Annotated in this window: 56 protein-coding genes (1 of these 56 cut by a window edge); 28 read left to right on the top strand and 28 right to left on the bottom strand. The window is 72.8% G+C overall.

Annotated features, from left to right (window positions below; all coding sequences use genetic code 11):
* The coding region (locus B0E54_RS19920; protein ID WP_308195383.1) for a class F sortase at positions 1-598 on the top strand (598 nt) is incomplete at its 5' end.
* Positions 599-752: 154 nt separating this feature from the next.
* Here B0E54_RS19920 and B0E54_RS19925 read toward each other — a convergent pair.
* The 5 genes from B0E54_RS19925 to B0E54_RS19945 form a co-directional block, all read right to left on the bottom strand.
* Complete coding sequence (locus B0E54_RS19925; RefSeq protein ID WP_234586913.1) at positions 753-1,103, bottom strand: DUF2203 domain-containing protein; 351 nt, start codon at positions 1,101-1,103, stop codon at positions 753-755.
* A 145-nt stretch (positions 1,104-1,248) separates the two neighbouring features.
* Positions 1,249-2,067, bottom strand: coding sequence for a pyrroline-5-carboxylate reductase (gene proC, locus B0E54_RS19930; RefSeq protein WP_234586915.1), 819 nt, complete (start codon positions 2,065-2,067; stop codon positions 1,249-1,251).
* A gap of 112 nt (positions 2,068-2,179) precedes the next feature.
* A complete protein-coding gene (locus B0E54_RS19935) occupies positions 2,180-3,208 on the bottom strand; it encodes a 6-phosphofructokinase (protein WP_234587020.1) in 1,029 nt (342 codons plus the stop codon).
* 157 nt (positions 3,209-3,365) lie between these two features.
* Positions 3,366-3,869 (bottom strand): pyridoxamine 5'-phosphate oxidase family protein, encoded by a 504-nt coding sequence (locus B0E54_RS19940; RefSeq protein WP_234586917.1) that lies wholly within the window; start codon positions 3,867-3,869, stop codon positions 3,366-3,368.
* Positions 3,870-3,947: 78 nt separating this feature from the next.
* On the bottom strand, positions 3,948-4,445 hold the full coding sequence (locus B0E54_RS19945) for a polyadenylate-specific 3'-exoribonuclease AS (RefSeq protein WP_374109293.1): 498 nt from the start codon (positions 4,443-4,445) through the stop codon (positions 3,948-3,950).
* A gap of 238 nt (positions 4,446-4,683) precedes the next feature.
* On the opposite strand from B0E54_RS19945, the gene B0E54_RS19950 reads away from it, so the two are divergent.
* Positions 4,684-5,376, top strand: coding sequence for a Crp/Fnr family transcriptional regulator (locus B0E54_RS19950; protein ID WP_007463121.1), 693 nt, complete (start codon positions 4,684-4,686; stop codon positions 5,374-5,376).
* 185 nt (positions 5,377-5,561) lie between these two features.
* On the opposite strand, the gene B0E54_RS19955 is transcribed toward B0E54_RS19950, so the two are convergent.
* Positions 5,562-5,759 carry a hypothetical protein gene (locus B0E54_RS19955; RefSeq protein WP_234586919.1) on the bottom strand — a complete coding sequence of 66 codons (198 nt, stop codon included), beginning with the start codon at positions 5,757-5,759 and terminating at the stop codon, positions 5,562-5,564.
* 108 nt (positions 5,760-5,867) lie between these two features.
* Here B0E54_RS19955 and B0E54_RS19960 point away from each other — a divergent pair, with 108 nt between their 5' ends.
* Positions 5,868-9,449, top strand: coding sequence for an adenylate/guanylate cyclase domain-containing protein (locus tag B0E54_RS19960; protein WP_234586921.1), 3,582 nt, complete (start codon positions 5,868-5,870; stop codon positions 9,447-9,449).
* Positions 9,450-9,455: 6 nt separating this feature from the next.
* Here the strand turns inward: B0E54_RS19960 and B0E54_RS19965 are convergent, their stop codons facing one another.
* On the bottom strand, positions 9,456-10,133 hold the full coding sequence (locus tag B0E54_RS19965) for a 1-acyl-sn-glycerol-3-phosphate acyltransferase (RefSeq protein WP_234586923.1): 678 nt from the start codon (positions 10,131-10,133) through the stop codon (positions 9,456-9,458).
* 367 nt (positions 10,134-10,500) lie between these two features.
* Here B0E54_RS19965 and B0E54_RS19970 point away from each other — a divergent pair, with 367 nt between their 5' ends.
* A complete protein-coding gene (locus B0E54_RS19970; RefSeq protein WP_234586926.1) occupies positions 10,501-11,361 on the top strand; it encodes a DUF308 domain-containing protein in 861 nt (286 codons plus the stop codon).
* A gap of 168 nt (positions 11,362-11,529) precedes the next feature.
* Positions 11,530-13,011 carry a trehalose-6-phosphate synthase gene (locus B0E54_RS19975; RefSeq protein WP_234587022.1) on the top strand — a complete coding sequence of 494 codons (1,482 nt, stop codon included), beginning with the start codon at positions 11,530-11,532 and terminating at the stop codon, positions 13,009-13,011.
* Positions 13,012-13,024: 13 nt separating this feature from the next.
* On the opposite strand, the gene B0E54_RS19980 is transcribed toward B0E54_RS19975, so the two are convergent.
* The 6 genes from B0E54_RS19980 to B0E54_RS20005 form a co-directional block, all read right to left on the bottom strand.
* Positions 13,025-13,837: an alpha/beta hydrolase gene (locus B0E54_RS19980; protein WP_234586928.1), complete on the bottom strand. Its 813-nt coding sequence runs from the start codon at positions 13,835-13,837 to the stop codon at positions 13,025-13,027.
* Positions 13,834-15,240: an NAD(P)/FAD-dependent oxidoreductase gene (locus tag B0E54_RS19985; RefSeq protein ID WP_234586930.1), complete on the bottom strand. Its 1,407-nt coding sequence runs from the start codon at positions 15,238-15,240 to the stop codon at positions 13,834-13,836. The genes B0E54_RS19980 and B0E54_RS19985 overlap by 4 nt, the downstream gene beginning before the upstream one ends.
* Positions 15,241-15,353: 113 nt before the next feature.
* Positions 15,354-16,058 carry an endonuclease/exonuclease/phosphatase family protein gene (locus tag B0E54_RS19990; protein ID WP_234586932.1) on the bottom strand — a complete coding sequence of 235 codons (705 nt, stop codon included), beginning with the start codon at positions 16,056-16,058 and terminating at the stop codon, positions 15,354-15,356.
* A gap of 11 nt (positions 16,059-16,069) precedes the next feature.
* Entirely contained in the window at positions 16,070-17,017 is a 948-nt protein-coding gene (locus B0E54_RS19995) for an ROK family glucokinase (protein ID WP_234586935.1), read from the bottom strand.
* Between the two features lie 76 nt (positions 17,018-17,093).
* A complete protein-coding gene (locus tag B0E54_RS20000) occupies positions 17,094-17,786 on the bottom strand; it encodes a hypothetical protein (protein ID WP_234586937.1) in 693 nt (230 codons plus the stop codon).
* A gap of 32 nt (positions 17,787-17,818) precedes the next feature.
* Positions 17,819-18,274: an SRPBCC family protein gene (locus tag B0E54_RS20005; RefSeq protein WP_234586939.1), complete on the bottom strand. Its 456-nt coding sequence runs from the start codon at positions 18,272-18,274 to the stop codon at positions 17,819-17,821.
* Positions 18,275-18,396: 122 nt separating this feature from the next.
* Between B0E54_RS20005 and B0E54_RS20010 the strand changes: the two genes are divergently transcribed.
* The 7 genes from B0E54_RS20010 to B0E54_RS20040 all read left to right on the top strand — a co-directional run bounded on the left by B0E54_RS20010 (position 18,397) and on the right by B0E54_RS20040 (position 26,650).
* Entirely contained in the window at positions 18,397-20,211 is a 1,815-nt protein-coding gene (locus B0E54_RS20010; protein ID WP_234586942.1) for a long-chain fatty acid--CoA ligase, read from the top strand.
* Between the two features lie 77 nt (positions 20,212-20,288).
* A complete protein-coding gene (locus B0E54_RS20015) occupies positions 20,289-21,917 on the top strand; it encodes a GAF domain-containing sensor histidine kinase (protein ID WP_255787310.1) in 1,629 nt (542 codons plus the stop codon).
* Positions 21,918-21,924: 7 nt separating this feature from the next.
* Complete coding sequence (locus B0E54_RS20020; protein WP_200209675.1) at positions 21,925-22,593, top strand: response regulator transcription factor; 669 nt, start codon at positions 21,925-21,927, stop codon at positions 22,591-22,593.
* Positions 22,594-22,782: 189 nt separating this feature from the next.
* The gene (locus B0E54_RS20025; RefSeq protein WP_234586947.1) at positions 22,783-23,592 is read left to right on the top strand and encodes an SAM-dependent methyltransferase; all 810 of its coding nucleotides are present in this window, start codon (positions 22,783-22,785) and stop codon (positions 23,590-23,592) included.
* 79 nt (positions 23,593-23,671) lie between these two features.
* Positions 23,672-25,330 carry a bifunctional diguanylate cyclase/phosphodiesterase gene (locus tag B0E54_RS20030; protein ID WP_234587024.1) on the top strand — a complete coding sequence of 553 codons (1,659 nt, stop codon included), beginning with the start codon at positions 23,672-23,674 and terminating at the stop codon, positions 25,328-25,330.
* Positions 25,331-25,383: 53 nt separating this feature from the next.
* Positions 25,384-25,968: a TetR/AcrR family transcriptional regulator gene (locus B0E54_RS20035; RefSeq protein WP_234586949.1), complete on the top strand. Its 585-nt coding sequence runs from the start codon at positions 25,384-25,386 to the stop codon at positions 25,966-25,968.
* 13 nt (positions 25,969-25,981) lie between these two features.
* Positions 25,982-26,650: a 1-acyl-sn-glycerol-3-phosphate acyltransferase gene (locus B0E54_RS20040; RefSeq protein WP_234586951.1), complete on the top strand. Its 669-nt coding sequence runs from the start codon at positions 25,982-25,984 to the stop codon at positions 26,648-26,650.
* A gap of 11 nt (positions 26,651-26,661) precedes the next feature.
* Here the strand turns inward: B0E54_RS20040 and B0E54_RS20045 are convergent, their stop codons facing one another.
* The 3 genes from B0E54_RS20045 to B0E54_RS20055 form a co-directional block, all read right to left on the bottom strand.
* Positions 26,662-27,786: a glycosyltransferase family 4 protein gene (locus tag B0E54_RS20045; protein WP_234586954.1), complete on the bottom strand. Its 1,125-nt coding sequence runs from the start codon at positions 27,784-27,786 to the stop codon at positions 26,662-26,664.
* The gene (locus tag B0E54_RS20050; protein WP_234586956.1) at positions 27,783-29,042 is read right to left on the bottom strand and encodes a M48 family metallopeptidase; all 1,260 of its coding nucleotides are present in this window, start codon (positions 29,040-29,042) and stop codon (positions 27,783-27,785) included. Before B0E54_RS20050 ends, B0E54_RS20045 begins: the two co-directional genes overlap by 4 nt.
* A 217-nt stretch (positions 29,043-29,259) precedes the next feature.
* Positions 29,260-29,493 (bottom strand): hypothetical protein, encoded by a 234-nt coding sequence (locus tag B0E54_RS20055; RefSeq protein ID WP_234586958.1) that lies wholly within the window; start codon positions 29,491-29,493, stop codon positions 29,260-29,262.
* Positions 29,494-29,879: 386 nt separating this feature from the next.
* Between B0E54_RS20055 and B0E54_RS20060 the strand changes: the two genes are divergently transcribed.
* Complete coding sequence (locus B0E54_RS20060) at positions 29,880-30,272, top strand: hypothetical protein (RefSeq protein ID WP_234586961.1); 393 nt, start codon at positions 29,880-29,882, stop codon at positions 30,270-30,272.
* A 23-nt stretch (positions 30,273-30,295) separates the two neighbouring features.
* Entirely contained in the window at positions 30,296-30,628 is a 333-nt protein-coding gene (locus tag B0E54_RS20065) for a hypothetical protein (protein WP_234586963.1), read from the top strand.
* Positions 30,629-30,677: 49 nt separating this feature from the next.
* On the opposite strand, the gene B0E54_RS20070 is transcribed toward B0E54_RS20065, so the two are convergent.
* Positions 30,678-31,091 carry a hypothetical protein gene (locus tag B0E54_RS20070; RefSeq protein ID WP_234586966.1) on the bottom strand — a complete coding sequence of 138 codons (414 nt, stop codon included), beginning with the start codon at positions 31,089-31,091 and terminating at the stop codon, positions 30,678-30,680.
* Positions 31,092-31,215: 124 nt separating this feature from the next.
* Positions 31,216-32,646: an NYN domain-containing protein gene (locus tag B0E54_RS20075; protein ID WP_234586968.1), complete on the bottom strand. Its 1,431-nt coding sequence runs from the start codon at positions 32,644-32,646 to the stop codon at positions 31,216-31,218.
* 126 nt (positions 32,647-32,772) lie between these two features.
* Between B0E54_RS20075 and B0E54_RS20080 the strand changes: the two genes are divergently transcribed.
* From B0E54_RS20080 to B0E54_RS20100, 5 genes are all read left to right on the top strand, one after another.
* A complete protein-coding gene (locus B0E54_RS20080; RefSeq protein ID WP_234586970.1) occupies positions 32,773-34,527 on the top strand; it encodes a DEDD exonuclease domain-containing protein in 1,755 nt (584 codons plus the stop codon).
* Between the two features lie 128 nt (positions 34,528-34,655).
* Positions 34,656-36,449, top strand: coding sequence for a bifunctional (p)ppGpp synthetase/guanosine-3',5'-bis(diphosphate) 3'-pyrophosphohydrolase (locus B0E54_RS20085; protein ID WP_234587027.1), 1,794 nt, complete (start codon positions 34,656-34,658; stop codon positions 36,447-36,449).
* 53 nt (positions 36,450-36,502) lie between these two features.
* Complete coding sequence (locus B0E54_RS20090; RefSeq protein ID WP_234586973.1) at positions 36,503-37,045, top strand: NUDIX hydrolase; 543 nt, start codon at positions 36,503-36,505, stop codon at positions 37,043-37,045.
* Positions 37,042-37,908: a sugar phosphate nucleotidyltransferase gene (locus B0E54_RS20095; protein WP_234586975.1), complete on the top strand. Its 867-nt coding sequence runs from the start codon at positions 37,042-37,044 to the stop codon at positions 37,906-37,908. Before B0E54_RS20090 ends, B0E54_RS20095 begins: the two co-directional genes overlap by 4 nt.
* A gap of 133 nt (positions 37,909-38,041) precedes the next feature.
* The gene (locus B0E54_RS20100; RefSeq protein WP_007463184.1) at positions 38,042-38,329 is read left to right on the top strand and encodes an Lrp/AsnC family transcriptional regulator; all 288 of its coding nucleotides are present in this window, start codon (positions 38,042-38,044) and stop codon (positions 38,327-38,329) included.
* Positions 38,330-38,415: 86 nt separating this feature from the next.
* Here B0E54_RS20100 and B0E54_RS20105 read toward each other — a convergent pair whose 3' ends face one another.
* The 5 genes from B0E54_RS20105 to B0E54_RS20125 all read right to left on the bottom strand — a co-directional run bounded on the left by B0E54_RS20105 (position 38,416) and on the right by B0E54_RS20125 (position 43,581).
* Positions 38,416-39,096: a DUF4142 domain-containing protein gene (locus tag B0E54_RS20105; protein ID WP_234586977.1), complete on the bottom strand. Its 681-nt coding sequence runs from the start codon at positions 39,094-39,096 to the stop codon at positions 38,416-38,418.
* A gap of 195 nt (positions 39,097-39,291) precedes the next feature.
* The gene (locus B0E54_RS20110) at positions 39,292-40,923 is read right to left on the bottom strand and encodes a cytochrome bc complex cytochrome b subunit (RefSeq protein WP_234586979.1); all 1,632 of its coding nucleotides are present in this window, start codon (positions 40,921-40,923) and stop codon (positions 39,292-39,294) included.
* Complete coding sequence (locus B0E54_RS20115) at positions 40,920-42,008, bottom strand: ubiquinol-cytochrome c reductase iron-sulfur subunit (protein WP_234586981.1); 1,089 nt, start codon at positions 42,006-42,008, stop codon at positions 40,920-40,922. The genes B0E54_RS20110 and B0E54_RS20115 overlap by 4 nt, the downstream gene beginning before the upstream one ends.
* A gap of 64 nt (positions 42,009-42,072) precedes the next feature.
* Positions 42,073-42,909, bottom strand: a complete 837-nt coding sequence (locus tag B0E54_RS20120) for a cytochrome c (protein ID WP_234586984.1) — start codon at positions 42,907-42,909, stop codon at positions 42,073-42,075.
* Between the two features lie 72 nt (positions 42,910-42,981).
* Positions 42,982-43,581: a heme-copper oxidase subunit III gene (locus B0E54_RS20125; protein ID WP_039906645.1), complete on the bottom strand. Its 600-nt coding sequence runs from the start codon at positions 43,579-43,581 to the stop codon at positions 42,982-42,984.
* 108 nt (positions 43,582-43,689) lie between these two features.
* Between B0E54_RS20125 and B0E54_RS20130 the strand changes: the two genes are divergently transcribed.
* The 4 genes from B0E54_RS20130 to B0E54_RS20145 all read left to right on the top strand — a co-directional run bounded on the left by B0E54_RS20130 (position 43,690) and on the right by B0E54_RS20145 (position 46,781).
* The gene (locus B0E54_RS20130) at positions 43,690-44,679 is read left to right on the top strand and encodes a cytochrome c oxidase assembly protein (protein ID WP_234586986.1); all 990 of its coding nucleotides are present in this window, start codon (positions 43,690-43,692) and stop codon (positions 44,677-44,679) included.
* Positions 44,680-44,784: 105 nt separating this feature from the next.
* Complete coding sequence (locus tag B0E54_RS20135) at positions 44,785-45,180, top strand: hypothetical protein (RefSeq protein ID WP_007463197.1); 396 nt, start codon at positions 44,785-44,787, stop codon at positions 45,178-45,180.
* A gap of 89 nt (positions 45,181-45,269) precedes the next feature.
* The gene (trpD, locus tag B0E54_RS20140; RefSeq protein WP_234586988.1) at positions 45,270-46,334 is read left to right on the top strand and encodes an anthranilate phosphoribosyltransferase; all 1,065 of its coding nucleotides are present in this window, start codon (positions 45,270-45,272) and stop codon (positions 46,332-46,334) included.
* Between the two features lie 240 nt (positions 46,335-46,574).
* Positions 46,575-46,781, top strand: coding sequence for a hypothetical protein (locus tag B0E54_RS20145; RefSeq protein ID WP_234586990.1), 207 nt, complete (start codon positions 46,575-46,577; stop codon positions 46,779-46,781).
* A gap of 160 nt (positions 46,782-46,941) precedes the next feature.
* Here the strand turns inward: B0E54_RS20145 and B0E54_RS20150 are convergent, their stop codons facing one another.
* Positions 46,942-47,367: a cytochrome c oxidase subunit 4 gene (locus tag B0E54_RS20150; RefSeq protein ID WP_234586992.1), complete on the bottom strand. Its 426-nt coding sequence runs from the start codon at positions 47,365-47,367 to the stop codon at positions 46,942-46,944.
* A 9-nt stretch (positions 47,368-47,376) separates the two neighbouring features.
* On the bottom strand, positions 47,377-48,348 hold the full coding sequence (gene coxB / locus B0E54_RS20155; protein ID WP_234586994.1) for a cytochrome c oxidase subunit II: 972 nt from the start codon (positions 48,346-48,348) through the stop codon (positions 47,377-47,379).
* 170 nt (positions 48,349-48,518) lie between these two features.
* Here coxB and B0E54_RS20160 point away from each other — a divergent pair, with 170 nt between their 5' ends.
* Entirely contained in the window at positions 48,519-49,670 is a 1,152-nt protein-coding gene (locus B0E54_RS20160) for an aminotransferase class V-fold PLP-dependent enzyme (RefSeq protein ID WP_234587000.1), read from the top strand.
* Positions 49,667-49,900, top strand: a complete 234-nt coding sequence (locus B0E54_RS20165; protein ID WP_234587002.1) for a sulfurtransferase TusA family protein — start codon at positions 49,667-49,669, stop codon at positions 49,898-49,900. Before B0E54_RS20160 ends, B0E54_RS20165 begins: the two co-directional genes overlap by 4 nt.
* Before the next feature lie 207 nt (positions 49,901-50,107).
* On the opposite strand, the gene B0E54_RS20170 is transcribed toward B0E54_RS20165, so the two are convergent.
* The 3 genes from B0E54_RS20170 to B0E54_RS20180 all read right to left on the bottom strand — a co-directional run bounded on the left by B0E54_RS20170 (position 50,108) and on the right by B0E54_RS20180 (position 52,975).
* Complete coding sequence (locus B0E54_RS20170; RefSeq protein ID WP_234587004.1) at positions 50,108-51,085, bottom strand: carbohydrate kinase family protein; 978 nt, start codon at positions 51,083-51,085, stop codon at positions 50,108-50,110.
* A 199-nt stretch (positions 51,086-51,284) separates the two neighbouring features.
* Positions 51,285-51,653 (bottom strand): iron-sulfur cluster insertion protein ErpA, encoded by a 369-nt coding sequence (gene erpA / locus B0E54_RS20175; RefSeq protein ID WP_234587006.1) that lies wholly within the window; start codon positions 51,651-51,653, stop codon positions 51,285-51,287.
* Between the two features lie 182 nt (positions 51,654-51,835).
* Positions 51,836-52,975 carry a glycerate kinase gene (locus B0E54_RS20180; RefSeq protein ID WP_234587009.1) on the bottom strand — a complete coding sequence of 380 codons (1,140 nt, stop codon included), beginning with the start codon at positions 52,973-52,975 and terminating at the stop codon, positions 51,836-51,838.
* A gap of 68 nt (positions 52,976-53,043) precedes the next feature.
* Here B0E54_RS20180 and nadA point away from each other — a divergent pair, with 68 nt between their 5' ends.
* The 3 genes from nadA to B0E54_RS20195 form a co-directional block, all read left to right on the top strand.
* Entirely contained in the window at positions 53,044-54,219 is a 1,176-nt protein-coding gene (gene nadA, locus B0E54_RS20185; RefSeq protein WP_234587011.1) for a quinolinate synthase NadA, read from the top strand.
* Positions 54,220-54,431: 212 nt separating this feature from the next.
* Positions 54,432-55,787, top strand: coding sequence for a UDP-N-acetylglucosamine 1-carboxyvinyltransferase (gene murA / locus B0E54_RS20190; RefSeq protein WP_308195384.1), 1,356 nt, complete (start codon positions 54,432-54,434; stop codon positions 55,785-55,787).
* A 113-nt stretch (positions 55,788-55,900) separates the two neighbouring features.
* A protein-coding gene (locus tag B0E54_RS20195; RefSeq protein WP_234587013.1) for a DUF3043 domain-containing protein crosses the window boundary here: on the top strand, positions 55,901-56,467 show its 5' portion. 27 nt of this gene lie beyond the right edge of the window; only the first 567 of its 594 coding nucleotides appear in the window; it begins with the start codon at positions 55,901-55,903; its stop codon lies beyond the right edge, outside the window.

The raw sequence follows: 56,467 nt of genomic DNA on the forward strand, positions 1-56,467 counted from the left end.
GGCGCCGCTGGCCGCGCTGGTGGCGGCCGGCGCGGCGGTCTGCCTGGCCGCCGGCACCGGGGTCGGGCTGGCCACCACCGGCCCGCCGCCGCCGGCCGCGAGCTGGCACCCCGGCTGCGCCGACGGCTGCCCGTCGGTGGCCGCGCCGCCGCGGTCGGCAGGTCCACCCACGCGGGTACGCGTGCCGCGCATCGGCGTCGACTCGGAGCTCACGGTGCTGGGCCTGGACCGAGCCGGCGTACTCGTTCCGCCGGCCGAGTTCGACACGGCCGGCTGGTACGGCGGCGGCCCGGCACCCGGCGACACCGGCCCGGCCGTGCTCGCCGGGCACCTGGACTCGCGCAGCGGCCCGGCGGTCTTCGCCCGGCTCGACGAGCTGCGTCCGGGTGACCGGGTCCAGGTGTGGCGCGGCGGGCGGTGGCTGTCGTTCCGGGTGACCGGATCGCTGCGTACCCACAAGGACCGGTTCCCGACCGCCGTGGTCTACGGCCCGACGCCCGGGGCGGAGCTGCGTCTGGTCACCTGCGGGGGCGACTTCGACCGGCGGCGCGGGCACTACCGGGACAACGTGGTGGTGTTCGCGGTCGCCGACGGCTGATCACCTCGGCGTGCGGGGGGTCGGGGTGTCCGGCCCGGCCCGACACCCCGGATTCCCGGATCCCGAGTCGATCACCGCCGGGCGGGCCGACGCCAGACCGGGCGAGGCCGACGTCAGACCGGGCGGGGCCGACGTCAGAGCGGGCAGGACGGCGTCAGACCGGGCGGCGGCCGGCGAAGCCGCACTCGGCGCGGTGGTACCAGCGCACGTCGGAGTCTCCCTCCAGCCAGCACCAGAGCACCGCACGGCCGGCCCGCTCGCCGGGGAAGTCGAGCAGCACCGGCGCGATGCCCTTGACCTGGATCTCGTGCTGGTGCAGCTCCTCGACGACGGCGTGCAGCCGGGCCTCCAGCCCCTTCACCTCGGCCAGTCCGCCGAGCGCGCTGACGCCGTGGTCGGCCAGGTCGACGCGCAGCTCGGCGAGGTCGGCGCGGAGCCGGATCAGCTCGTCGACACGCGGCTGCAGGGTGGCCACCAGGTGCCGGGCCTGAGCGAGTGTGAACACGCCGCCAGTATGCGCCACGTGCCGTGCCGCGCATGCCCCGCGAGTGGCGCGGCGGAGGTCACGGGATGGCCGGGCGACTCGGCGCTGCCGGCGGCGAGGAAGTCCCGGGCGGTGTCGGTCGGCGGGTGCGGGCCGCTCGGTGGAGTCAGTCGGCCTGGGCGGCCAGTTCGCGGGCGCGGTCCCGGGCGGCCTCCAGCGCGGCGAGCAGCGCCGCGCGTACGCCGTGCTTCTCCAGCTCGCGGATCGCGGAGATGGTGGTGCCGGCCGGCGAGGTGACCGCCTCGCGCAGCTTGACCGGGTGCTCGCCGGAGTCGCGCAGCATCACGGCGGAGCCGATAGCGGTCTGCACGATCAACTCGTGCGCCACCTGCCGGGGCAGCCCGAGCAGGATCCCGGCGTCGATCATGGCCTCGACCAGGAGGTAGAAGTAGGCCGGGCCGGAGCCGGAGAGCGCCGTGACCGCGTCCTGCTGTGACTCGGGCACCCGGATCGTCTGACCGAGGGGCTTGAACATCTCCTCGGCCAGGGCGAGGTGTTCCCCGGTGGCGTGGGCGCCCGCCGAGATGGCGGTCATCGCCTGGTCGACAAGCGCCGGGGTGTTGGTCATGACCCGGACGACCGGGGTGCCCTCGGGCAGCCGGCGGTTGAAGAAGCTGGTGGGCAGCCCGGCGCAGAGCGAGATGACGAGCTTGTCGGCGGGCACCTTGGGCCCGATCTCGTCGAGCAGCGCGGCGGCGTCCTGTGGCTTGACCGAGACCGCGAGCACGGCCGCCTCGTCGACGGCGGCCAGGTTGTCGACCACCCGTACGCCGTAGCGGGCGGTCAGCTCCTCGGCGCGGGCCGGGCGGCGGGCGGTGGCGAGCAGCCGTTCCACCGGCCATCCGGAGCGCAGCAGCCCGGAGAGCATCAGCTCGCCGATCTTGCCGGCGCCGATCACCGCGACCGTGTGCACCTCGGCTGACATCTCGGCCGTACCCCTCTCGCGTCGGAGCACGGCGCGGCGGACCAACCGGCCCGCCGCGTCGTGCCGTTGACCAGCTGCGGACCGGTGGCCCGCCGCGCCGTCCTACCGTCGATCAGCTGCCGAAGAAGACCTCGGCCTCGGCGTACCGCTCCAGCGGCACGGTCTTCAGCTCGCGGGTGGCCTCGGCGAGGGGCACCCGGACGATGTCGGTGCTCTGCATCGCGACCATCTTGCCCCAGTCGCCGTCGTTGACCGCGTCGATGGCCTGCAGGCCCAGGCGGGTGGCGAGCACCCGGTCGAAGGCGGTCGGGGTGCCACCGCGCTGGATGTGACCCAGCACCACGGTGCGGGCCTCCTTGCCGGTCTTGGCCTCCAGCTGCTCGGCCAGCCACTGGCCGATGCCGCCGAGGCGGACGTGGCCGAACGAGTCCAGCTCCTGGTTGGCGAGCACCATCTGGCCGTCCAGCGGCTGGGCGCCCTCGGCGACCACGACGATCGGGGCGTACTGGTGCTGGAAGCGCTTCTCGACGTAGCCGGCCACCTGGTCGACGTCGAACTGACGCTCGGGCAGCAGGATCACGTTGGCGCCGCCGGCCAGGCCGGCGTGCAGGGCGATCCAGCCGGCGTGCCGGCCCATCACCTCGACGACCAGGGTGCGGTGGTGGCTCTCCGCGGTGGTGTGCAGCCGGTCGATGGCCTCCATCGCGATGTTGACCGCGGTGTCGAAGCCGAAGGTGTAATCGGTGGCGCCGAGGTCGTTGTCGATCGTCTTCGGCACGCCGACCACGTGCACGCCCAGCTCGTAGAGCTTGGTGGCCACGCCGAGGGTGTCCTCGCCGCCGATCGCGATCAGCGCGTCCACGCCCTGCTCGGCGAGGTTGTCCTTGATCCGCTCGACGCCGTTCTCGATCTTGAACGGGTTGGTCCGGGACGAGCCGAGGATGGTGCCGCCACGGGGCAGGATGCCGCGGACGTCCGCGATGCCCAGGGGACGGGACAGACCCTCCAGCGGGCCCTTCCAACCGTCCCGGAAGCCCACGAACTCGTGACCGTAGGTGGCGACGCCCTTGCGGACCACCGCCCGGATGACCGCGTTGAGACCTGGGCAGTCGCCGCCGCCGGTGAGCACGCCGATACGCATGATCCGCTCATCCTCCTGGAGCATCAGGTAAAGCCCGATATGCCCCAGGTATGTGTCAGGTCAGACCATCGGCGCCATTGCCGGCCCGGGGCGGGCCGTCACTGCGAACTGTAGTCGGCCTACCTGCGCGACGACAGCGCGCCCCGGGGGCGGCGGGTCAGTACGTCACCTCGCGGTTCTCGCCGGCCTCCGGCGGCTGGCCGGTGACGGCGGCCTTCGCGAACCCGAGCAGATTGACCACCGTGCTGCTCGGCGAGTCCCAGTACTCGGCGGAGCTGGCGTGCACCTTGATCAGGGTCAGGCCGGGCGTGTCCAGCCCGTCCGGGAACCAGACCTTGAGCACCGGGTTCCACAGCCGCTGGGCGCGCTCGGCGTCGAAACCCTCGGTGGCGGTGCCCGAGACCGACACCCAGGCGTTGTGCTTCTGGTCCGAGAAGGCGACGTTGACCTCCGGGTTGACCCGGATCTGACGCACCTTGGCGGAGTCGGCGTAGGCGAAGAACCACAGGTCGCCGTCGAACTCGGCCTCCTGCAGCCCCATCGGCCTGCTCACCTGGCGCCCGTCCAGTGCGATCGTGGTGAGCATGCAGATCCGTGCGGCGCGGACCAGCTCGGTGACCCGCGTCCGGGCCTCGGCGATGCTGGTCGGATCGTTGCTCATGGCAGTCTCCCTCGGCTCGACTGGTCGAACCGTTGCCCGGGACAGAACCGGTCAAACCTACAAAGGTACGACGACCGCTCAGCGTGCCGTCATCGCCCGCCAGCGGGCCAGGTTGTGCCGGGCGTCGACCAGGGCGTCGTGGCGGGCGGCGTCCGCGTCCGGCAGGGTCGGCCGGCCCCGGTCGTCCCAGAGCTGCCGCAGGTCCTTGGTGAACCGGGGGATCTCCCGGGGCAGCGCCGGCATCGCCCCCCAGAGCTGGGCGAGGACCACATGGTCGTACGCCGCGTACCAGGCCCACAGCTCCAGCTGCTCCCCCGGCCGGTCCCGGACCGGCTCCATGAGGAAGTCGTACAGGTCGTCACGGATGCGCTCCCGGGAACGCCAGGCCCGGTCCGCCGGAGACGGCAGCCGGTCCAGCACGTTGCGTCGGACCCAGGGCACGGCGCGGGAATCGTCGAACTCGGTGGAGACCGCGTAGAACTCGCGGCCGTACTCGTCGACGACACCTATCGACACGAGGTCGACGATCCGGCCGTCCTCGATGAACTCGCAGTCGTAGAAGTAGCGGTAGACCATTCCGGCCATCCTCGCCCACCGCCGGCCGGCAGCGCCCGGCGGGGGCCGGTGCAGGGAGTACGCCGCAGCTCGCGACGGTCACGGAAGTGCTTCGAGGGGTGTACAGCAAGCGACTGGACCGTCATGATCTGATGTGTACCGCTACCGGATGCCGAATCGGTGTCAGTTCACCTTGTCAGGGCCATCAGGTTCACCCGGTGAGCGATTGTGTGGTCCATGACCGGGGAGGGGTTGGGCCGTGGAGATGCGCCTGCCGGAGCCGGGTGACGCGCTCACGGGTGTCGAGATGTTCGCCGGGCTGGAGCCCGAGGTGCGCCAGCGCGTCATCGCGGCAGCTGTTCCGCGCACCTACCGCAAGGGTCAGTTGCTCTTCGTGGAGAACGACCCGGGCGAGTCGCTGATCGTGCTGCGCCGCGGCGCGGTGGCCGTCTTCCGCACGGCGCCGACCGGCGAGCGGGCGGTGCTGTCGGTGATCCGTCCTCCGGACGTGCTCGGCGAGGTCTCCCTGCTCGACGCCTCCACCCGGTCCGCGTCGGCCGAGGCCATCGAGGACTGCGCGGCGCTCGCCCTGTCCCGGGGCGCGTTCATGGAACTCGTGCACTCCAACCCGCGCATCCTGGACGCGGTGATGCGCTCGCTGGGCGGCCTGATCCGTCGGCTCACCGAGCAGAACGCCGACCACGTCTTCCTCGACCTGCCCGGCCGGGTCGCCAAGACACTGGTCCGGCTGGCCGGCGAGAGCCAGGCCCCGATGATCACGATCGAGCTCAACCAGAGCCAGCTCGCCGAGATGGCCGGCGGTTCCCGCCAGAGCGTCAACCAGGCCATCGGCTCGTTCGCCAGCCGGGGCTGGCTGCGGACCGAGGGACGCCGGATCGTCGTCACCGACGTGGCCGCGCTGCGCCGCCGCGCCGGCATGAACGACCGCTGAGCGCGCCGCGAACGACCGCCGAGCCGCACCACGGTGTCGGCGTCGGCGTCGGCGTCGGCGTCGGCGTCGGCGTCGGCGTGAACGACTAACTACTGAGCCGCACCGACGGGCAGCGCACCACGACACGACACGGCCGGGTCACCCGTGGGTGGCCCGGCCGTGCCGTCGCGTCACCGACGCATGGTTCAGACGCCGGGGCTGCCCGGGCCGGCCCACTTGTCCGGGCCCTTGCTGTCGCCGCCCGGGCCGTGGGACTGCTCGCTGACGATGCCCTCGGCCTGGAGCGTGGCGAGCGTGGCGGCGTCGACGTCCACCGACTCGCCCGCGGAGTGGTTGACCCCGTTGCCGTCGGTCCAGTCGCTCTCCAGCTTGACGTACACCATTGACCTGTCCCCCTCTGGTCGCTGATCGAAGATGTGGCGGACTGAATGTAGTCCGCCGGACCCACGGTGGACTGTCCACAAACCAACAGGCCGGTACCTGACAGCCGCGTGGGCGGTGATACTCCCTGTGACGGGACGACGGGGGGCGTCGGCCCGGATCGCCATGGAGGGTGTGTCATCGCCGCGCAGTGTGGGCGCTGTGGACGCACGGCCGCCGACGGCGACCGCTTCTGCGGTGGCTGCGGTGCCGAGCTCGGTGCCGTGTGCCCGCACTGCCTGCGCCCCCTCGCCTCGGACGTCACGTTCTGCACCTCGTGCGGTTCGCCCCGGCCGGGCGCGGACCGGCCGGCGGCCGTCGCGCCGCAGGAGGACCGCCGCCGGGTGAGCGTGCTCTTCGTCGACCTCATCGACTTCACCCCGTACGTCGAGCGGGCCGACCCGGAGCAGGTCCGGGGCATGCAGACCGGCTTCTTCTCCGCGGCCCGCCGGGTCGTCGGCCAGTACGGCGGGGTGGTGGAGAAGTACATCGGCGACGCGGTGATGGCGCTGTTCGGCGCCCCGATCGCCACCGAGACCGACGCGCTGCGCTGCGTCCGGGCCGGGCTGGAGCTGCAACGGGTGCTCACCCGGTTCGCGCCGACCGGCAGCACCGAGATGCGGTTCCGAGTGGGGGTGGCCACCGGGGAGGCCCTCGTCGACGTGGCCGCCGCCCGGGACGGCGGGCAGGCGATCGTGGCCGGCGACGTGGTGAACACCGCCTCCCGGATGCAGTCGGTCGCGCCACCGGGCGGGGTGCTGGTGTGCGGCACCACGCACGCGCTGACCAGGGACACGATCCGCTACGAGGAGCAGCCCCCGGTCACCCTGCGCGGCCGGTCGTCGCCGACCGAGGTGTGGCTCGCGCTGTCCCCGCTGCGTCGCCTGCCGACCGATCGGGAGCCGGACACCACGCCGCTGGTCGACCGCGAGCACGAGCTGGGCATGCTGGTCAACGCCCTGCACCGGTCGCTGCGCGACCGGTTGCCGCAGGTGGTGACGATCTTCGGCCGGGCCGGCATCGGTAAGAGCCGGCTGCTGCGCGAGCTGTACCGGCACACGGGCCGGCTGGTCGACGAGCCGCTGACGTGGCGGACGGGGCGCTGCCCGCCGTTCGGCGAGAACGTCACGTTCGCCGCGCTGGCCGACATCGTCAAGACCGAGGCCGGCATCCTGGACACCGACCCGGCCGCCAGCGCGGCGCAGCGGCTGGCCGCCGCCGTGGGCGAGCTGATCGGCCCGGGCGAGCGCGACCGGGTGGTGGACGCCCTGCGCCCGCTGGTCGGGCTGCCCGGCACGCCGCTGCCGGCGGAGGAGGCCGAGTCGGCGTGGCGGCGGTTCCTGCTGGCGTTGGCCGCCCGCCGCCCCACCGTGCTGGTCTTCGAGGACCTGCACTGGGCCGACGACGCGATGCTGCGCTTCGTGGAGCTGCTCGGGGCGGCGGCCCGCGAGGCGCCGCTGCTGCTGCTCTGCACCGCCCGCCCGGAACTGGTCGACCGCGACCCGAGCTGGGCCGGGACCATCACCGGCTCGGTGACCATCACCCTGCCTCCGCTGCGCGACACCGGCATCGCCGCCCTGTACGCGCACCTGTTCGGCCAGGCGGCGTTCTCCGCCGACATGCTGACCCCGCTCATCGAGGTGGCCGGAGGCAACCCGCTCTACGCCCACGAGTACGTCCGGATGCTCATCGAGCAGGGCGCGCTGCGGCAGTCCGGGCGGGGCTGGTCGCTGGACAAGCAGCTCGAACTGACCATGCCGGAGAGCGTGCACGCGGTGATCGCCAACCGGGTGGACCTGCTGGACGCCAAGGACCGCGCGGTGCTGCTGGCGGCCTCGGTGGTGGGGGTGCAGTTCTGGCCGGGCGCGGTGGCCGCGGCGCTGGGGCAGCCGGTCGAGTCGGTCGAGCGCGCGCTGCGCCGGCTGGAGCAGCGCGACTTCGTGCACGAGCAGGCCGCGTCGACGATGGCGGGGCAGGCGGAGTTCCGGTTCCGGCACGTGCTGGTGCGCGACGTCTGCTACCAGCGGCTGCCGCGCACCGAGCGGGTGGCGCGGCACGAGCGGGCCGCGGACTGGCTCGACGCGCTGTCGCACAGCCGCGACACCGACCTGGCGGAGGTGCTCGCCCACCACCGCTGGGCGGCCCACGAGATCGCCCGCTCGCTCGGCATGCAGGTCCGCCGGTACGCGGGCCCGGCGCGGCAGGCGCTGCACCGGGCGGCCCGGCGGGCGTACGCCCTGCACGGGCTGGACGCGGCGGCGAGCCACGCGGGCCGGGCGTTGGGCCTGGCCGACGACAGCGACCCGGTGGGCCGGCTCCAACTGGAGCTGCTCAGCACGGAGATCTCGTTCTACCGCGACGGCAACGCGTTCCTGTCCGGCGGCGGACCGGAGCAGGTGCACGCGCTGGCGGACCGGCTGTCGGCGCACGGCGACGACGCGTGTGCCGCACGGGCGTGGACGCTGCTCGGTCAGGCGGCCTGGTTGCGCGCCGACCGGGGTGACGCGCTGGCCTGCCTGGACCGCGCGGTCCAGCTGTTCGAGCCGTTGCCGGACAGCCCGCAGAAGGCCGACGCGTACGCCGAGCTGGGCCGCCTGCACATGCTCAACTACGAGCGCGACCCGGCCGTGTCGGCGGCGGACACCGCGGCGGAGATCGCGGAGCGGCTGGGCCTGACCGAGGCGCGCACCAACGCGCGGATCACTGCGGCCACCGCCCGCTACCAGGCCGGTGACCGGGTCGGCCTGGACGAGCTGCACGCGATCGTCGAGTTCGCCCGCGCCGGTCAGCTGCTCGCGCTGCCCCGGGCCACCCAGAACCTGGCCTGGGCGATCCGCGAGGAGGGTGACTGGCTGCGCTCGAACGCCCTGCTCTCGGCCGCGCCGGCGCGTACGGCCAGCGGCCAGACGCTGACCACGAGCTATTCGGCCGAGGCGATGCGAGCGTGGTTCGAGGGTGACTTCGGCCGGTTGCTCGCCGCCGCGGAGGCGTTCGTGGACACGCCGACGGGCAGCTGGGACATGCAGGTGCGGGGTTTGCGCTGCTGTCTGCTGGTGCTCCGCGACGACGAGGACCCGGCCGACCTGGCCGACGCGCTGTCCACCGCGCGGCGCAGCGGCTTTCACCGCCTGCGGTGGACGATGCTGAGCATGGCGGCGCTGTGCCGGGCGTTGCAGGGCCGCGACGCCGAGGCGGCGGAGCTGATCGACGAGCTGGACCGGTCCTGGTCGGCGGTGCCGGCGCTGGCCAGCGGGGAGTGGATCGCCGCCGCCGCGTACGCCGCCGCTCTGGCCGGCCGGGACACCTCCGTGCGGGTCCGGGCGATGCTGGACCGGGTCGGACATCGCACGCCGTGGTCGGAGGCGGCGCTGCGGACGGTGACGGCGGCGGTGGCGGCGGCCGACGGCGACCACCGGCGGGCGGCCGAGCTGCACCTGGCCGCCGCCGAGACGTACGGGCGGATTCCGGACGTCAGCGACCGGGTGCTGGCGCTGGCGCTCGCGGCGGCGGAGCTGACCCGTGCCGGCGACCCGGCGGGCGCCCGGGTGCCGCGCGCCGAGGTCCGCACCTTCGCGCTGCGCAACGACGCCCCCGGCCTGCTGGCGCTGGCCGGCCGGCCGATCAGCCCGACCGGGCCGGCGGTGGCCTGCTGAGACGACTCAGGCGGGCACCGGCTTGAGCTTCTGCGCGTAGATGTCGACGTACTCGCGGCCGGAGAGCTCCATCAACTCGTACATGATCTCGTCGGTGACCGCGCGCTCGACGAACCGGTCGCCGGCCAGCCCCGCGTAGCGGGAGAAGTCCAGCGGGGCACCGAAGCGGATCCGCACCCGGTCGATCCGGGGGATGAGCGTGCCGGGCGGCTGGATCTCGTCGGCGTTGAGCATCGCCACGGGCACCACCACCGCGCCGCTCTCCAGCGCGAGCCGCGCGACCCCGGTCTTTCCCCGGTAGAGCCGGCCGTCCGGGGAGCGGGTGCCCTCGGGGTAGATGCCGGCCACTCCCCCGGCGCGCAGCACCCGCAGTTGGGTGTCCAGGGCGGCGCGGGCGGCCTGGCCGCCGGAGCGGTCCACCGGGATGGTGCCGGTGCCGACGAAGAACATCTTCGTCAGCCAGCCCTTGATCCCCTTGCCGGTGAAGTACTCGGCCTTGGCCACGAAGGTGACCTTCCGCGAAATGATCAACGGGGTGAAGATCGAGTCGGAGAAGGAGAGGTGGTTGCTGGCCAGGATCACCGGCCCGGTCGCGGGCACGTGGTGCAGGCCCTCCACCTGCGGGCGGAAGATCAGCTTGAGCAGCGGACCGAGGAGAACGTACTTCAACAGCCAGTAGAGCACCGGCGTCCTTTCCCGTGGTGTGCCCGCGACAGCACCATGCCGGGAGCGCCGCCGTCGCCGACGAGCCTACGAAGCCCGCGCTCGCACCACAACGGACGTTGACGTCTCTCATTTTTTCGATCGTCGGCACGGTGTGGGCGGGTCGAAACACCCGGTCGCCGACGATCACTGAGATCGCACGTGTCGCGCAAGAACGGACAAAGAGCCACCGCCGCGACCTGCGGCAGTGCCCCTGACTTTCCAAGACGCGACACAACGCACTCCCGGAACCGGCCTCCGACGTGTCACGATTCAGAGCACGGCGTGCGGACGGACGCCGAGGGGGCAGGGGCGGCCGCGCCGAGGGCGCGTTGAGGAGGATTGCCGGGTGTCAGCGGGTGGTGCCCGCCGGGGACGGCGGGACAACGGGCTCGACGCGAGCGAGTACGCCGTCGTCGGCGACGTCGATCCGCGCGTCGGCGAGCACCTGCTCGACGTCCTGGCCGCCGGTGGGATCGCCGCCTACCTGCAACCCTCCGCCGACCTCAACCCCGTCACCCGCACCACGACGGTTCCGGCCCGCCCGGTCGACCGGCTCTACGTCGACCGCTCGCACCTGACCACGGCCCGCGACTACCTCACCCAGCTCGCCGACGAGAGCACCCCGGAGCAGCCGCCGGCCCGCGACGAACCGGACATCGACGCCGAGTGGGCCCGGATCGTGGCCGGCTTCCACACCACCTCGACCGCCGACGAGCGCCCCTGGCCGGCAGCGGAGGACGTGGACGAGCGCGACGACCGGGAAACCCGGGACGAGTCGACGGCCGGTCCGCTCGCCCGCTCCGGCGTCGACGAGGCCGGGCCGACCGCCACCGACGTCCGCCGGCTGCCGTCGGCCACCGACTTCTCCGGGATCTCGGTCGGCCGGGGCACCCGCGGTGACGAGCCCTCGCTGCTGGACGGCCTGGACACCTTCGGCGCCGATCTGCCCGACGACGACGAGGACGAGGGTTACCACCCGCCGCCACCCCCGCCCCTGCCCCGGATCTCCAAGTACGCGGTGGTCGGCGCGCTCGCGGTGGTCGTCGGGTTCGTGCTCTTCCTCTTTCCGTCGCTGCTCCCGGTGGACCGCTCGGCGGTCACCCTGTTCGGGTTCACCGGCATCCTGGCCGGCTTCGTCACGCTGATCTGGCGGCTGCGCCCCGGCGACGAGGACGACGACGACCCGGACAACGGCGCCGTCGTCTGACCCGCGCGCCGTCTACCGCATGGCGGGACGACGACGCCCCCCGCCCGGGGCGTAACAATGGTGTAACTTACTGTCAGTAGGAATACCGCTGTACGTCACTTCCCCCGCTGACTGACCGGTTTTCCCTTCCTCGTGGCGGTCAGTCCTCTGCTGATCGGAATGCCCGAGATGCGACAGAGTTCCCTCGTGGTGGTGGCCAACCGCCTCCCCATCGACGACAGCCAGGCGCCCGACGGCGCCTGCGAGTGGCGCCGCAGTCCCGGTGGGCTGGTCAGCGCGCTGCACCCCCTGCTCCGGCACACCCCGGCGACCTGGGTCGGCTGGGCCGGGGGCACCGGGGCCGCGCCCGCCCTGCCGGACGTGGACGGCGTCCACATGCACACCGTCGCCCTCAGCCACGAGGATCTGCGCGACCACTACGAGGGCTTCTCCAACGCCACCCTCTGGCCGCTCTACCACGACGCCGTCGAGCAACCCGAGCACCACCGCCGCTGGTGGGAGGCGTACCAGCGGGTCAACCAGCGCTTCGCCGAGGCGACCGCCGAGGTGGCCGAGCCGGGCGGCGTGGTCTGGGTGCAGGATTACCACCTGCAACTGGTTCCCGGGCAGCTGCGCGCGCTGCGCCCCGACCTGCGCATCGGCTTTTTCCTGCACGTGCCGTTCCCGCCGCCGGAGCTGTTCATGCAGTTGCCCCGTCGGGCCGAACTGCTGCGCGGCATGCTCGGCGCCGACCTGGTCGGCTTCCAGCGCGCCCAGGCGGCGCACAACTTCGCCCAACTGGTCACCCGGGTGCTGGAGCTGCCCGCCACCGACCGCCGGATCGGCATCGACGACCGCGTCGTGCGCATCGGCGCCTTCCCGGTCTCCATCGACACGGCCGAGATGGCCGCCCTCGCCGCCCGCCCCGACGTCGCCGCGCGGGCCCGCCGCCTCCGCCAGGACCTCGGCGACCCCCGCCAGGTCATCCTCAGCGTCGACCGGATGGACTACACCAAGGGCATCGAGCAGCGCCTCAAGGCGTACAGCGAGCTGCTCGCCAGCGGCGACGTCAAGGTCCGCGACACGGTGCTGGTGCAGGTCGCCATGCCGAGCCGGGAACGCGTCGGGCAGTACCAGATCCTGCGCGAACGCATCGAGCGCGAGGTGGGCCGGATCAACGGCGAGTTCGGCCGGGTCGGTGAGCCCGCCATCCACTACCTCACCCAGCCCTTCGACCGGGCCGAGCTGGCCGCGCTCTACCGGGTCGCCGACGTGATGGCGGTGACCCCGCTGCGCGACGGGATGAACCTGGTCGCCAAGGAGTACGTCGCCGCCCGGGTGGACGACACGGGCGCGCTGCTGCTCAGCGAGTTCGCCGGCACGGCCGCCGAACTGTCGCAGGCGTACCTGGTGAACCCGCACGACCTGGAAGGGCTCAAGCAGGCGCTGCGCACGGCGCTGCGGGCCAGTCCGGCCGACGTCACCGAACGGATGCGGGCCATGCGCGCCCACCTGCACCAGCACGACATCCGGGCCTGGGCGCGCTCCTACCTGAGCGCGCTGGACGAGCGCGGCGCCCTGGTCGGCCGCCTCACCAGCGGCGACGGCGCCCCCCTCGTGCCGCGCCCGGCGACCCGGGCCACCTCCGCCGCGCAGCACACCGGCGGCTGACCGGCGCGACCACTCACCGGGCGGCGGGCTCCTTCTCCAGCCAGTCCAGGATCGCGTCGATCGGCTCGGCCCAGCGCGCGTCGAGCATCAGGTCGTGCCCCATGCCGGGAAAGAGCAACGGCGCCGAACCGTACCGGCGGGCGATCCGCGTCAACGTCGACGCCGGCACCACCCGGTCGTCCGGGCTGCCCAGCACCAGGACCGGCGGCGAACCCACGGCCGGCTCGGCCTCCGGCTCGCCCAGCAGCGCCCACTGCGCCCGCCGGCCGGCCCGACCCAGCCGCGCCACGTACCGCCGGGCCTCCTCGTCGGCCAACTCGCGGCTGAACAACTGCGTGCGGCTGAGCCGCAACGGCCCGCCGAACACCGCCGGCAACGTCCCGGCCGGGTTGCGGCGCACCGCCGCGGAGAGCACCCCCCAGCCGCCGAAGACCGGCGCCACCAGCACCGCACCGCGCGCCGGGTAGCGCGCCAACGCGTGCGCCACCACGAGCGCCCCGGCGCCGTGCCCCACCAGCACCGCCTGGCGCGGCAGGCTCGCGGCCACCTGGACCACATCGTGGGCGTACGCGCGCAGCGTCGCCTCCGGCGCCGGCTCGCTGGCGCCGTGCCCCCGCAGGCTCAGCGCGTACGCCGGAAAGCCCCGCGACGCGGCGTGACCCAGCCAGTGCTCGGCGAACGCCCACGCGCCGTGCCCGAAGCCGGGAACGAAGAGCAGCGGAGGCCGCCCCTGCTCCACCTCGGGAACGGCGCTGAGCACCTCGCGTCGCGCCGGCCGGACCGGCCGGGACCACTCCCGGCCCCGCATGATCCGCAGCTCGGTCATTTGGCCTCCAGGTCGTGCAGGGCGCGCTGGACGGCGCGCAGGTAGTCGGCGTGCCCGACCTCGAACCAGTGCCGGCTGCTGTCCTTGACCTGCCCCGAGTAACGCTCCCCGGCCCGGTCGCGCACCCGCTGCGCGAACGCCGCGGCCCGCTCGGGCCGGTCCCGGCGGGCCTGCAACAGCCGGGCGAAGAGCACCGTCTGCCAGTGCGCCAGGGTGAACATCCCGGAGTCCGGTTGCACGAGGCCGGCGACCGCCAGCGTCGGGTGCCCCGGCGTGAAGGCGTTGAGCCAGAGCGTGGGCCGGCCCGTGCCGGCGCTGTCGCCGAACACCGACGCGTCGAGGAACTCGAACCGGGGCAGGTAGCCGGTGGCGAAGATGACCAGGTCCGGGTCGATCTCGCGGCCGTCGGCCAGCTCCACGGCGTACGAGCGGAAACGGGCCAGGTCCGGCACCGGGGCGATCCCGCCGTGGCCCACGTAGTAGACGAGCTGGCTGTTGGCGATCGGGTGCGTCTCGTACACCCGGTGGTCGGGCTTGGGCAGGCCGAAGCGCGTCAGGTCGCCGACGGTCAGGCGCAGCGTCCAGTGGTAGAGCCACTGGCGGACCCGCAGCGGCACGCGCAGCGCCAGCAGGGCGTCGTTGACCTGGTCGGCGGGCCGCCCGAGGACGTACTTCGGGGCGTACCAGTAGCCGCGCCGGGTGGAGTGCCAGCACCGCGACGCCTGCTGGGCGGCCTCGACGGCGATGTCGCAGCCGGTGTTGCCGGCGCCGACGACCAGCACCCGCTTGCCGCGCAGCTGCGCCGGGTCCTTGTAGGACGACGCGTGCATGATCTCGCCGCGGAACTCCTCGAGGCCCTCGTAGCGGGGCAGTTTCGGCGACCAGTTGTGCCCGTTGGCGATGACCACGGCGGCGTACCGGGAGGTGCGCTCCGGGCCGTACCCGCCGGTGGAGCGGGTGGTCACGTCCCAGCGGTCCCCCTCGGCGGGCTCCACCCGGACCACCTCGGTGCCGAACCAGACGTGCGAGCGCAGGTCGAAGTGGTCGGCGTACCGCTCGAAGTACGCCAGGAGCTGGCTGTGGTGCGGGTAGTCCGGCCACGAGTCCGGCATCGGGAAGTCGGGGAACTGGGTGAACGGCTTCGACGACAGCAGGTGGGTGCTCGCGTACACCGGGCTGCGGTCGTGTCGCCAGTTCCAGGCGCCGCCGACGCCGGTCTCCCGTTCGTAGCAGTCCACCCCGAACCCGTGCTCGCGCAGGTTCTTGATGGCCGTCAGGCCGCTGGCCCCGGCCCCGATGACGCAGACCGTGTCGCCCCGGTCGGAGAGCGGACGGCCGTCGGGGCTCTGCGCGGACTGGGTCGCATCCGGGTCGGGCCGGCCGTGGTCGGTGGAGGTGGACACCGGGACATCTCCTTTTGTGCGGCACGGGTGCCGGTCGCCGCGAAATCCTCTCCACATCGGAGCCGGATGTCCAGCCCCGGAGCGGACCGATCGACGGATACCGGACGGGGGGGTCAGCCGGCGGTGGGTAGCAGCAGGTCGACGAGGACCGGGAAGTGGTCGCTGGCCCGGCGGGTCTGCGGGGTGTCCACCACGTCGTAGTCGACAACGCTGATCCGGGGATCGACGAAGAGCGCGTCGATGCGGCGGCGCGGGTCGGCGCATGAGTAGGTGAGCCGCTCCGCGCGGTCGGCGGCGATGGCCGCGTCGGTCAGGCCACGCGCCACGGTGGCCCACGCCGGCCCGTCCGGGCCCTCGTTCAGGTCGGCTCCGGCCACCACCGGGCTGCTCGCCGCGTCCAGCCCTCGCCGGAATTCGGCGGCCTGCGCGGGCCGCTCGGTCGGGTCGGTGGACAGGTGCGACCCGGCGAGGGTGAACCGGGCGTCGCCGACCCGGCAGTCGGCGTACGCGGCGCCGCGCAGGTGTCGGCCCGGGGTCAGCGGGAAGCGCTGGCAACGGGTGTCGCGCACCTGCACCCGCAGGCTGGTCAGCAGCAGGTTGCCCAGGGCGGGCAGGCCCCCGGCGGCCACCACCAGGCCGAACGACTCGGCCAGGGTGGCGGACTTCTGCCGCCACCGGAACCGGCGCGGCCCCTCCTGCACGATCACGACGTCCGGCCTCGCGGCCCGGACCACCGCCGCGAGCGCGGCCGTGTCGTCGCGCTGGCTGTGGATGTTGTACGACACCACGCGCAGTGGTACGCCGGCAGCCTCACCCATCGCCGGCCCCCTCAGATCCGGCGGGCCAGGTCGGCCGCGCCGATCACCCCGGCGCTGTTGCCCAGCTGGGCGGGGAGCACCTCGGCCACCGGCAGGCGGCCCCGCTGGGCGAGCGCGTCGAGGTACGAGCGGCGCGTCGGGCCGAGCAGCAGGTCACCGGCGTCGATCACGCCGCCGCCGACGACAAGGGTCTGCGGGTCGAGGATCTGTGCCATGTCGGCGAGGCTGGTGCCCAGCCACCGGCCGATCTGCGCGAACGCCTCGGCGGAGACCGGGTCGCCGCCCTGCGCGGCGGCGGTCACCATGTGGCCGGTGATCGCCTCGGCCTCGCCGCCGGCCAGGTCCAGCAGGGCCGCGGCCCGCTGGGGTTCCTGTCGGGCGCCCGCGCGGGCGAAGCGGACCAGGGCGCTGCCGCTGGCGTACTGCTCGATGCAGCCCAGCCGCCCGCAGCCGCACTGGTGCCCGTCCGGCACGGCCAGCATGTGGCCCAGCTCCGCGGCGACGCCGTGCGCGCCGCGCATCAGCTCGCCGCCGAGCACGATGCCGCCGCCGACGCCCGTGCCGATCGTGAACATGATCATGGAGTCGTCGGCGTCCCGGGCCGCGCCGTAGCGGAACTCGGCCCAGGCGGCCACGTTGGCGTCGTTCTCCACGATCACCGGCAGGCCGACGGCGGTGCTGACGTACTCGCGCAGCGGCTCGTCCCGCCAGGCGAGGTTCGGGGCGAAGAGCACTGTCGAGCGGGTGGCGTCGATCCAGCCGGCCGCGCCGATACCGACGGCCTCGATCGTCCGCCCGGCAGCCAGCTCGCCGACCAGCTCGATGATGACGTCGCGGGTCTTGCCGACGTCATCGGCGGGAGTGTCCCGTCGGCTCTGCACGAGAACCGTGCCGGTGTCGTCCACGACACCGCCGGCCACCTTCGTGCCACCGACGTCGACTCCGATGGTCAGCGTCACCGCTGCCGCTCCCCTCTGCTGTGCTGTCCGGTCCGCGCGCCGATGACGCGCCGGTCCGGATCGCGATGTCCCGCGCTCAGGCGCCGCCGCCCGGCGCGTCCGCGCCGGTGTCGTCGGACGCCCGCGACGCGGGCACCGCGGGTCGGCTGGTCGGCGCCGGTGCGGCCACCGACCCGGCGTCGTCGACGGGTGCTGCGGTGGCCGGGGCGAGTGGGTCCGCCGTCCGGGTGGCGACCGACCAGACATCCCGCTCCGGCGCCGGCTGAGAATCATGCCCGCTGCGGGTGGCATCGCGCCACACGTGCTCGTCGTCGGTGTCGGCGGACCGGTCGGCCGGGGCGGAGGGCGGGGCCTCGTCGTCGCTGCTCGCGGCGGGCGTCGGCCGCGCCGGGGCGGACGGCTGCGGTGCGGTCGTCGGGGACGGCTCCGGCGGTGCGAACGCCCGGAGCAGGCTGGCCACACCGGCCGCGAGGTCTCCGGCGCCGGTGGCGAGGCGTTCGGCGAATTCCGGACTCGGATCACGTAACGCGGCGATGCCGCGACAGACCGGGCAGACGCAGCATTCGGCCGAACCGGTGGCGAAACCCCCACCGACCTGGGTGCCGCCGCCCGGAGCGGCACTGTGACCGAGGACACCGGCCAGCATCCCGCCCAGCGGGCCGAACGCGCCGCCCGCCGACCCGCCGGAGGCCAGTCGCGCCCCCGCGAGCACTGTGGCGACCAGACGCTCCGCCTCTTCCCGGGCCGAACCCGGATCCGTTCCGCCCACCCTCGGCTCCTCCACCCCTGCCGCCGGACGCGTCACTGCGCCGCACCGAGTGCTTCTACCCGGCGCTTGAGCTGCTTCAACGCGGTGTCCATGATCATTTTTTCGGCCTTGCGCCGAAACATGCCGAGCATCCCCACCGACAGCTCCACCTCGAGCGTGTACGTCACGGTGGTGCTCCCGTCCGGGTTCGCCACCAGGTCGTACGAGCCGCGCTGGCTCTTCTGCATCTTCGAGGGGGCCAGCAGGTGCCATTCGACGCGGGACAGGTCCTCGGCGTACTCGTAGGCGAGCACGTACTCGTCGGCCATCACCCCGGCGTCGATCGCGAAGCGCACCTGGCTGGCGTAGCCGTCCTCGTACTCCTCGATCACCTCGGCGTGGCGCACCGCCTCGGTCCACTCCGGGTAGCTCGGGAAGTCGCAGATGACCGCCGCCACCAGGTCCGGTGACGCGCCGATGATGATCGACTGGGTGGAGGAGTCCGCCATGGGGGGAGGCTACCCGGCGGGTACCGCCCGTACGCCGCGCCGCCCCCGCCGGGTAGGTTTCGACAGAGCCGAAGACCGTGGATGGGCAGCGGCCCGGCCAGTGCGAGCACGAAGGAGTGCAGGTGCGCGAGTTCTCCGTTCCGCCGATCGTCACCGTTGGCGACGCGGCCAACCTCACCGATCCGGTCTGGGACAACGCCGAGGCCGCGCCGGACACCGTCCAGTTCGCCCGCGCCACGCGCTCGGCCGACGGCAGCGGCACGACCTGGGCCGAGGTGACCTGCCTTCAGTTCCGCGACGAGGTGGCGGCGGTGGCCCGGGGCCTGATCGCCGCCGGCGTCGCTCCGGGCGCCCGGGTCGCGCTGATGAGCCGCACCCGCTACGAGTGGACGCTGCTCGACTACGCCATCTGGACGGTCGGCGCGGTCACCGTGCCGATCTACGAGACCTCCAGCGCCGAGCAGGCCGCCTGGATCCTGGCCGACTCCGGCGCGGTCGCCGCAGTGGTGGAGACCGACGCGCACGCCGACCTGGTCGCCAGCGTCCGCGACCGCCTGCCCGAGCTGGCCCACCTCTGGCAGATCGACAGGGGCGGAGTCGACGACCTGGTCACCGCCGGCGCCGCAGTCGAGCTGACCGAGGTCGAGCGGCGCCGCAAGACCGTCCGCGCCAACGACCTGGCCACGATCATCTACACCAGCGGCACCACCGGCCGCCCCAAGGGTTGTGTGCTCACCCACCGCAACATGTACGCCGACATCGCCAACGCGGTGCCGGTGCTGCCGAACCTGTTCAACGCCGGCGCGGCCACCCTGCTCTTCCTGCCGCTGGCGCACGCGTTCGCCCGGCTCATCCAGATCGGCGTGGTGCAGGCCCGGGCCACCCTGGCGCACTGCGCCGACACCAAGAACCTGGTCGGCGAGTTGCAGGAGTTCCGCCCCACCTTCGTGCTGTCCGTGCCACGGGTGTTCGAGAAGGTCTACAACGCGGCCAAGCAGAAGGCCGAGGCCGACGGCAAGGGCGGCGTCTTCGCCCGCGCCGAGCAGGTCGCCATCGCGTACAGCGAGGCTCTGGAGACCCCGCGCGGACCGGGCCTGGCGCTACGCGCCCAGCACGCGGTCTTCGACCGGCTCGTCTACCGCAAGCTGCGCGCCGCGCTCGGCGGGCGGTGCCGCGACGCCATCTCCGGCGGCGCACCGCTGGGGGCCCGGCTCGGTCACTTCTTCCGCGGCGTCGGCGTGACGATCCTGGAGGGGTACGGGCTGACCGAGACCTCGCCCGCCGCCGCAGCGAACCTGCCCACCGGCACCCGGATCGGCACCGTCGGCCGACCGCTGCCCGGCGTGACCATCCGGATCGAGGACGACGGCGAGATCCTGATCTCCGGCGAGCTGATCTTCCAGGGCTACTGGCACAACGAGGCGGCGACCGCCGAAGCGCTCAGCGCCGACGGCTGGTTCCGCACCGGCGACCTGGGCCAGCTCGACGCCGACGGCTACCTGAGCATCACCGGCCGCAAGAAGGAGCTGATCGTGACCGCGGGCGGCAAGAACGTCGCCCCCGCCGTGCTGGAGGACCAGGTCCGCGCCCACCCGTTGATCAGCCAGTGCGTCGTCGTCGGGGACGCGAAGCCGTTCATCGCCGCGCTGGTCACCCTCGACGAGGAGGCGTTGCCGACGTTCCTCGCGAGCGCCGGCCTGCCCCCGGACACCCCGGTCGAGAAGCTGCGCGAGCACGAGGGCCTGCGCGCCGAGGTCCAGTCCGCGATCGACACCGCGAACCAGTCCGTGTCGAAGGCCGAGGCGATCAAGGTCTTCCGGATCCTGCCCCACGACTTCACCGAGGCGACAGGCGAGCTGACCCCGTCGCTCAAGGTCAAACGACAGGTCGTCCACAAGACGTACGCGGCGGAGATCGCCGACATCTACCGAGGCTGACTACCATCCGTCACGTGCCCGCATCCGCATCCGCCACACCGCATCCGCATCCCCTCGCCGCGGCCGCCCGCCTGGTGATGCTGGCGCTGGTCGCGATCCTGACCCTGTTCGCCACCCGCGACGTCACCCAGCTGTGGTGGATCGCGCTGCTGGCGGTCGCCGGAGCGCCCTCCCTGCTCGCCCCACAGCACCGGCTGATCGGGCCGCTGAGCCGGGTGGCCGAGGTGGTGGTGCTGGGGCTGGCCGCGAGCCAGGTCGCCGCCGTCGCGTCGATCGGGGGGACCGTCGACGGGCTCGGCGCCTCCGCGGTGCTGCCCTACCTGGCGGTGCCGGTGACCGTCACCGCCCTGCGCCGCCGCTTCCGCGAGGGCGCGGCGCTGCTCGCGGTGACCGCCGGCACGCTGCTGGTCAGCGGCGCGTTGACCCAGGTCGACGGCGGGCGTCAGCTCGGCCAGGTGGGCTATCTCGCGGTCTGCGCGCAGTGGCTGATTCTCGCCGCGCTGGGGCTCTACGCCGCCGGCACCCTGCACCGGGTGATGGCCGTGCGCGGGGAGGGCAAGCCCCAGCCGTACGCCGAGGCGACCCGCCTGCTGACCCAGCTGCGGACCGTGGCACGGCAACTGCCGGGGGCGACCCTGGACCCGGGCGGCATCTCCGAGCACCTGCTGGAGGAGCTGCGCACGGTGGCCCGGGCGGACCGCGGCGCGGTGCTGTCGGCCAGCGGTGGGGGCCGGCTCGTGGTGCTCGCGCAGGCCGGGGTGGACCGGGTGGACTGGGAGACGACCCTGGACGCGGACTCGGCGATCGCCGACGCCTGGGCCAGTCAGCAGGCCACGACGGCCGCCCGCTCACAGTCGCGCTCCCACCGGGGCGGGGACGTGTCGGCGCTGATCGTCCCGCTGGTCGCCGGGGTGCGCACGGTGGGGCTGGTGGTGCTGGAGGCGGACGTCGCGCAGGCGTACCCGCCGCCGGTGGTGTCCCGGGTGACCGCACTGACCCGGCCGGCCGCGCTGCGGCTGGAGGCGGCGCTGCTGTTCGACGAGGTCCGCTCGCTGGCCACCAACGAGGAGCGCCAACGGCTGGCCCGCGAGATCCACGACGGGGTGGCGCAGGAGCTGGTGATGGTCGGCTACGGCATCGACAACGCCCTGGCCACCGTCTTCGACGACGCGGACGAGACCGCCGAGGCGCTGCGTACGCTGCGCGGCGAGGTGACCCGGGTGATCACCGAGCTGCGGCTGAGCCTGTTCGAGCTGCGCAGCGAGGTGGACCGCCAGGGCGGCCTGGCCGCGGCGATCGCCGAGTACGCCCGGACCGTTGGCGCCTCGGGTGGGCTGCGGGTGCACCTGTCGCTGGACGAGTCCACCGCGCGCCTGCCGGCGGCCACCGAGGCCGAGTTGCTGCGCATCGCCCAGGAGGCGGTGACCAACGCCCGCAAGCACGCCGGGGCCTCGAATCTCTGGGTCACGTGTGAGGTGGACCCCCCGTACGCTCAAATTGAAGTGTCGGATGACGGTCAGGGGATGGCTGACCAGCGCCCCGACGGACGGTACGGTCTTGCGATCATGGCCGAGAGGGCGGAACGTATCCGGGGCCGGTTGGAGATCAGGCCGCGGCAACCCAGCGGCACGACCGTGGCGGTGGTTCTCGGTTCCTCGTCCCGGCGCGACAACGTGCGCGACAGCGCAGCACCAGAAGGGGAGTAACCCGAGGATGACCACAAGTCCGACACCGGCCACCCGCACCAAGGTTCTCCTTGTCGACGATCACGACCTGATTCGCAAGGGCCTGCGGCACGCCTTCGAGCGCGACCGCCAGTTCGAGGTCGTCGGCGAGGCCGCGACCGCGGCTGAGGGGGTACGCCAGGCCGGCGCCCTGCAGCCGGACGTGGTGATCATGGATCTGCGGCTGCCCGACGGCAGCGGCCTGGAGGCCACCCGCGCGCTGCGCAAGTCCAGCTCGTCGATGGGCATCGTGGTGCTGACCATGTACGCGGGCGACGACCAGCTCTTCGGTGCCCTGGAGGCCGGCGCTAGCGCCTTCGTGCCGAAGACCGCCCCGGCCGACGAGGTGGTGGCCGCCGCGCGGCACGCCGCGTCCTCGCCCAGCGCGTTCACCGCCGCCGACCTGGCCGAGGCGATGAAGCGTCGGCTCGCCCCGTCCGGCCCGCAGCTCTCCCCCCGCGAGGGGCAGGTGCTGCGGCTGCTCGCCGACGGGATGAGCGTGGCGGGCATCGCGAAGCAGCTGTTCGTGAGCGAGTCCACCGCCAAGACGCACATCTCGAAGCTCTACGAGAAGCTCGGTGCCGCCAACCGGGCACAGGCGCTGATGACCGCGCTGCGGCTCGGCCTGCTGGAAGCGCCGGACGCCCCGAAGTTCTGACCGGCGCCCGCTCGTCGAGCGGGACACCGCGATCGAAGGTCCGTGCCGGCTCTCTGCCGGCGCGGACCTTCGCGTATCGACCGACGTCGGCGGGAATCTGGCGGCACGCTATGGTCTGGCGGGTACGTCGGGGGCAGAATACCCGCGCGGGCGACGACGCCCGCGTCGCGGACTCAAGGGGTTGAGCGCATGCAGCGGCCGGACTGGGCACCCGACACCATCGACATCGAGCGCCCGAGCGTCGCGCGGATGTACGACTACTACCTCGGCGGATCGCACAACTTCGCCGCCGACCGGGCCGCCGCGCAGGCGATGGTCGCCGCCGTCCCGGAGGCGCCGCTGATGGCGCAGGCCAACCGGGCGTTCCTGCGCCGAGCGGTCCACCATCTCGCCGAGGCCGGCGTCCGGCAGTTCCTCGACATCGGCTCGGGCATTCCCACCGTCGGCAACGTGCACGAGATCGCCCAGCGCATCGACCCGGAGTCGCGGGTGGTCTACGTGGACGTCGATCCGGTCGCGGTGGCGCACAGCCGGGAGATCCTGGCCGGCAACGACCGCGCGGTGGTCGTCCAGGAGGACCTGCGACACCCGGACCGGATCCTGGCGCACCCCGACGTCCGCAAGCTGCTCGACCTGAGCCAGCCGGTGGCCGTGATGGTCGTGGCCGTCCTGCACTTCGTCTCCGACGACGACCGGCCGGCGGAGCTGCTGGCGACGCTGCGCGACGCGTTGGCGCCCGGCAGCTACCTGGTGCTGTCGCAGGCCAGCGACGACGGGCGCAGCGAGGACGAGCGCGCCGAGGCCGAGCGGGTCTACCGGCGTACCGACAGTCCGCTCTGGATTCGTAACCGGGCCGAGCTGACCGCGCTCTTCGACGGGTTCGAGCTGGTCGACCCGGGCGTCGTCTGGGTGCCGCAGTGGCGACCGGACACCCCGGAGAGCGCGGAGGACGCCGAGCGCGCGGTCTTCATGGGCGGCGTCGGACGACTCGGTGACTGAGTCGCCCGGGGAGGCCACCCGTCCGGGCACCTTCGCCCGCGCGTGGGCCAAGGCGGTCTCCGGGACGAGCTACCTGCCGATGACCCAGGCCCAGCTCGAAGCCCTGCTGCACCGGCTCACCGGGCAGCTGGCCGGCGCGCTGCTCGCCGAGCCGTTCGACCTGCGGGCCGGGCACCGGGTCGGCGCCGAGTTGGTCGCCGCGCACATCGCGTCCGCGGAGGGGCTGGGGCGTACGGTCGAGGTCATCCAGCTCCGGCTCGTGCGGGACCTGGGACTGGTGGCCGAGGACGTCGAGGACCGGATGGCGCGGCTGCTGGCCGCCGTGGCGACCGGCTACGCCCGCGCGCTGCGCGACCGGACGCTCGACGAGCAGGAGTCGATCCGGCGGGCCGCCATGATGGCCCGGACGCAGGCCGAACGGGCGCTGCGGGCCAGCGAGGCCCGGTTCCGCCACCAGGCCACCCACGACCCGCTCACCGGCCTGCCCAACCGGACGCTGTTCACCGAACGACTCACCGCCGCGCTCAACGAGCCGGGCCGGGGCGCCCAGCGCATGGGGGTGTGCTTCCTCGACCTGGACCGCTTCAAGGTCGTCAACGACAGCCTGGGGCACCAGGTGGGCGACCGGCTGCTGACCACTGTGGCCGAGCGGCTGCGCGAGGCCCTCGGTGAGCACCTGGTGGCCCGCCTCGGCGGCGACGAGTTCGTCATCCTGGTGGAGGGGGCCAGCGGCACCGACGCCGTGGTGGAGGTGGCCGAGAGCGCCCTGGCCGCGGTCCGCACACCGGCGGTTGTCGACGGGCACGAACTCCAGGTCACGGCGAGCATCGGCATCGTCGAGCGGCAGGTGGCCGGGGCCACGCCCAGCGACCTGATGCGGGCCGCCGACAGCACGCTGCACTGGGCGAAGTCGGCCGGCGGGGCGCGCTGGGCGCTCTACGACGCCGAGCGCAACCGCCGCGAGCTGGCCCGCTACGCCCTCTCGGCGGCCATCCCGGCCGCGCTGGAGCGGGGCGAGTTCTACCTCGACTACCAACCCCTGACCTCGCTGCGCGACGGCCGGCTGCTCGGCGTGGAGGCGCTGGTCCGCTGGCGCCATCCGGAGCTGGGTGTCCTGCGGCCGGACAGCTTCATCGCGCTCGCCGAGGAGACCGGCCTGATCGTGCAGCTGGGCGGGTGGGTGCTGGCGGAGGCGTGCCGCGAGGCGGAGGCGTGGTCGTCCGACGGCGTCGAGGCGCCGTTCGTGAGCGTCAACCTGGCCGTACGGCAGGTGCACCGGCCCGGCCTGGTGCAGGAGGTCCGCACGCTGCTGCGCCAGACCGGTCTGCCGCCCGAGCGACTTCAACTGGAGATCACCGAGAGCACGATGATGAGCAGCGCCAAGGAGCCGGTGCGCGCGTTGCGGGTGCTGGCCGATCTCGGTGTCCGCATCGCCATCGACGACTTCGGCACCGGCTACAGCAACCTGGCGTACCTGCGGGACCTGCCGGTCACCGAGCTGAAGGTGGCCGGGGAGTTCGTGGCCGGTCTGCGCTCGCCGGCGGTGGGGCGTACCGACGAGCGGATCCTCGCCTCGCTGGTGTCGCTGGCGCACGCGCTGGACCTGACGGTGACCGCCGAGGGGGTGGAGACCGCCGGGCAGGCCGAGCGGCTGCGGGCGATCGGCTGCGACGCCGCCCAGGGCTGGCATTTCGGCCGCCCGGCTCCCGCCGACCGCATCCTGGCCCGCATCCGCTGAAACCCCCACACCGGCGGTAGACAGCGTCTACGCCCGCCTGGTAGACACTGTCTATGCACGAGGGGGAGGCGGGCCTGCGAGCCCGACTGGTGGCCGCCGGGGTGGACCTCGTGCTGCGCGAGGGCCAGTCGGCGGTGTCACTGCGGGAGATCGCCCGTCGGGCGGGCGTCTCGCACGGCGCCCCGCGCCGCTACTTCCCCACCCACGTCGACCTGCTCTCCGCCATCGCCCGGGAGGGCTTCGCCGACCTCACCGCCCGCGTCGAGGAGACGCTGCGCGCGGCCGGCCCGGATCCGCGTACCCGCCTGGTCGCGCTGGCCCGGACGTACCTGGACTTCGCCGCGGCACACCACGGCATGTTCGAGCTGATGTTCCGCCACGACCTGCTGGCCAGCGGTCGTCTGCGGCTGCGCGAGACGAGCCTGCCGCTGTTCACCCTCCTGGTCGACCTGGTCGCCCAGGCACGCCAGCCGGCCGCCGCGCCCGCCCCGGTGCTGGCCGGCGCGCTCTGGGCCAACCTGCACGGCATCGCCCAGCTCTGGGCCTGGGGCAGCCTGCCGCTGGCCACCGGCGTCACCGACGACGACACCCTGCTGCGGGCCGCGCTCGACGCGCACCTCGGCCCCGCGCCGCACTGAACCGGGAGAAGACGTGCCCCTGCTGTACGACATCGGCAAACTGACCGTCGGCACCACCCTGCGGCTGGGCTGGCGGCCCCGCGTCCAAGGGCTGGAGCATGTGCCCCGCCACGGAGGCGCCATCCTCGCCGGCAACCACCTGTCCGTCGCCGACGAGGTGTTCCTCGGCTGCCTGACGCCGCGCCACGTCACCTTCTGGGCCAAGGCCGAATACTTCACCGGCCGAGGCCCGAGCGGTTGGCTCAGCCGGCAGATCGTCGCCGGCATGGGCGCCATCCGGGTCGAGCGCGCCGGCGGCCGGGCCGCCCTCACGGCCCTCGACGCGGCAGTGCCGGTGCTGCGCGCCGGTGGTCTCGTCGCCATCTACCCCGAGGGCACCAGGTCCCCGGACGGGCGGCTCTACCGGGGTCGGGTCGGCATGACCCGGCTCGCCCGCGACGCCGAGGTGCCGATCATCCCGGTCGGCGTGCTCGGCACCGCCGAGGTCCTGCCGGTCGACGCGCGGCTGCCCCGCCGACACCCGGTCACCCTGCGGTTCGGTCCGCCGATCCCGGTCGCCGAGCGCATCACCGGACCCCGCGACATCCGCACGATCACCGACGAGGTGATGGCCGCGATCCAACAGCTCACCAACCAGGAGTACGTGCCCCGCTACGCCCCGCCCCGGCCGGCCCGCACCTGAACCGGCGGCGGTCAGCCGGCGAGCAGAGCCGCCATCCGCTGCGCCTGCGCCTCCCAGCGCCACTCCCGCTCCACCCACGCCCGGCCGGCCGCGCCCAGTTGGCGGGCCAGATCCCGGTCTTCGAGCAGCCGGGCCACCCGGTCGGCGAGCTGGGCGACGTCGCGGCCGCGGACCACGTACCCCGTCTCGGACTCACGGACCGCGTCCGGGGCGCCACCGGAGTCCCCCGCCACCACCGGCAGACCTGTCGCGGACGCCTCCAGGTAGACGATGCCCAGCCCCTCCACGTCCAGGCCGCGGTTACGGGTGCGGCAGGGCATCGCGTAGACGTCGCCGGCCGCGTAGTGCGCCGGCAGCTCGGCCGACGGCACCGAACCGGTGAACACCACGTCCCGCTCGACGCCCGTCTGCCGGGCCAGCTTCTCCAGCGTCGCCCGGTACGGGCCGCCGCCGACGATCAGCAGCGCCGCGTCGGGCACCCGGCGGCGGATCTCCGGCAGCGCCCGGATCAGCATGTCCTGACCCTTGCGCGGCACCAGCCGGGACACGCACACCACCACCGGCCGGTCGGTCAGCCCCAACCGGGCCCGGACCGGCTCGCCGTCCACCGTCGGGTGGTAGGTGTCCACGTCCACCCCGGGCGCCAACCGGCGCAGGTCGGTCACCCCGTCCAGCACGCGGGCCAGCCGGACGCGGGTGTACTCGCCGAGGTAGGTGGTCACGTCGACACCCCGACCGATGCGCCGCAGCGCCGGCCGGGCAGCCGGCAGCGCCGCCCAGCCGACCTCGTGGCCGTGGGTCTGCGCCACCACCCGGCGTACGCCCGCCCGTCGGCGCAGGCCGGCGGCGAGCAACCCCAGCGGGGCCGCAGCGCCGAACCACACCGTGTCGCAGTCGTACGCGCGGGCGAGGCGGGCCGCCCGGCGGGCGATCAGCGGGGTGGGTAGGAGCACCCGGGTGCGCTCGCGGATCACCTCGAACGGCTGGTCGGCGTCGAACTTCGCGGCGCCGCGCCAGCTCGACGCGTACACGACAACCGACCCGGCCGGCTGACGCACGGCGAGGTTGTGCACGAAGGACTGGATGCCGCCCGGGCGGGGCGGGAAGTCGTTGGTAATCAGCAGCGTGCGGCTCACAGGCCGGCCTCCCGGGCGTACGCGCGGGCGGCGGCCATCCGCTCCACGGTGGACGGATGCGAGGCCGAGTAGAGGTATTCCCAACGCGGCGGATCGGGGTCGCCGAGGTTGACCGAGCCGAGGCGGCGCTGCATCGACTCGAAGGCCACCGGGTCGCCGGTGAGCGCGAGCGCGTGCGCGTCGGCCCGCGCCTCCACCCGCCGCGACATCAGCGCCTGCACCGGTGTGGCGACCAGGCCAGCCACCGTCACCAGGGCGATCAGCAGCGGAAACGCGCGTGGATCGGCCACCGAGTCGACACCTGCCAACCGCAGCAGCAGCCCCCACGAGCCGAGCAGGTACAGCGCGACCACCGCGGCTGCCGCGCCCAGCGCCCCGGTCAGCGTGCCCACCGTCACGTCGGAGTCCTTCGCGTGCCCCAACTCGTGCGCCACCACGGCGGTCACCTCGGCCGGGGTGCCCTCGCTCAGCAGCGTGTCGTAGACGACCACCCGGCGGGTCGGCCCGAGGCCGGAGACGTACGCGTTGACCGCCCTGGTGCGCCGCGAGGCGTCGGCGACCAGCACGTCGCGCACCGGCACCCCGTCGCGGGCGGCCATGCTCATCAGCTCGGTGCGCAGCGGACCCTGCTCCATGGGGGTGAACTTGTTGAACACCGGCTCGACCAGCACCGGCAGCACGAACGAGAGCAGCACCACCAGCAGGGCCGCGCCCGCCGCGCCGAACGCCCACCACCAGCGCGGCGCGAACCTGATGACCGCGTAGAAGCCGAACAGCGCCACCGCGCCGATCACGGCGCTGACCGCGTACGACTTGAGCAGGTCGACGGCCCAGCCGCTCCACCCGTTGGTGCTCAGCCCGTAGCGGGTCAGCACGCTCTGTCGCCAGGCGGAGAACGGGAGGGTGAGCAGGTCGGCGACCAGCACCACGGCGAGACCGCCGAGCACCGCCTGCGCGATCCAGTGCCCACCGAACGGCCGGCCCACCAGCTCGACCAGGCGGCTGCCCAGCGGGGTGAGACCGAGCGCGACGGCGATCAGCAGCCCGACGGCGAGCGCGGCGTAGCTGCCGGGGCGCAGCGCGGCACGGAATTCACGCCCCTTGGCCACCTGCTCCACCGGGAGGTCACGCAGCGCGGCGAGCTGGTCGGCGCGGGGCGCCGGTGGCCGGTGCCAGGGAATGAACAGCGCGGCGGTCACCAGCAGGGCCACCGTCAACCCGGCCAGCGTCAGCAGCGCCCAGCCGCGCGGGGTCACCGGGGCATCCCCTGCCGTGCGGCGCCGGCGCGCGTGGCACCGACGGGCCCGCCGCGCTCGCGTCGTACCCCGCTCATCCCGCCGCTCCTCCCGCCGTGACCGCCCATCCTATGGCCCGCGAAAAGCCCGCTTCGCCCGCGGTGTCGCGCTCCGCCGGGGGCCGGCGCGGGTGGTGGTGCGGGAGATCAGTCGTGCGGGAACTCAGCCGTGCGGGAAGTCAGGCCACCCGGCGGACCCGGCGCCCGGGGGCACCCGGCCGGGGGGCGGCGTCGGGCCGCGCGGGCGCGGCCAGCACCTCGACGTCGAAGCCGGCCCGGGCGAGCACCTCGATCGCCTCGACCTCGGCGGCGACCAGCCCGGCCGCCGGGGACGTCTCGTCGAACAGGGCGGTCAGCGGGCAGCCGGAACAGCCGTCGGCCCGTTTCGCGCACCCGTCGCAGTCGATGAGCATCACGCCTCCTGATCGCTCGCGATGCGCGGTCGACACCCTGTCGTCGTCGCCCGAGCACCGTCGGTCACATCGACGCTATCCACCGGGTACGACAGAACCGCCCGCACCGCCCCGTTGAGGGCTAGATCGACTCCAGATCAGCGAAATCGGGGTATCCCGACCGGCCGGACACCCCGACATCGCCGATCCCGTGTCGATCCGGCGCGCACGCTTGTCGATCGCGTCCGTTCCAATCGCCGGTCAACTGCCGGTCAAGCGCCTGTCCCCCGCCAGGGGCCGCTGCGATCGTTGCGGTACGGCCGATCCACCGCCCGACGAGGTCCACCGGCGCACCTGCCGGGCCGAGTGGAACCGGCCGTCCCCACGTTGACCCACCGGAGGATTTCATGCGTGGACCATCCTCGATCACACGATCCCGACTCTCGGCCGGCGCGCTCCTCGCGGCCATCGCGACGGCCGCGGGCGGGCTCGTCGCCACGCCCGCGCAGGCCACCTCGGCGCTCGGCTGCAACTATCCCCGCGTCTGCTTCTGGGTGACCGGGAACCCGTACGACGGCGCCCCGCCGACCGCGTCGTTCCAGGACAACTACTACCAGACCCTCGGGTCCCGCAGCAGGGGCGCGGACTGGGTCTACAACAGCCGCAACGACGACGGCGCGAAGATCTTCTACTCCAACGGCGACTGGGTCTGCGTCTCCCCGGGCGAGCTGGCCTACCTCGAGCCGTACGGCTACGCGGTAGCCCTCGACATCATGGACTCCCCGTACTGCTCCTACTGACCCGATCGCCGGAGGTTGACGACATGTTTCCACGACGTCTCCTGGCCGCCTGCGCCGTCACGGTTACCGCGGCGGTCGGCCTGGTCGCCACACCGGCGTTCGCCGGCGGCTACTTCCAGACGCAGACGGACCTGAACCTGCGCTACTGCCAGTGGCTCAACAACTCGCAGTGCTCGGTGATCCTCACGATCCCGAATGGCCAGTCGGTCTACCTGAACTGCTGGGCGCCCGGCTCGTCGGTCAACGGCGACACCGTCTGGTACAACGCGTTCTACGGCAACGCGAGCGGCATGCTCGCCGGTGACTACGTGAACACGGGGCACGACCCGAACCCCGCCGTCTCCCGCTGCGTCTGACCCGCGATCCGGCCGCTGGCGCCGACGCACCAGCGGCCGGATCCGGACGTCACGGGTAGTACACCCGAGGGCTGGTGAAGATGCCGTGCAACGTTCCGCTGCAGGTGTAGACCTCGACCACCGCCACGGCGGAGCCCTTGAAGTTGTTCATCACGTTGACGTTGCGGCTGATCGGCCCGAACCGGCCGGTCCGGCTGAGGTCGTAGTAGATCCAGGAGCTGTTGCCGTTGTTCGTGGTCCGCAGCTGCAGGTACGCCGTGCACCGGGACTGGTCAGGTATGGCGTTCATGTAGAAGTCGCCCACCACGGTCTGGTTGGAGCCCTGGTACGAGATGCACGAGCTGATCGGGTAGGCGCCGGTGCAGCCGCCACCCGAGGCCGCCTGGGCCGGTCCCGGGGCGACGAGGAGCGCCGCCAGTGTGACAACCGTGCCGAGGATGGTGCCCAGCAGTCTTTTTCTCATGTCGTACGCCTGCCTTTGTCCGGTGCCCGGCGGTGCCGGGCGGATGCAGACACCGTCGCCGACCGAACCTGCAGGAACCTCGCCGTATTCTTGCCCGCCCCGACTCCTCGGCCCGCTCGCGCGGTCAGGACCGGGCGAGGCGCCGCAGCAGCGAGTCGGCGCCCAGCGGGTACGCGCCGTGCCGGCGTACGCCGTCGGCGACCTCGCGGTCGGACGAGATGACGACGACCGGGCGGCCCGCCGGCTCGGCGCGGACCAGGCGGCGGATCAGCTCGTCGGCGGTCTCGCCCTTGCGGGAGAAGAGCACCCGCACGCCGCGGGGCGCGGGCGGCAGCCCGTGCATCCGTTCGGCGCCGTCGAACACGACGGTGACCTCGTCGCCGGTCTGCGCGGCGATCCCGCCCAGACCGGTGATGAGGCGCTTGCGCTGCTGCTCCAGCGACATCTCGCCGAAGCCACGCTTGGTGACGTTGTAGCCGTCCACCACGAGGTGCGCCCGGGGCAGGGCGAGCAGCTGGTCCAGTCGGGCCGGGTCGTCGGTGTCGCGGGCACGGGCGGCCGGGCCGGCCGGGGCGGTGCCCGGCTGCTCGGCGAACGCGTCGGCGACGAAGTCGGCGGGGAGCTTGTCCACCGGGTCGAGCGCCAGCTCCCGGCGCAGCCCGACGGCGGCCTGGCCGATGGTCTCCAGCAGCAGCCAGAGGCGGGCGTCGTCGACCGAACGCGCCTCCTTGGCGCTGGCCCGGGCCACCCCGGCGGCGGCCTCCGCCTCGGCGAGCCGGGCGCGGGCGCGGCGCAGTTCGGCGTCCACGTCGGCGCTGGCGCGTGCGGCCCGGCCGCGTTCGGTGGCGAGGAGTTCGCTGGCCTTGCGCTCACGGGTCTGCGTCTCGCGCAGGGTACGGGCCAGCTGCCGGGACTCCTCGCGGAGCTGGCCCAGCTCCTCGCGGACCCGCGCCAGCTCGTCGCGGAGCTTGTCGGCCTCGACCCGGGCCACCGCCCGGTCGTGCTCCGCACGGGTGGCCCGCTGCTCGGCCTCGCGGACCAGCTCGGCGACGACGGCGCTGTCCGCCTCGGCGCGGACCGCCGCGCCGCTGGAGTCGATCAGCTCGCGCCAGCCACGGGGCCGGGCCAGGTACGCCAGCGCGGCCACCTCGACCGGATCGGCGGCGGCCGGCGCGGTGCCCTCGACCACTGCCGCGCCGAGGTCACCGGCGTCGGCCAGCACCCGCGCGGTGACCCGCTGCCGGAACAGGGGGTCGGCGGTGAGCTGGGCGGCGATGGCCGGGGCGCCGAGTCGGGCCCGGCGGTTGGGGGCGAACTTGGCCACCCGGCGCAGCGGCACCGGCACCTCGTCGGCGGGCAGGGTGGGCAGCACTGCGGCGGTCAGCGCCACGATCCGCTGCCGGACCGGCTCGGGCAGTGTCGGCTCCGGCTCGACGGCCGGGTCGCCACCCGAATCGCCAGGTGTGTCACCGCTGTCCGGGTCGCCCACGGCACCGTCGCCCGCGACCGGATCCTCCTGCGGGAGGTGGTCGTCGTACGGCTCGGTGAGGGGCATGTGGCAAGTCTCCCACCGCGACCGGGCCCACCGCCCGTTGGTGAGCCGATCTCTCATCCTAGCCCCATGGTGACTGCTGGGACCGCTGCGACGGGAGTGTCGGACCGGGGCGCTAGCGTGCCGCCGATGGCACAGGCGGAGTACGTCCAGGAGTCACTTGCCGGTCTCGACCCGGCGGTGGGCGGGGTGGACCCGGCCCTGCCGCTGTACGCGACGACCTTCGTGGTGGTCGACCTGGAGACCACCGGCGGCGCACCCGACGGCGGCGGCATCACCGAGATCGGCGCGGTCAAGGTGCGCGGTGGCGAGCACCTGGGTGAGCTGGCCACCCTGGTCAACCCGGGGCAGCCGATCCCGCCGTTCATCACCGTGCTGACCGGGATCACCCAGGCCATGCTGGTGCCGGCGCCGCCGATCGAGCAGGTGCTGCCCAGCTTCCTGGAGTTCATCGCCGACGCGGTGCTGGTCGCCCACAACGCCCCGTACGACGTGGGGTTCCTCAAGGCCGCCTGCGCGAAGCACGGGCACCGCTGGCCCAATTCGCGCGTGCTGGACACGGCGGCGCTGGCCCGCCGGGTGCTGACCCGCGACGAGGTGCCCAACCGCAAGCTGGGCACCCTGGCCGCCTACTTCCGCACCGCCACCCAGCCCACCCACCGGGCGCTCGACGACGCGAAGGCCACCGTCGACGTGCTGCACGGGCTGATCGGCCGGCTCGGCGGTCACCGGGTGGACACCGTCGGCGACGCCATCGAGTTCGCCCGCGCGGTCACCCCGACGCAGCGTCGCAAGCGACACCTGGCCGAGGGGCTGCCCAGGGTGCCCGGCGTCTACATCTTCCGGGCCGCCGACGACCGGCCGCTCTACGTCGGCACCTCGGGCGACATCGCCACCCGGGTGCGCAGTTACTTCACGGCCGGCGAGAAGCGCGCCCGGATCTCCGAGATGCTGGCCGCTGCCGAGCGGGTCGAGGCGGTGGAGTGCGCCCACTCGCTGGAGGCGGAGGTCCGCGAGCTGCGGTTGATCGCCGCGCACGCTCCCCCGTACAACAGGCGGTCGAAATACCCGGAGCGGATGGTGTGGCTCAAGCTGACCGACGGTCCGTACCCCCGGTTGTCGATCGTGCGCGACATCTCCCCCACCGACACCGCCTACCTCGGGCCCTTCACCTCCCGGCGGGCCGCCGAGCTGGCCGCCGCCGGCTTCCACGACGCGGTGCCGCTGCGCCAGTGCACGCACCGGCTCTCGCTGCGCACCGTCACGCCGGCCTGCGCGCTGGCCGAGCTGGGTCGCTGCCCGGCGCCCTGCGAGCACAAGATCACCCCCGAGGAGTACGACGACAGAGCAGCCGGTCCGTTCCGCACCGCGACAGCCAGCGACCCGCAGCCCGTGGTGGACGCGCTGCTGGCGCGGATCGACGTGCTCGCGGCCGACCAGCGTTACGAGGAGGCCGCCGTGGTGCGGTCCCGGCTGGCCGCGGTGCTGCGCGCCACCGTGCGGATGCAGCGGCTGGCGGCGCTGACCGGGATCGTGGAGCTGGCCGCCGCCCGACCGGCCGCCCGTGGCGGCTGGGAGCTGGCCCTGGTCCGGCACGGTCGCCTGGCCGGGGCCGGGGTGTCCCCTCCAGGCGTCCACCCGCGACCCACGCTGAACGCCATCCGGGCCACCGCCGAGACGGTGTCGGGCGGGCACGGCCCGGTGCCGTCGGCCACGGCCGAGGAGTCCGAGCGCATCCTGTCCTGGTTGGAGCGGCCGGAGACCCGGCTGGTCGAGATGTCGTCCGGTTGGTCCTCGCCGGCGGGCGGGGCGGGCCGCTTCCGTGACCTGCTGGCGAAGGCCGAGAGCGGCGCGTCGCACCAACTCTCGACCGAACGCTCATGACCAACTGACCGATCGGACTACGTCGACTCCCTTAGGCTGTTAGAGAAGTGCAGTCCTGCCCGTTTCGTGGGCCTGCTCCCGATCGCCCGGTCCGGCGGTCGCGGAGCCGGGGTGAGGAGGTGTCCCTCGTGGACGTCGACGCCGGACACGGCGCCGCCCTGGGGGGCGCCCTGCCGACCCGGTCGGGTGAGCTGCCCCTGACCCGCCGACTGCGGTCGCTGCTGACCTGGCCGACCACCGACTCCGACCCGGTCACCCACCTGGTCCGCACCCATCGGGGCATCCACGCGGGCACCGATCCCGCCGTGCTGCGCCGCGCGTACACGATCGCGGAGAACATGCACCGCGGCCAGTTCCGCAAGAGCGGGGAACCGTACATCACCCACCCGCTCGCGGTGGCGCAGATCTGCGCCGAGCTGGGCATGGACACCACGACCCTGGTGGCGGCGCTGCTGCACGACACGGTCGAGGACACCCGCTACACGCTCCAGGCGCTGTCGGAGGACTTCGGCGGCGAGGTGGCCCACCTGGTCGACGGGGTGACGAAGTTCGACAAGGCGTTCTACGGCAAGGCCGCCGAGGCCGAGACGATCCGCAAGATGATCGTCGCCGCCGCCAAGGACGTCCGGGTGCTGATCATCAAGCTGGCCGACCGGCTGCACAACATGCGCACGCTCGGTGTGCGCTCCGCGGCGTCCCGGGAGCGGATCGCCCGCAAGACCCAGGAGGTGCTGGTCCCGCTCTGCGACCGGCTGGGCATCCAGACCCTCAAGCGCGAGCTGGACGACGTGGTGCTGCTGCACCTGGAGCCCGAGGAGCACGCCCGGCTGGCCCGGCACGTGCACGACCGGCCCGGGTGGGACTCGTACCTCGACGCGGTGGTGACCCGGGCCCGGGTGGCGCTGCGCCGCAGCCGGGTCGACGCCGAGGTGAGCCCGCGTCCCCGGCACCTCTACTCGATCTGGAAGGACACCATCGCCGGCGGCCACACCGCCCCGTACGACCTGCCCCGCATCTCGGTGGTGGTCGACGGCCCGGCCACCGACTGTTACGCCGCGCTGGGCGCGATCCACGGCACGTGGCGGCCGATCCCGGGCCGTTTCAAGGACTTCATCGCCTCACCCAAGAACAACCTCTACCGCTCGCTGCACACGAGCGTCTGCGGCCCGCAGGACCGCACGGTGGAGGTGCTGATCCGCACCGAGGAGATGCACCGCTCGGCCGAGTACGGCATCGCCGCCGACTTCCGCTTCCCGCGCTCGGGCAGCAGCAGCGCGGCGGCGCGCGCCGAGCAGTTGGACTGGCTGCGCCGCGTGCTCGACTGGGAGCCGGACGCCGCCGACCCGGCCCAGTTCTACGAGTCGCTGCGCTGCGACCTCGCCGAGGGCCAGATCCAGGTCTTCGCCGACGGGCGTCAGGTGGTGCTGCCGGCCGGCGCCACACCTGTCGACCTGGCGTACGAGCTGGGCAGCCAGCGGGGCGACCACTGCCTCGCCGCCCGGATCAACGGCCGGCTCGCGCCGCTGAGCTCGGAGCTGGACGAGGGCGACGTGGTGGAGATCTTCACCGAGAGCGACGGCGACAACGGCTTCGAGGCTGGCGTGGCGCCACGCGGCCCGCGCAAGGAGTGGCTGGGCTTCGTCAAGTCGCCGAACGCGCAGATGCAGATCAACAGGTGGTTCGCCGAGCACACCGAGCCGGGCATCACGATCAGCGACAAGGTCCGCCTCGGTCGGGCCACCATCGGGCTCGCCCTGCGCCAGCACAACCGCGGCCTCGCCAGCGACCTGCCGCTGCTGCGGCTCTCCGAGGAGCTGGGCTATCCCGACCTGGAGACCCTGCTGGTCGCGGTCTTCGACCGGGTGATCGAACCGGACACCGTGGTACGCCAGCTCATCGACCTGGTCGACCATCGACAGTGAGCGGCCCGGCCCCAGCGCGTCCGAAGGACATTCGTGACCACTAGCCTGGGGTCATGATCCCCCGTTCCCGCGCCACCGGTCGGGCCATCTTCTACCAGGCCTTCTACCGGCTGCCTCTGCCGGTGCGCCGTCGCCTGGTCAAGCTGGCCGTGCCCAAGTACATCGTCGGGGCGGTCACCCTGGTCCGCGATTCCGAGGCGACGGGCGCCGGCCGGCTGCTGATGCTGCGTCAACCCCCGGGCAAGGGCTGGTCACTGCCCGCCGGCCTGCTCAACCGGGCCGAGCCTCCGGTCGTGGGGGCGGCCCGGGAGCTGTTCGAGGAGTCCGGCATCCGGCTTGCACCGTCCCGGCTGCGCCCGGCGGTGCCGAACGCGATCGTGCACGCCAAGGGCTGGGTGGACATGGTCTTCGAGACGGAGGTGCCGGCGTCCAGCACCGAACTGACCGTCGACGGCGCGGAGGTCTTCGAGGCCGCCTGGCATCCGCTGGACGACCTGCCCAAGCTGACCTGGCCGACGGCCCGGCTGCTCGCCTACTACGACATCGGGCCACTGGCCGGGCAGTTCCCGCCCCCGGTGCCTGACACCGCGCCGTGAGCGCAACGGGCGGGCCGGCGGACGTCTGCGCGGTCGTGCTCGCCGCGGGTGAGGGCACCCGGCTGCGCCCGCTCACCGCGCGGGTGCCCAAGGCGCTCTGCCCGGTCGGCAACATGCCACTGCTGGACCGGGCGCTGGCCCGCCTGGCCGGCCTCGGCCTGAGCGGTCCCGCACGCGTCGCGGTGAACGCCTGCTACCTGGCCGACCAGGTGGTCGCGCACGTCGGCGATCGCGCCCACCTGTCGGTGGAGCCCGGTGACCCGCTCGGCACCGCCGGTGGGGTGGCCAACCTGCGGGACTGGATCGCCGGTCGGCCGGTGCTGGTCGGCAACGCCGACGCGTACCTGGCCGACCCCGCCACTCCCCCGGGCCCGGACGTGGCCGCGCTGCTGGACGGCTGGGACGGGGACTCCGTACGCCTGCTCGGGCAGCCCGCCCCCGACCCGACCGCGCCGGGCACCTTCGCCGGGCACTGCTTCACCGGCTTCTCGCTGCTGCCGTGGCGACTGGTCCGCGACCTGCCGGTGGTCTTCTCCGACCTGGTACGCGCGGTGTGGCGTCCGGCCGAGGCGGCCGGCGCGCTGGAGGTCGTGCCCTACCCGGGCACGTTCTACGACACCGGCACCCCCGCCGACTACCTGGCGGCCAACCTGCACGCCGCGGGCGGCGACGTGCTGGTCGACCCGGCCGCCACGGTGACCGGACGCTGCGTGGAGTCGGTGGTCGGCGCGGGCGCACGGGTCGAGGGCGACGTGCGCCGCACCGTGGTCTGGCCGGGCGCGCTCGTGCGCAGCGGCGAGCGGCTGCACGACGTGATCCGGTTCGGCGACGGCTGCACGGTGCACGCCGCCGCCCACGGCTGACCCGCACACCCGCGCCGGCGGGCTGACGGCTACCGCGCGGGGCGCGGGAGGACGGGCCTCGGGTACACCCGACCCCGGTCCCGTCGGGAACATCTAGCATGGGCGACGACGCCGACGAACGGAGAATTGCCCCGTGATCACCGCGATCGTGCTGATCGACTGCGCCACCGACGCGATCCCCGAGGTGGCGGAGACCCTGGCCAATGTCACCGGCGTCAGCGAGGTCTACTCGGTGGCCGGGCACGTCGACCTCATCGCCATCGTCCGGGTCCGCGAGTTCGACCAGATCGCACAGGTCATCGCGGGCAGCATCTCCAAGGTGCCGGGTGTGCTGAACACGGAGTCGCACATCGCGTTCCGGGCGTACTCCCAGCTCGACCTCGAGGAGACGTTCGCGATCGGCCTCGCCGACGCCGACTGACCCGCCCGGCCGCGCGGACGGCCGGCCCCGGACGTGGCGCGGCCGGTCCACCCGCGTGGGTGGACCGGCCGTCTGCTGCCGCTACGTCAGCTCTCGCTGGGAGCGGGCCGCTCGGTGGTGCCGAGGCCCGGTTCCGGGGACTCGGTGATGCCACCCGGAGCGGGCGACTCGGTGGTGGTGCCACCCGGAGCCGGTGCCGAGGTACCCGGGCTGGGCGTACCGCTGGCGCTGGTCTGCGGGACCGGAATGCCCAACTGGTTGGCGAGCTGGACCAGCTCGTCATAGTGGGCCTGCAGCGTCGGCAGGGCGGTCTGGGCCAACTGGACCACCGACTGCTCGGAACCCTGCGAGATCTCCGTCTGGGTGGCCTGGATGGCCTGGACGTGACCGGCCAGCTCACTGGTCACCCAGAGCCGGTCGAACTCCGCGCCGCTGGCGTTGTTCAGCTTGTCGATGACCGCCTGCTGGTCGGCCGTGGGCTCGTTCGGCAGTTGGACGTTGAGCTGGGACGCGGTCTGCTGCACCGTCTGGTCCAGCTGGGTGTGGTCGGTCTTGAACATCGCGCCCAGGTCCTTGACCCCCTGGTTCTGGCCCTTCTGCTGAGCCAGGTCACCGGCGGTGATCTCGAACAGGTTCACCTGGTGCACCGCCTGCAGATACTGGGTGTCCTGCGTCGACGGCTGTGCCGCGGCCTGCGCGGCCGCGGCCGGCGCGACACCTACCAGCACCAGCGCGGCCAACAGGCCGAGGCGTTTGAGACCCAACATGCTTCCCCCCCTTGAGACGTTGGACCGCACGGATACCCGGCTCACGGGGGTTATTCCTGCGATCGCCCGACGCGCGGGGTCGACCGGTCGCGCCGTGGCCGTCCGACTCCTGCTCGGATGGGCGCCGGGACACCGACAACGACGTGGCGCCCGCCGGAAGTCCGGCGGGCGCCACGAGGGGTTGCTGTCGGGAGATCAGTGGCGGGTCTCGCCGCTGCCGATCTCCGCGCGTTCTCCCCGGGGCTCGACCGGCGGGTGACCCGGCGAGACCGGTGCCTCGACCGGCTTCTCGATCGGGTAGAAGAAGCCTCGGACCGCCGGGCCGAGGGCCCCGAGCCGGTTCATCTTCTTCGGCACCACCCAGCCGACGTAGTCCAGCTCGCCGTGGCCGTCCGCGTGCCCGTTCGCCGCGCTCAGCGGCTGGTGGACCTCGACGAACCGGCCGTCCGGCAGGCGCCGGATGATGCCGGTCTCCACGCCGTGCGCGAGCACCTCCCGGTCGTGCTGCTGCAGACCCAGGCAGAGCCGGTAGGTGATGTAGTACGCCAGCGGCGGGGCGATCAGCAGGCCGACCCGGCCCGCCCACGTCATCGCGTTCAGGCTGATCTGGAACTTGTCGGCGATCACGTCGTTGGCGCCCGAGAGCGTCAACACGATGTAGAAGGCGACGGCCATGGCGCCGACGGCCGTACGGGCCGGAACGTCACGGGGCCGCTGGAGCAGGTTGTGGCTCTTGCGGTCCTTGAGGTGCCGGGCCTCCAGGAACGGGTACATCGTCGACAGGCCGACCAGGATGCCGGGAAGCACGACCGTCGGCCAGAACAGCGGCGGGATGACGTACCCGTCGCCGATCGGGATGTTGATCTGCCAGGCCGGCATGAGTCGGGTCGAACCGTCGAGGAACATGACGTACCAGTCGGGCTGGCTGGCGGCCGAGACCACCCACGCCTCGTACGGGCCGAACAGCCAGATCGGGTTGATCTGGAACAGACCGCCCAGCAGCGCGATGACGCCGAAGACGACCATGAAGAAGCCGCCCTGCTTCAGCGCGTAGCGGGGGAACATCCGCTCGCCGACCACGTTGCCGTTGGTCCGGCCGGGGCCGGGCCACTGGGTGTGCTTCTGCTTGAAGACCAGGCCCAGGTGGGCGCTGATCAGCGCGAGCAGCAGACCCGGGATCAGCAGGACGTGGGCGATGAAGAACCGGCTGATGATGATCGTGCCGGGGAACTCGCCACCGAAGATCGACGACGTGAGCCAGGAGCCGATCACCGGGATGGACAGCATGATCGCCGAGGCGATCCGCAGACCGGTACCGGACAGGCCGTCGTCCGGCAGCGAGTAGCCGGTGAAGCCGGCCAGGAAGCCGACCCAGAACAGCAGCGAGCCGATGATCCAGTTGGTCTCACGCGGCTTGCGGAACGCGCCGGTGAAGAACACCCGCAGCATGTGCACGACGATCGCGGCCATGAACAGCAGCGCCGCCCAGTGGTGCATCTGCCGCATCACCAGGCCACCGCGGACGTCGAACGACAGGTCCAGGCTGGAGGCGTACGCGGCGGACATCGGCGTGCCCTGCAACGGCGCGTAGCTGCCGTCGTAGACCACCTCGGTCATCGCCGGCTCGTAGAAGAAGGTGAGGAACACACCGGTCAGGAGCAGCACGATGAACGAGAACAGCGCGATCTCGCCCAGCAGGAACGACCAGTGGTCCGGGAAGACCTTGTTCAGCAGCCGACGGAGCGGGGTCGCCACCTGGAAGCGGTCGTCCACCCCCACCGCGGCCTTGCCCGGCGTGGCTGCCAGGTCAAACTTTCGACGCTTCATGGCCGCTCCCAGAAATCAGGCCCGACGGTCTCGGTGTAGTCGGACTTCGCCACGAAGAAGCCCTCGGAGTCCACCTCGATCGGCAGCTGCGGCAGCCGCCGGCTGGCGGGGCCGAAGACGGGCCGGGCGTTGTCGGTGATCAGGAACTGGGACTGGTGGCACGGGCAGAGCAGCCGGTTGGTCTGCTGCTCGAAGAGGCTCGCGGGGCAGCCGGCGTGCGTGCAGATCTTGGAGAACGCGGCGTAGTTGCCCCACATGTAGTCGCCGTGGCCGACCCGCTCGTTGGCCCGGCGCGACTCCTGCGCGTCCGAGTCACGCAGGTGGATCAGCAGCGTCGGCGAGTCGGCGTGCCTGTTGCTCACGCCGTGCTCGATGCCCGGGAAGACCGTCAACTGGCCGCCGGTGCTGATGTCCGCCGGGCGCACCGGGCGGCCGTCCTCGCGGACGAGCCGGATCCGCTGGCCGCCCTCGGGGGTGGCGAAGCCGGTGGTGAACATCTGGTTGTTCTTGTGCGGCTGCGAGATCAGGCCGCCGACCAGCGGCGCCGCCGCGACCGCGGCGACCGGCGCGAGACCGGCCAGCAGCGAGATGCCGAGCAGGGGACGACGCTTCACACCCAGCTCGTCGGCCATGTAGAGCATGGTCTGGCCGGTGATGGTGCGACCGTCGGCGTCCACCGCGCCCTCGTGCCGGTCCTGGATCGAGACCTCCTTGGGCAGCAACTTCTTGCCCCAGGTCAGGATGCCGAAGCCGACGGCGAGCAGCGCGATGCCGAGGGTGGCACCCAGCAGCGGCGTGTAGAACTTGTCGCCGCCGCGGCCCGGCGCGTACTGCCAGGGCCACCAGATGTAGATGGCCAGGAACGCGGTCGCCGCCAGGCCGGTGATCAGGAAGAAGCCGGCCACCACCCGGGTCAGCCGACGCTCGGCCTTGGTGCCGGGCAGCACCTGCGGCTCGTAGTGCACGATCTCGATGTCGTCCCGACGCGCGCCCTCACGGACGATGTCGAACCGGGTCAGCCTGGGGTCGTTCACGTCGAGCGGCTCCCGGCCCTGCGGGGCCTGGTGCTCGGTGTGCGTGCTCATGCCGTCACCTCGCTACGGGTGGCGCCGAGCGGCACCACGGCACTGAATCTGACGATCCGCTCGGTCACGACTTGCCCGCAATCCACAGGCTAGCGAACACGAGCGCCACAATGCCAACCAGGAAGATCGCCAGGCCCTCGGTGGACGGCCCGTACCGACCGAGGTTGAACCCGCCCGGGTCCTGGTCGGTCTTCAGCGTCTCCTGGATGTAGGCGATGATGTCGGCCTTCTGCTCCGGCGTGATCTGGTTGTCGCCGAACACCGGCATGTTCTGCGGGCCGCTCAGCATCGCCGCGTAGATCTGCCGGTCGGTGGCCGGGTGCAGGCTCGGGGCGAACTTGCCCGACGAGAGCGCGCCACCGCCACCGCCGAAGGCGTGGCACTGCGAGCAGTTGATCCGGAACAGCTCACCGCCGGCCGCGACGTTGCCGCCGTCGCGGAGGTCGTCGCCCTCGGGGACGACCGGGCCGCCACCCAGCTCCTGGATGTACTGGGCCAGCTGACGGGTCTGCTCGTCGGTGAAGACCGGCGGCTTGCGGTGCGCCTGGGCCTCCTGGCGGGCCAGCGGCATGCGGCCCGAGCTGACCTGGAACTCGACCGAGGCCGCGCCGACGCCGATCAGGCTCGGCCCGCGGCCCTCGACGCCTTGGGCGTTGCGTCCGTGGCAGGTCACACAGCTCACGTCGAACAGCGCCTTGCCCTCGGCTGCGGCGCCGGTCAGCGGCGGGTTGTCCTGCGCCTGCGCACCGGGGGCGAAGACGGTGTAGGCGCCGCCGGCGAGCATCAGCGCCGCGATCAGCCGGACCGCGGCGCCCAGCCGGCGGCGGCCCCTGCTGCGCACGGCGGGCCGCCCGCGCAAGCGCGCGAGCAGACCGCGTCGGCGGTCGTTGTCAGAAGTCATGAGCTGTGTCCTTAACCGGTTGGACCTTGTCTCAGGGGACGGAGCAGCGGCGCGGTTCGTGACGCGCCAAGATCACTGAAGCCAGTAGATCATGGCGTACAGGCCGATCCACACGACGTCGACGAAGTGCCAGTAGTACGACACGACGATCGCCGAGGTCGCCTGCGCCGGGGTGAACCGGCCCATGGTCGTGCGGACCATGAAGATGATGAAGGCGATCAGACCGCCGGTCACGTGCAGGCCGTGGAAGCCGGTCGTCAGGTAGAACATCGAGCCGTAACCGTCGACGTTGAGCTTGACGCCGTCCTCCACCAGGTGGCGGTACTCGTTCACCTGGCCGAGCACGAAGATCAGGCCCATCACGAAGGTGACGGTGAACCAGCGGCGCAGCGCGTGCACGTCACCCTTCTCCGCCGCGAAGACGCCGAGCTGGCAGGTCACCGAGGACAGCACGAGGATCACCGTGAAGGTGGTCGCGTACGGGATGTTCAGCGACTCGGTGTGCTTCTCCCACTGCTCCGGCGCTGCCGCACGGATCGAGAAGTACATCGCGAAGAGCGCCGCGAAGAACATGAGTTCGCTGGAGAGCCACACGATCGTCCCGACGCTGACCATGTTGGGTCGCGTCAGAGAGTGGATCCGGCTCTTGTCAATGGCTGGGGCCGCAGTCACGCCGTCATTATTGCCCCTGACCGGGGCCGGCGATCAGCGGGGTGGCAAACCTGCGCCTTCCGTGGCCCGGGCGTCAGGGTCCGGTTCGCCTGGCCTAGCCTGAAAAGCGTGCTGCACGTCGATCTGATCCTCGCCGCCACCTCGGCCGTCCCGGCCGATGTGCTCGCGGCCACTCCGGCCGGCCCGTCGGTGCTCGCCGCCGGGGCCGAGGCGACCCCGCCGCCGTTCACCGTCGGCGCGGTGCTCACCGAGACCCGGCTGGACAGCTGGCTGGCCCTGGGCCTGGTGCTCGCCGCCGGCCTCTACCTCTACGGGGTGCACCGGCTGCGCCTCCGCGGGGACCGCTGGCCGATCGCCCGTACGGCGTTCTTCCTCGGCCCCGGCCTCGGCGGTATCGCGCTGGTCACGGTCAGCGGGCTGCACGCCTACGACACCGCGCTGCTGTCGGTGCACATGGTCCAGCACATGGTGCTCTCCATGGTGTCGCCGATCTTCCTGGCGCTGGGCGCACCGATGACGCTCGCCCTACGGACCCTGCCCGTCGGGCCGCGCAAGCGCCTCCTGGCGATCGTGCACAGCCGCGTCGCCCGGGTCTACAGCTTCCCGCTGGTGGCGTTCGCCATCTTCGTGGTCAACCCGTTCGCGCTGTACTTCAGCGACCTGTACCGCTTCACCCTGGAACACGCCTGGGCGCACGAGCTGGTGCACGCGCACTTCATCATGACCGGCTGCGTGTTCTTCTGGCCGCTGCTCGGCCTCGACCCGCTCCCGGGCCGCTGGCCGTACCCGGCGCGGGCCCTGCTGATGCTGCTCTCCGTGCCCTTCCACACCGTGCTCGGGCTCACCATCATGCAGAGCACCACGCTCTTCGGCGGCGACTGGTACCCGTCGCTCAACCTGAGCTGGGCCGACCCCAAGGCCGACCAGGTGGTCGCCGGGGGCATCCTCTGGGCCGGCGGTGAGTTCGTCAGTGTGACCATGCTCGCGGTGCTGGTCGTGCAGTGGGTGAAGCAGTCCGAACGGGAGGCCCGCCGGGTGGACCGCGAGCTGGACCGCCAGGAGGCCCGCGAGCGCGCCGCCGACGCCGCGACGACCTGAGCTGCGCAGACGGTACGCCAGCGGCCGAGCGTCGGGCGGGATGTCGACTACGTCACGTCGACCGGTACGATCGGCGGGCAGCTACGAGGTGGGAGCCTGTCAGCCATGAGCGATCGTCTGTGCACCGTCCTGCTCTACAGCGACGACCCGCAGGTCCGTGACCGGATGCGGCTCGCTGTCGGCACCCGGCCCGCCCCCGGGCTGCAGATCGAGTTCGTCGACGCGTCGACGTACGCCGAGACCATCCGGCTGGTCGACGACTACGAGATCGACCTGCTGGTGCTCGACGGTGAGGCGAGCCCCGGCGGCGGCATCGGCATCGCCCGCCAGATCAAGGACGATCGGGACGACGCCCCTCCCACCTGCCTGGTGATCGCCCGCGCCGCGGACCGATGGCTCGCCGCGTACGCCGAGGTCGACGCGACGCTGGTGCACCCGCTCGACCCGGTGACCACCGGCAGCACGGTGGCCGAGCTGCTGCGGACGCACGCACCCGCCTGACGTCCCCCGCTCTCCGGCACCGACACGGCGCCGGACCAGCCGGCGCCGATTCCAGCCCACCCGCACTTCGTACGCTCGGGAGGCCCGCAATGGGCGATCGGACCTGGCCGCACCTGCTCAACTCGCTGCTGCGCGGCGAGGAGCTGTCCACCGCCGACACCGCCTGGGCCATGGGCGAGATCATGGCCGGCTCGGCGGGCGCCGCGCAGGTCGCCGGCTTCGCCGTGGCGCTGCGGGCCAAGGGCGAGACCTCGGCCGAACTGGCCGGCCTGGTGGAGACCATGCTGAGCCGGGCCGTCCCGGTCGACCTGCCCGACGACCTGCGGTCGACCGCTCTGGACGTGGTGGGCACCGGCGGTGACCTCGCCCACACGGTCAACATCTCCACCATGGCCGCCCTGGTCGTGGCGGGCGCCGGTGTCCGGGTGGTCAAGCACGGCAACCGGGCGGCGTCCTCCTCCTGCGGCACCGCCGACCTGCTGGAGTTCCTCGGCGTCCCGCTGGACCTCGACCCGGACGCCATCGTGCGCTGCGTCACCGAGGCCGGGATCGGGTTCTGCTTCGCCGCCCGGTTCCACCCGGGAATGCGGCACACCGGGCCGGTCCGCCGGGAGCTGGGCGTCCCCACCGTGTTCAACTTCCTCGGCCCGCTCACCAACCCGGCCCGCCCGCGCGCCGGCGCCGTCGGCTGCTTCGACGCACGGATGGCGTCGGTGATGGCCGGCGTGTTCGCCGCCCGGGGTGACTCGGTGCTGGTGATGCGCGGCGAGGACGGGCTGGACGAGTTCACCACTGCCGCGCCGACCCGGGTGTGGGCGGCACAGGGCGGCACCGTACGCGAGGCTGTGCTGGACGCGACCGACCTGGGGGTACCCCGGTCCACCCTCGGTGACCTGCGCGGCGGTGACGCCGCGTACAACGCCGGCGTGGCCCGTCGCCTGCTGGCCGGTGAGACCGGCCCGGTCCGCGACGCGGTGCTGGTCAACGCGGCGGCGGCGCTCGCGACCCAGGGTCCGCTGGACGGCGACCTGACCGAGGCGCTGCGCGCCGGCCTGGACCGCGCCGCCGAGTCGATCGACTCGGGCGCGGCGGCGGCCACCCTGGACCGCTGGATCGAGACCGCCACGACCGCCGAGGCGGCCACCACCGCCTGATCCGCCGCCCGGGACGCGCGCGTCCCGGGCGATCCAACCGGGGTTCCTGGACAGGTGTCCGGCCGAACGCGGGGCGGCCCACGTCCGGGTGGCGTTGGTGCCCGGCGGACGGTGCGCGGACGGCCGGCGCGGAGATTTGTCGGACCCGCGTGGGAAACTACAGGCGAGTAGTTCTCCGCTTCCGATGTGCGTCGCTGTCGCATTTCGGCTGCGGCTCGCCTGGAGTGAGAGGAGACGCCCGTGTCGCACCGCGATCTCTACTGCGACGTCTGCGAGGGCGTGGCACCGTTCGAGGCGCCGCCCTGCGCCGACGGCCACGGCAGCGACTGTCCCGAGCTGATCTGCACCGGTTGCGGCGCGGCCGTGGTGATCGCCACGTTCGCCGCCCCCGTCACCCGGCTGGCCGACCGTCGCCGTCGCCAGCCCACCCGGCGCCGCGCCGCCTGACCCGCGCCGCCCCGACCGGCCCCGCAACGCCGGTGGGCCGCCACCCCCACGGCGCCGACGCGGCCGCATCCGGATGCGCCACGACGAAGGCCCGCTCCCCCGAGGAGGGTGCGGGCCTTCGTGGCGGTACGGGGTCGGTCGCGCCGGGCGACCGGGTGGATCAGTGCTCGGCGGTGCGCCGGGTGCCGGTGTAGTACTCGAACAGCAGGCCACAGGCGGCGAAGACGACCGCCACCAGGCCGGCGCCGATCAGCCAGAACTGCCAGAACACCATGCCCAGCGCGGCGATCGCGGCGGCCAGCGCCAGACCGAACGGCCAGTAGCTGCCCGGGCTGAAGAAGCCGACCTCACCCGCGCCATCGGCGATCTCGGCGTCCGGCCGGTCCTCCGGACGCAGATCGATACGGCGGGAGACGAACCAGAAGAAGCCACCGCACATCGAGCAGAGCAGGAACGACAGCAGCAGGGCGACGGTGCCCACCCACTCGATGTTGCCGGACTCACCGTGGGTCCAGGCGCCGTAGAGGATGGTCGCGCCGAAGAGGAACCCGGCGATGATCAGGAAGATACGCCACTCGGTCTTCATGCGGCTGCCTCAGCTTCCCGTGCCGGCCGGAGCGTCGTCCGGGTTGAAGTTGCTCTGCGTCCGTCGGGTGTCGAACGGCTGCGTGGTCTCCGCGTACGGCTGCTCGCCGATCGCGGCCAGCGCGTCCTGAGTCGACTTGCCGCTCTGCTTCGCCGCGAGGAACTGGTCGTACTTCTCCGGCGAGACCACCCGCAGTTCGAAGTTCATGAACGCGTGGTAGCTGCCGCACAGCTCGGCGCAGCGGCCGACGTACGCGCCCTCGGCGTCCAGGCTGGAGACCTCGAAGACGTTGCGGATCTTGCCCGGCATGACGTCCCGCTTGAACAGCAGCTCCGGCACCCAGAAGGAGTGGATGACGTCGCGGCTGGTCTCCTCGAACCGGATGGACCGGTTGGTCGGCAGCACGAGCACCGGGATGACCTCACTGGTGCCGAGCGTCGACGCGGTGGTCTTGGCTTCCGTGCCCTGACCGTCGCGGTAGTTGAACTGCCAGTTCCACTTGAAGGCGACGACCTCGACCGTGACGTCCGGGTTCTTCGACAACTTGTCGACGTCGGTCTGCACGATCGCCGTGTAGTAGAAGAGCACGGAGACGATCAGGATCGGCGCGATGGTGTAGAGGAACTCCATCGGCAGGTTGTAGCGCGTCTGCACCGGCAGCGCGTTGCCGCGCTTGCGGTAGCGCACGACACACCAGAAGATCAGGCCCCACACGAAGACGCCGACCGCGAGCGCGGCGACGCAGGAGGCGATCCACAGGTCGTACATCCGGTGCGACTCGGCCGAGATGCCGCCCTGCGGCCAACCGAAGCCGTCGAACGTCTGGCCCACGTCACAGCCCGTGAGCAGAACCAGCAGTGCCACGCCCCCGAGACCGAGCCCGGCCAACCGACCAGCACCGCGTCCCCGGCGTCCACCGACCCCTGGGGCAGCACCGTGCCGTACGGCCGACGGCCGTACCTCCGAACTCCTTGCGACCACCTGGTCCTGCCTCCCTAGCGCGCCGCGGTGCGTCTTTCCTGCGCACCGGCGGCAAAGGCGTCACCGACGGTCGCAGATTACTCGACCATGACGGACTCGGCCGTGGTGGGGTCACTGTCCGCCCCCATCGGGGGGATCCTGGGCATAACGTCGCGATAGCGTACTGATCCGTGAGCGCCTCTTCGGTCTACCTGGACGCGGCGACCGCCGCGCCCCTGCATCCGGTCGCCAGGCAGGCGCTGCTGGCCGCCCTGGAGGACGGCTGGGCCGACCCGGGGAAGCTCTACAGCCAGGCACGCCGCGCGCGGCAACTGCTCGACGCCGCCCGCGAGGCGGCCGCGCAGACGCTCGGCGTCCGCGCCGACGAGCTGTCCTTCACCAGCAGCGGTACGACCGCAGCCCACGGCGCGGTGCTCGGTGGCCTGGCGGGACGGCACCGGGCCGGGGCGACCCTGGTGCACTCCGCGATCGAACACTCCGCAGTCCTGCACGCCGCCGAGCGGCACGTCGCGGCCGGCGGCGTCGCCCACGCGGTGCCCGTCGACCGGGTGGGTCGGCTGGATCTGGCCGAGTGGTCGACGGCCGTCCGGGCGCCCGGCGTCGCACTGGCCGCGCTGATCACCGCCAGTCACGAGGTGGGCACCGTGCAGCCGGTCGCCGAGGCGGCGGCCGTCAGCGCCGACGTCGGGGTGCCGCTCTACGTCGACGCGGCCCAGTCGGTCGGGCGGGTGCCCCTGCCGGCCGGCTGGTCCATGCTCAGCGCCAGCGCCCACAAGTGGGGCGGGCCACCCGGGGTGGGGCTGCTGGCGGTCCGCAAGGGCACCCGCTGGGAGTCGCCCTGGCCGGCCGACGAGCGCGAGGGTGGGCGTACCCCAGGGGTGGTGAACCTGCCCGCGGTGGTGGCGGCGGCGGCGAGCCTGCGCGCGGCGGCGGCCGACGCGGCGGCCGAGGAGGCCCGGCTGGCGCCGCTGGTGGACCGGATCCGGGCGCGGGTGGCGGCCGAGGTGCCCGACGTCGAGGTGGTCGGCGACCCGGTCCTGCGCCTGCCGCACCTGGTGACGTTCTCCTGCCTGTACGTCGACGGCGAGACGCTGCTGCACGCGCTGGACCGGCGGGGGTTCGCGGTGTCGTCCGGCTCGTCCTGCACGTCGTCCACCCTGCGGCCGTCGCACGTGCTGGAGGCGATGGGAGTGCTCTCGCACGGCAACGTCCGGGTCAGCCTGCACCGGGACACGACCGAATCCGACGTCGAGCGGTTCCTCGCCGAACTGCCCGGGATCGTCGCCGGGCTGCGCGCCGACGCCGGGGTGGTGGGGCTGTGACGATGCCGGACGAGGTGCTGGACTGCCGGGGCCAGCGCTGCCCGCTGCCGGTGATTGCGGCGGCCCGCCGGATGCCGCAGGTGCCGGTCGGCACGGTGGTGCGGGTACTCGCCGACGACCCGGCCGCGGCGGTGGACATTCCCGCCTGGTGCCGGATGCGCGGCCAGGAGTTCCTCGGCGCGGTGACCGGCCCGGACGGCCCCGCCTACGACATCCGCCGCACCCACTAACCCCACCCACACCCCGCCCCGCCCCGGCCCCGCGATCCCGGCCCGGCCCGGCCCGGCCCCGGCGATCCCGGCCCCCGCGCCCCGGCCACCCCACTCCGGCGTCGATCATGGAGTTGTGGTGGGCGAAAAGTCACCTTCTGCGGCCTTTGTCCCCACCACAACTCCATGATCAACACGGCAGGGGCGGGCGGGAGGGTGGGGCGGGGGTTACGGGAGGAGGTGGGGGCGGATCTCTTCGGCGGCGGCGTCGCCGTAGGACTCGGCGAGGCGCTTGACGAACAGGTCGCGGCGGACGTCGTACTCCTGGGTGCCCACCGTCTCCAGGACCAGCGTGGCCAGCAGGGAGCCGACCTGGGCGGCCCGCTCAAGGCCGAGGCCCCAGGAGAGCGCGGTGAAGAAACCGGCCCGGAAGCCGTCGCCCACCCCGGTCGGGTCGACCGCCCGGATCTCCCGGGCGATGGGCACGTGGATCGGGTCGATGCCGCGGCCGGCGATCTCCACGCCGTCCTTGCCCAGCGTGGTGACCCGCACCTTGACCAGGTCCAGCAGCTGGTCGTCGGTCAGCTGCGCCTTGCTCTGCAGCAGCGACTTCTCGTAGTCGTTGGTCATCAGGTACTCGGCGCCCTCGATCAGCGCCACCACGTCCTCGCCGGGCATCCGGGCGAGCTGCTGGGAGGGGTCGGCGGCGAAGGCGTACCCACGGCTGCGGCACTCGGCCGAGTGCCGCAGCATCGCCTCCGGGTCGTTGGCGCTGACCAGCACCAGGTCCAGCCCGCCGAGCCGGTCGGCGACGGGGGCCAGCTCGATGTTGCGGGCCTCGCTCATCGCACCCGCGTAGAACGACGCGATCTGGCACATGTCGGTGTCGGTGGTGCAGACGAACCGCGCCGTGTGCGCCACCTCACTGATGTGCACGGAGTCACAGTCAACGCCGTGCCGCTCCAGCCAGGAGCGGTAGTCGGCGAAGTCCGCGCCCACCGCCCCGAGCAGCACCGGGCGCAGCCCGAGCTGCCCCATGCCGAAGGAGATGTTCGCCGCGACCCCGCCACGGCGGAGCACCAGGTCGTCCACCAGGAAGGAGAGGGAAACCTTGTGCAGCTGATCGGCGATGAGCTGGTCGGCGAACCGACCCGGGAAGCTCATCAGGTGATCGGTGGCGATCGAGCCGGTCACGGCGATCTTCATGTCAACCCTCAGGGTCGGGAGCAGGGCGCGGTCAGCCTACCGGCCCGGCAACCCGGACGTGTCCGGTCGGTCGGGCAACGGCAACCGCCCGTCCACCCGTGCACCCGGGCCACCCGGGACCGCTCCCACCATCAGCCCGACATGACGACGGGGCCGTCCCGAAGGACGGCCCCGTCGTCGGTGGTACGTGGTGCGCGACTCAGTTGAACGAGTCGCCGCAGGCGCAGGAGTTGCCCGCGTTGGGGTTGTCGATGGTGAAGCCCTGGGCGTCGATCCGGTCGGCGAAGTCGATCGTCGCGCCGGACAGGTAAGGGGCGCTCATCCGGTCGACGACGACCTCGACGCCACCGAAGTCGCTGACGACGTCACCGTCGAGCGAACGCTCGTCGAAGAAGAGCTGGTACCGCAGGCCGGAGCAGCCACCCGGCTGCACCGCGACGCGGAGCCGCAGGTCGTCGCGGCCCTCCTGCTCGATCAGGGCCTTGACCTTCTGCGCCGCGACGTCGGTGAGGACGACGGAAGTAGGGGCCTGGGCCTCGGTCGACTCGGTCTGCGCTGGCGTGGTCACGTGGAAGTCTCCCTGCGCGGTTTTGGGTCCGGACGCACTGGCCAACGTCGCGCGCCGTCCAGTGATTCCCGGTTGTGGTCCGGTTCCGATCGTACGCCGCCCCGGCCCGACGTACCCGCGTGGCGGGACCAGCGCCCCAGGTCGGCCCGGACGCGACGGCCTGGAGCGGGTCGGTGGAGCGCTCAGCGGCTCCACTGCCGGGCCAGTCGGGCGCCCAGCTCGCGCAGCCCGTCGGCGGGACGGCTCAACGCGGCGTCGAGCCCGCCGGCCTGCTCCCCACCGAAGTGCTCGACCAGGCTGTACGCGTCGGTCACCCCCGCCGAGGCGGCCTCCCGTCGGCCGGTGCTGACCTGCCCGGCCACCACCACGCAGGGCACCCCACGATCCCGGGCGGCGCCGGCCACCCCTGCGACGACCTTGCCGCGCAGCGACTGGTGGTCGAAGGACCCCTCCCCGGTGATCACCAGGTCGGCGGTGTCGAGCGCGGCGTCCAGCCGGGTGGCCCGGGTGACCAGGCCGATGCCCGACTCGCAGGCGCCGCCGAGCGCGAGGATGGCCGCGCCGAGGCCGCCGGCGGCCCCACCGCCGGGCAGTGCGCCGAGCCCCGCCGGGCAGCCGGGGAGGTCCCGCACCAGCACCGCCGCGAAACGCTCCAGGGCCGCGTCGAGCAGCAGCACGTCGGCGCGGTCGGCGCCCTTCTGCGGGCCGAACACGTTGCTCGCGCCGTGCAGGCCGAGCAGCGGGTTGTCCACGTCGGTGGCGGCGACGAGCCGGGCGCCGCGCAGCCGGGGAGCGCCGTCGAGGGCGTCGACCAGGGCCAGGGCCGCCCCGCCGTACGGCAGCGCCGCGCCCGTGGCGTCGAGGGGCGTCGCGCCCAGCGCGGCGAGCATGCCGGCGCCGGCGTCGTTGGTGGCGGAGCCGCCCAGCCCGATCACCACCGTCCGGGCCCCGCTCTCCACGGCGGCGGTCACCAGCAGACCCAGCCCGTACGACGTGGTGGTCTTCGGGTCGCGCTCGGCCGCGGAGAGCAGGTGCAGGCCGCAGGCCTGCGCGCTCTCCAGGTAGGCCGTCGTGCCGTCGACGGTGAGCAGGATCTCACCGGCCGCGGGCCGGCCCAGCGGGTCGACTGTCGGCACCGTCACCCGCCGGCCGCCGAGCGCCTCGGCGAGCACCTCCACGAAGCCGGGCCCGCCGTCGGCGAGTGGCCGGATCAGCAGCTCGTCACCATCGGCGACGCTGCGCCAACCGTCCGCCACCGCGGCGGCGACCTCCGGTGCGGGCAGGGTGCCGGCGAACTTGTCCGGGCAGAGCAGCACGCGCATGTCGAGCAGTGTGGCAGCCCACACCGAGCGGAGCTGCGGCGCGCTCGCGCTGTGGGACCATGGGCTACGTGACTTCGACCTGGGTGGAACCCTCCAACACGGCGACGGCTCTGCTGCTGCTCGGCCGGGGCAGCGACCCCGACACCGAGCGCGGCGTCGAGTGTCCGGGCGACCTGCCGGCGCCGAGCGACCCGGATCTGGTGGCCCGTGCCACGGCGGCGAAGGCGAAGCTGGGCAGCAAGGTGTTCGTGCTGGGGCACCACTACCAGCGCGACGAGGTGATCCAGTTCGCGGACGTGACAGGCGACTCGTTCAAGCTGGCCCGGGAGGCCGCGGCCCGGCCGGACGCCGAGTACATCGTCTTCTGCGGCGTGCACTTCATGGCCGAGAGCGCCGACATCCTCACCACGGACGCGCAGCGGGTGATCCTTCCCGACCTGGCCGCTGGCTGTTCGATGGCGGACATGGCCGTGCTGGGTCAGGTCGAGGCCGCCTGGGACACGCTCACCGAGCTGGGCATCGCCGCCGAGACCGTCCCGGTGACGTACATGAACTCCTCGGCCGACATCAAGGGTTTCGTCGGCCGCAACGGCGGCGTGGTCTGCACCTCGTCCAACGCCAAGCGCGCCCTGGACTGGGCGTTCGAGCAGGGCTCGAAGGTGCTCTTCCTGCCGGACCAGCACCTGGGCCGCAACACGGCGGTGCTGGAGATGGGCCTGTCGCTGGACGACTGCGTGCTCTACGACCCGCACAAGCCCGGTGGCGGGCTCACGCCGGAGCAGCTGCGTGACGCCAAGATGATCCTGTGGCGGGGGCACTGCTCGGTGCACGGCCGGTTCACCCTGGAGAGCGTCAACGACGTGCGGGCGCGGGTGCCCGGGGTCAACGTGCTGGTCCACCCGGAGTGCCGGCACGAGGTGGTCACGGCCGCCGATCACGTCGGCTCGACCGAGTACATCATCAAGACCATCGAGGCGGCGCCGGCCGGCTCGGCGTGGGCGCTGGGCACCGAACTGAACCTGGTCCGCCGGTTGGCGCTGGCCCACCCGGACAAGCAGATCATGTTCCTGGACAAGGCGGTCTGCTACTGCTCGACCATGAACCGGATCGATCTGCCGCACCTCGTCTGGGCCCTGGAGGAGCTGGTCGCGGGTCGGGTCGTCAACCAGATCACTGTCGACGCCGACACCGCGCACCACGCCCGGGTGGCGCTGGACCAGATGCTCGCCCTGCCCGGTGCGTGATCACGATCTGTGACGTCCTTGGTACGCAAAAGTGCCGGATCACCGATTAATGCCACACACGCCGGTCTGACCGAGTCCTTTTTCGTCACCGAGGGCTATGCTGCCGAGGCGAGGACGCAAGCGGGCCGTTTCGATATGGCCGCATCCGGGGTAGCGACAGAGTTCAGGCTCCCCACCATCAACACAGCAGCACCGACGCGCTGGAGGTTGCGTTGACCGACGACGTCCTGATCGTGCATGGAGGCACTCCGCTCGAAGGGCGGATCCGCGTGCGCGGCGCGAAGAACCTGGTTTCGAAGGCGATGGTCGCCGCACTGCTGGGCGACAGCCCGAGCCGGCTGTTCGACGTGCCGAAGATCCGCGACGTCGAGGTGGTCCGGGGTCTGCTCGGTCTGCACGGCGTCAAGGTGACCGACGGCGCCGAGGACGGCGAGCTCGTCTTCGACCCGGCGAACGTGGAAAGCGCCAGCACCGACCAGATCAACGTGCACGCCGGTTCGAGCCGGATCCCGATCCTGTTCTGCGGGCCGCTGCTGCACCGGCTCGGGCACGCGTTCATCCCGGATCTGGGCGGCTGCCACATCGGCCCGCGCCCGATCGACTTCCACCTGCAGGCGCTGCGGGAGTTCGGCGCGACTGTCGACAAGCGGCCCGAGGGTCTGCACCTGTCCGCGCCGAACGGCCTGCACGGCACCAAGTTCGCCCTGCCGTACCCGAGCGTCGGCGCCACCGAGCAGGTGCTGCTGACCGCGGTGATGGCCGAGGGTGTCACCGAGCTGCGCAACGCCGCGGTGGAGCCGGAGATCATCGACCTGATCTGCATCCTGCAGAAGATGGGCGCGATCATCAAGGTCCACACCGACCGGGTGATCGAGATCCAGGGCGTGCCGAAGCTGCACGGGTACACCCACCGCCCGATCCCCGACCGGATCGAGGCCGCCAGCTGGGCCGCGGCCGCGCTGGCCACCCGTGGCCACGTCGAGGTGCTCGGCGCGCAGCAGGCCGACATGATGACCTTCCTGAACATCTTCCGGTCCGTCGGCGGCGAGTACGAGGTCACCGACACCCGGCCGCCGAAGCTGGGCGACCCGGGCCAGGAGGGCGGCATCCGCTTCTGGCACCCCGGCGGCGAGCTGAACGCGGTGGCGCTGGAGACCGACGTCCACCCCGGCTTCATGACCGACTGGCAGCAGCCGCTGGTCGTGGCGCTGACCCAGGCCCGCGGCCTGTCGATCGTGCACGAGACGGTCTACGAGCAGCGGCTGGGCTACACCGAGGCGCTGAACTCGATGGGCGCCAACATCCAGGTCTACCGGGACTGCCTCGGCGGCACCCCGTGCCGCTTCGGCCGGCGCAACTTCAAGCACTCGGCGGTGATCGCCGGGCCGAGCAAGCTGCACGCCGCCGACCTGGTCATCCCGGACCTGCGGGCCGGGTTCAGCCACCTGATCGCGGCGCTCGCCGCGGAGGGCACCTCCCGGGTGTACGGCGTCGACCTGATCAACCGCGGCTACGAGGACTTCGAGGCGAAGCTCGCCGACCTGGGCGCGCACGCCGAGCGTCCGTAACCTCTCGTACCAATCGTTCGGCCCCGACGGCTCCAGGTCGCGCTGCGACCTGGAGCCGTCCGCCGCCGTACCGCGATGTGCACCGGGCGCGGACCGTTGGCTACCCTTGCCGCGTGCCGTCGCTCTTTCGCCGCAAGTCCACCGACCTCGTCGACGAGGCCGTCTCCTCGGTGACCTCCGAGGAGACCGCCGAACGTCCCCGGGGTTACACCCCGGCCAAGGGTCGGGAGACGCCGAAGCGGCCGACCGTCGGCCGTCGCCCGGCCGGCCCCACCCGTCCCCTCACGAAGGAGGAGGAGCGGGAGCGGCGCCGCCAGCTGCGTACCGAGGCCGCGGCCGAGTTCCGCCGCGAGGGTGGCCCCCGCGACCGGGGCCCGGAGCGGCTGCTGGCACGCAACGTGGTCGACTCCCGGCGTACCGTCGGCACCTGGTTCTTCGGCGGCGCGCTGATCGTGCTGATCGGCTCGAACGCGGCGATGCCGCCGGTGGTGCGGCTGATCTCCAACGTGCTCTGGGGCGCGCTGGCCCTGGGTGTGGTCGTCGACTCGCTGCTGATCTGCCGCAAGATCGGCAAGCTGGTCCGGGAGCGCTTCCCGAAGAGCGACCAGCGGATGGGCTCGCTCTATCTCTACGCCGTGATGCGGTCGATCACCTTCCGGCGGATGCGCGCTCCGGCTCCT

The sequence above is a fragment of the Micromonospora sp. MH99 genome (assembly GCF_021442385.1).
In the GTDB taxonomy this organism is placed as follows: domain Bacteria; phylum Actinomycetota; class Actinomycetes; order Mycobacteriales; family Micromonosporaceae; genus Micromonospora.

Bases quoted from the DNA above. Each gene is read 5' to 3' on its own strand.
- proC (WP_234586915.1), bottom strand. From the start codon at position 2,067: ATGTCAGCCGAGGTGCACACGGTCGCGGTGATCGGCGCCGGCAAGATC.
- B0E54_RS19935 (WP_234587020.1), bottom strand. From the start codon at position 3,208: ATGCGTATCGGCGTGCTCACCGGCGGCGGCGACTGCCCAGGTCTCAAC.
- B0E54_RS19940 (WP_234586917.1), bottom strand. From the start codon at position 3,869: ATGAGCAACGATCCGACCAGCATCGCCGAGGCCCGGACGCGGGTCACC.
- B0E54_RS19945 (WP_374109293.1), bottom strand. From the start codon at position 4,445: ATGGTCTACCGCTACTTCTACGACTGCGAGTTCATCGAGGACGGCCGG.
- B0E54_RS19955 (WP_234586919.1), bottom strand. From the start codon at position 5,759: ATGGTGTACGTCAAGCTGGAGAGCGACTGGACCGACGGCAACGGGGTC.
- B0E54_RS19975 (WP_234587022.1), top strand. From the start codon at position 11,530: ATGCGACAGAGTTCCCTCGTGGTGGTGGCCAACCGCCTCCCCATCGAC.
- B0E54_RS19980 (WP_234586928.1), bottom strand. From the start codon at position 13,837: ATGACCGAGCTGCGGATCATGCGGGGCCGGGAGTGGTCCCGGCCGGTC.
- B0E54_RS19990 (WP_234586932.1), bottom strand. From the start codon at position 16,058: ATGGGTGAGGCTGCCGGCGTACCACTGCGCGTGGTGTCGTACAACATC.
- B0E54_RS20005 (WP_234586939.1), bottom strand. From the start codon at position 18,274: ATGGCGGACTCCTCCACCCAGTCGATCATCATCGGCGCGTCACCGGAC.
- B0E54_RS20015 (WP_255787310.1), top strand. From the start codon at position 20,289: ATGCTGGCGCTGGTCGCGATCCTGACCCTGTTCGCCACCCGCGACGTC.
- B0E54_RS20020 (WP_200209675.1), top strand. From the start codon at position 21,925: ATGACCACAAGTCCGACACCGGCCACCCGCACCAAGGTTCTCCTTGTC.
- B0E54_RS20025 (WP_234586947.1), top strand. From the start codon at position 22,783: ATGCAGCGGCCGGACTGGGCACCCGACACCATCGACATCGAGCGCCCG.
- B0E54_RS20030 (WP_234587024.1), top strand. From the start codon at position 23,672: ATGACCCAGGCCCAGCTCGAAGCCCTGCTGCACCGGCTCACCGGGCAG.
- B0E54_RS20035 (WP_234586949.1), top strand. From the start codon at position 25,384: ATGCACGAGGGGGAGGCGGGCCTGCGAGCCCGACTGGTGGCCGCCGGG.
- B0E54_RS20055 (WP_234586958.1), bottom strand. From the start codon at position 29,493: ATGCTCATCGACTGCGACGGGTGCGCGAAACGGGCCGACGGCTGTTCC.
- B0E54_RS20060 (WP_234586961.1), top strand. From the start codon at position 29,880: ATGCGTGGACCATCCTCGATCACACGATCCCGACTCTCGGCCGGCGCG.
- B0E54_RS20065 (WP_234586963.1), top strand. From the start codon at position 30,296: ATGTTTCCACGACGTCTCCTGGCCGCCTGCGCCGTCACGGTTACCGCG.
- B0E54_RS20070 (WP_234586966.1), bottom strand. From the start codon at position 31,091: ATGAGAAAAAGACTGCTGGGCACCATCCTCGGCACGGTTGTCACACTG.
- B0E54_RS20075 (WP_234586968.1), bottom strand. From the start codon at position 32,646: ATGCCCCTCACCGAGCCGTACGACGACCACCTCCCGCAGGAGGATCCG.
- B0E54_RS20080 (WP_234586970.1), top strand. From the start codon at position 32,773: ATGGCACAGGCGGAGTACGTCCAGGAGTCACTTGCCGGTCTCGACCCG.
- B0E54_RS20090 (WP_234586973.1), top strand. From the start codon at position 36,503: ATGATCCCCCGTTCCCGCGCCACCGGTCGGGCCATCTTCTACCAGGCC.
- B0E54_RS20105 (WP_234586977.1), bottom strand. From the start codon at position 39,096: ATGTTGGGTCTCAAACGCCTCGGCCTGTTGGCCGCGCTGGTGCTGGTA.
- B0E54_RS20110 (WP_234586979.1), bottom strand. From the start codon at position 40,923: ATGAAGCGTCGAAAGTTTGACCTGGCAGCCACGCCGGGCAAGGCCGCG.
- B0E54_RS20115 (WP_234586981.1), bottom strand. From the start codon at position 42,008: ATGAGCACGCACACCGAGCACCAGGCCCCGCAGGGCCGGGAGCCGCTC.
- B0E54_RS20120 (WP_234586984.1), bottom strand. From the start codon at position 42,909: ATGACTTCTGACAACGACCGCCGACGCGGTCTGCTCGCGCGCTTGCGC.
- B0E54_RS20135 (WP_007463197.1), top strand. From the start codon at position 44,785: ATGAGCGATCGTCTGTGCACCGTCCTGCTCTACAGCGACGACCCGCAG.
- trpD (WP_234586988.1), top strand. From the start codon at position 45,270: ATGGGCGATCGGACCTGGCCGCACCTGCTCAACTCGCTGCTGCGCGGC.
- B0E54_RS20150 (WP_234586992.1), bottom strand. From the start codon at position 47,367: ATGAAGACCGAGTGGCGTATCTTCCTGATCATCGCCGGGTTCCTCTTC.
- B0E54_RS20170 (WP_234587004.1), bottom strand. From the start codon at position 51,085: ATGAAGATCGCCGTGACCGGCTCGATCGCCACCGATCACCTGATGAGC.
- B0E54_RS20180 (WP_234587009.1), bottom strand. From the start codon at position 52,975: ATGCGCGTGCTGCTCTGCCCGGACAAGTTCGCCGGCACCCTGCCCGCA.